We start from the raw sequence: 57,671 nt of genomic DNA on the forward strand, positions 1-57,671 counted from the left end.
ATGTCGTGTATTTACTTGGTGCTCTTCTGGTCGGGTTGCCGGTATTGCTCCAGGTCGGCATTGCCCAGGAGCAGCTGCAGGTCGGACTTGGCAGCCAGAAAATCGTAGATGGCCTGGTTGTACGAGAGGCGTGAATTGGTGAGGGCCAGGTCGGCGTCGTTAAGTTCGATGAAGGTAGCCGACCCGATTTCGAAACTCTTCTGCATGATGGCGTATGCCTTCTCGGCCTGACGGACCCCCTCCTTGTTCGAGGCTATCTGCTTGACCGACTTCTGGATATTATCCATCGACATCTGCACCTGCATCGAGAGGGTGTTCAACAGATTGTCGCGCTGCAAGCCCAGTTGCAGGACGTTCGACTTGGCCTGCTTGATGCGGAAGTGGCGTGCCCCACCCTGGAAGATGGGCAGCGAAAGCGAAAGCCCTATCGACGAATAGGGGCTCCAGCGGAAGTCGCTGAACATGCCGCCGTCGCTCATCGAAATCCAGTTGTAGTTGGCCGTGGCCGAGAGCGTGGGGAACCACGCCATGCGCTGCACGTCGACCGCTTTCTTGAGGTAGGCGGTCTGGAGGTCCAACTGGCGCAGGTCGGTATTCTGCTCAAGCGAGGTGTCGATGTTCATCGTCTCCTCATACATCGAGGCTTCATAATCTTCGAGCCGGTCGGTGGGGGTAATCTCCAGAGCCATGTCGACACCCATCAGCACCTTCAACTGCAGCTTGCTCAGCTTCACGCTGTTCTCGGTTTGCAGCAGGGTGGGCTCGAGGTTGCGCACCTGCACATCGGCCCGCAACACGTCGTACTCCGAAGCCGTTCCCTGCTCGAACTTGTGCTTGTAGTCCCGGGCATTGAGCACGGCATTGTCGTAGCTCATCTTGATAACCTCGTAGGAGTTCTGGGCCAACAGCAGGTTGTAATAGGCCTTCTCTACCTGATTGACCATGCTGAGCCGCGACGAACGGGCCGACTCGACGGCTTGCTCGATATCGGCACTCGAGAGTTGCACACTCTTCCACAACTGCGGGGCAATGATGGGCAGCGAAGCGCTGAGGCCCACCGAATAGGTGTTGTCGGTGCCCACCTTCATACCGGTCTCGCCCGACGAAGAGGAGCCGCCGCCCAACTGGGGCACCTGGAACTCGGGGTGCAGTTGCCCGATGGTATTGTAAATAGGTGCAAACATGGCGCTCATGTCGAAGGCCTCGGTATCCATGTACATGGTCTGTTTCTCGATGGTGCGACTATACGAAGCCGACCCGTCTATGCGGGGGAAGAGTCCGGCGATGGTCTCTTTCTTGGAGTAGTCTTTCTTCTCAATCTCCATATCGGCCACTTTAATCGTAGGATTCTCGTTAAGGGCGATGCCGATGGCGGTCTTCAAATCGAGGACCAGCGTTTGGATCGGCTGGGTTTGAGCCGGCAGGATAGCCGGCCAAAGCGACAGAGCCAACAGGGCTGCGACTCGGGACACGAGCTTGTTTCTGTCCATAGTTTCTTCGGTTATTAAAGGTTTCTATTTGTATGCTACTATCTATATCTATACTGCTCTACTGTATCATTTGTTTTCGCGACCGGCAAAAAATTCGTCGGCATAGCGCACCCCTTCGGGCGTAGCGATACCCCGGATAAAACTTTTGAATATGGTCTCGAAAATTTCGGTAAAGGTGTATTTCGACTTGAATATCTGGTCTGAGTTTTTCAATAGTTCAAATTGCAGAGAGAGCAGCGTGCCCACAATCTCGAGATTGATGTCGCTGCGTATCATCCCCTCGCCTATTCCCTCGCGCAGCAGGTCGAGAATGGCATGCTTGTGAGTCTCCTTCTCCCGGACATAGCGATCGTAAACCTTGGGATAATAGCGCTCCATGTCGATGAAGTAGGCCGGGCTGGCATTGCGCATGAAACAGAGTATATCTTCGTGCACCTTCAGCAACAGTTCGATGACATTCTGCCGTTGGGCATAGTAGGTTTTCAGCCGCACGTTGCGGTCGTCCTCGGCCTTCTCGAGACAGGCCAGCAACAGCTCGTTCTTCTCCTTGAAATTCTCGTACAGCGTGCGCTTCGACATGCCCAGTCTTGCGGCAATCATATCCATCGTGACGGCTTTGATTCCATAGTGCAAAAACATGGGAGTGGCTTGCTCGATTATGCGCAGTTGCAGCTCGTTCATCATAAGTTCTCTACTGAAAATCGGAGCAAATGTATAGAAAACTTTGAAAACTCCGAAAGTTTTCTGCGGCATATTATCCCCGTTCTCTGTTAATAATCATAAACAGCATGCGACATTCCCCCGCCCTCGCTCAAACCCAACCTTGCCCCAGGGCACGCCTCGATTCGGGCGACGAGGAAGCTGCGACCGGTCACGAAATCGGGAAGAGCGGCCGGCTTTAAAACAAGCACGGCCCGATTCTTACGAACCGGACCGACACTTGTTCATTACGGCTATTCCCTTACTTGCCCTCGCCGATGGTGGCAATGATGCCCATCTTGGACTCGGCAAAGAATTTGAGGATATAATCGATTTCGGGACTGGGAGCCACAACCTCCTTGATACGCAGAATCGCATTCTCGAGGCTGGTGCCCGACGAGTATACCTGACGGTAGGCCAGCGCGATATTCTCGATGGTCTCTTCGCTGAAGCCTTGACGCCGCAGGATAAAGGCATTGATACCCTTGTACATGATGGGGTTGTGTGCCGCCAGGATATAGGGAGGTATATCCTTGCTCGTGCGGCAACCGCTCTTGACGAGGGTCCAGCTACCCACACGACACTTCTCCTTTACAATCACACGGCCGGCCAGAATGGCTTTGCTGTGGATGTGGCATTCGCCCGAGAGGTCGCAATCGATGCCCAGGATACAGTCGTCGTCGACCCGGCAATCGTGACCGATGCGGGTACCCTTCATCATACAGATGTGGTTGCCGATGACGGTCTCGCCCGCGGGATGAGTAGCGCGGTTGATGATGACATACTCGCGAATGATATTGTCGTTGCCGACAGTCAGTCGAGTGGGTTCACCCTTGTAGTGGAAGTCTTGCGGCTCGGCACCGAGGATAGCCCCTTGAAAGACCCGGTTGTTTTTTCCCATGACCGTTCCCGCCAATATACTGGCGTATGGATATATCACACAGTTGTCACCGATGACAACATCTTTGTCGATATAGGCAAAGGGATGTATGGTTACGTTGTTTCCAATCACCGCTTTGGGATCGACGTATGCTAACGGACTAATCATAGTATCTAAGTTTTACGTTTTTACTTTGTATTTTCCTCGATCTCACGGCCACCGCCCAGAGCATGATAGAGATTGATGACGGCTACCATGCACTGATACGAATCGGATACTTGCGACAACTGGGCGTTGAGCAACGACTGTTGGGCCGTCAATACCTCGAGGTAGGTCGAGGTGCCCAAGGTCATCAACGACATGGTAGACTCGACTGCCTTCTCGAGCGAGGCTACCTGCAAGTCGCGGTTGACCAGCGTCTCTTTGGTCGTCTGTATCTGATAGAGGGCGTTGCTCACCTCTTCGCCGGCATTGAGGATGGCCTGCTGGAAGTTGATGGCGGCAATCTGCTGTTGAGCCTTGGCGGCTTTGAGGTTGGCTATGTTGCTGCCCCGGTTGAAAATGGGCTGAACCAGCGAAGCGGCAGCCGAGAGCAACAGTTTGCCCGGATTGACAATGGCGCTACCGGCCGAGTTGGTCCAACCGGCCGAACCCGAAATCACGATGTTGGGATAGAAGGCCGAGCGGGCAATGTTGGTCGAATAGTAGGCTGCAGCCAGCGAAAGTTCGGCCGAACGCACGTCGGGACGGTTGGCGAGCAACTGTACGGGTACGCCCACCTGATACATCTCGGGGAGCTTCTGGTCCTGGAATTTGCCGCGCTTAATCGATTGCGGAGCCTGATACAACAGGGTCGAAAGGCTGTTTTCGGTCTCGCGGATTTGCTGGCGCAACGTAGGGATGGAGGCAGCAATCATGTAGTTGTTGGCCTCGCTCTGAGCTACGGCAGCCTCGTTGGTCATACCGCCTACCTTCATGGCCCGGATGGTCTCGACGCTCTTCTGCCAGATCTTGGCGGTCTCCTCGGTGATGGCAAGCTGCTCGTCGAGCATCAACAACGTATAGTATCCGTTGGCAATGGTGGCGATGAGTTGCGTGCGCACGGCCTGCTTGTAAGCCTCGGTCTGCATCAGCATGGCCTTGGCATTGCGCTTGGAGTTGAGCAGGCGGCCGAAAATGTCAATCTCCCAACTGGCCGAAACGGGGGCATTGTAGGTCCAGGTACCCTTGCTGCTGTCGAAGCTGCTCACGCCGCCTTGCGGAGTGAGGCTAAGCGACGGCAGGAATGCCAGTTGAGCGGCGGTGAAGCTGGCCTGAGCAGCCTCGACCTGAAGCATGGCCGACTGCAAGTCGCTGTTCTTCTCCAACCCCGTGCGAATGAGGTCTTGCAGGATGGGGTCGGTGAAGACCTCTTCCCACGGCAGGTCGCCGAAGCTGGCCGTATCGGCTGCAAGGGTGTCGGTATCGGAGACCGTATCCCGGAACAAACCCTCGACCATTACATCGTCGGGCCGATGGTATTTATTGTATATGTGGCAACTGTTTAAGGTGGTAGCCATAGTCAAACCACATACCGTATATAAAAGGATTCGTTTCATATATTCTCTGTTTTATATCGCGTTCTATTTTATTTGGAATACTGCTCAATCTCCGAGCGTACCTCCGAGTTGTCCAAATCATCCCATTTGAGCGGTTTGATCTTCTCTTGAATAATCTCGAATACCACAAACAAAGCGGGCACGATGAATATCTGGCAAATCATACCGATGAGCATACCGCCCACAGCACCGGCACCCAGGGTACCGTTACCGTTGGCACCTACACCCGTGGCAAACATCATAGGCAACAGACCGATGACCATGGCCAACGACGTCATCAGGATAGGCCGCAAACGGGCGGCGGCTCCGTCGATGGCGGCATTGATGATAGGCATACCGGTACGACGGCGGTCGAGGGCGAACTCGACGATAAGAATCGCATTCTTGGCCAACAGACCGATAAGCATGATCAAGGCAATCTGCAGGTAGATGTTGTTCTCGACTCCCATGATGAGGGCGAAGATGAAGCTACCGGCCAGACCGAACGGTATCGAAAGGATTACCGACAGAGGCAGCACGTAGCTCTCGTACTGGGCACTCAACAACAGGTAAACGAATACCAGACAGAGCACGAAGATGATGGCCGTGGTACCGCTGCTCGAGCTTTGTTCCTCACGGGTCATACCCGAGAACTCGTAGCCGTAACCTACGGGCAGGGTCTCGGCGGCTACCTCCTCGAGGGCCTTGATGGCCTCACCCGAGCTGTAACCGTCGGCGGGGTTACCGTTGATCTTGATCGAGGTAAACATGTTGAAACGGTTGATGTTATCGGGACCATAGACCTTGCGCAGGGTAATGAAGTTGGTAATGGGCGCCATCTCGGAACCGTTGCGAATCTTGATGTTGTTGAGGCTCTCGGGGCTTACACGGGCACTGGGCTCGGCTTGAATCATCACCCGGTAGAGTTTACCGAACCGGTTGAAGTTCGACGAATACATACCTCCGATGTAACCCTGCATGGCCGTGAGCACATCGCTCGGGCTGATGCCGGACTGTTTACACTTGGCCACGTCGACATCGACCATGTATTGCGGGAACGAGGGGTTGAACGTAGTCGAGGCCATGGCAATCTCGGGTCGTTTCATCAACTCGGCCAGGAAGTCCTGGGTCACCTCGTAGAAGCGGTCGAGCGAACCACCGGTCTTATCCTGCAAGTTCAACTCGAAACCGTTACTGATACTATAACCCGGAATCATAGGCGGTGCGAAGCAGAGCACACGGGCATCTTTTATCTCGGTAGCGAACTTCGAGTAGAGGGCTCCGATTACCGAGTTGGCATCCATACCCTTGTCGGTACGCTCGCTCCAGTCTTTCAGTTTGACGATGAACGATCCGTAAGTATTACCCTGACCGCCGATGAAGCTGAAGCCCACAATCTGCGTACGGCCCTTCACGGCGGGGTGCAACCCGATGATACTGTCGACCTGCATGAGCACTTGCTCGGTACGCTCTTGCGAGGTACCCGGCTGCAAGTCGGCCGTAATCATGATGGTACCCGTATCTTCGTTGGGCACCAGACCCGTAGGTGTCACGTTCATCAGCACTACCAGAATAATGATAGCCACGATAACACCGGCAAAGGAGAATTTCTTATGATGTACAAAATGTTTTACACCGTTTTTATATTTACCCAGCAAGGTATCGTAAGCGGCATTGAAGGCCGTGTGGAAACGGTCGATAAAGGTCGACTTCTTATGACCCTCACCGCTCTTGTCGTGCGGTTTCAGCAAGATGGCACACAGGGCCGGGCTCAACGTCAAGGCGTTGATAGCCGAGAAACCGATGGCGAAGGCCATGGTAAGACCGAACTGACGGTAGAAGGTACCCGATGTACCGGTCATGAAACTAACGGGGATAAACACCGACATCATCACCAGCGTAATCGAGACGATGGCTCCCGAGAGCTCGCGCATGGCATCGATCGAAGCCTTACGCGGCGACTTGTATCCCTGGTCCAACTTGGCATGGACACCCTCGACGACCACGATCGCATCGTCGACCACAATCGCAATGGCCAATACCAAGGCGCAAAGGGTAAGCAGGTTGAGGCTGAAGCCCATCAGATACAGGGCGAAGAAGGTACCGATAAGCGATACCGGGATGGCGATGGCGGGAATCAACGTCGAACGGAAGTCTTGCAGGAAGATGTATACCACGAAGAACACCAGAATGAAGGCCTCGATAAGGGTCTTGATTACCTCGTGAATCGAAGCGAACAGGAAGTCGTTGGCATTCAGCGTAGTCTCTATTTCCATACCGGCCGGGAGGTCTTTGCGAATATCGTCGAGCAGGTCGGTAATATCGCCGATAATCTCGGTAGCATTCGAACCTGCCGTCTGGTAAATCATGGAGCTCACGGCGTTGTGGCCGTTCTGGAAGTTCTTAAACCCGTAGGTCAAACGGCCCAGCTCGATGTCGGCTACATCTTTCAGATAGAGAATCTGACCGTCGGCATCGGCCCGAATGACCATGTCGCCAAACTCCTCGGGGGTTTGCAGACGGCCCTTGTAGGTGAGCACATACTGGAACGACTGGTTACCCTGGTCACCGAACTGACCGGGGGCGGCCTCGATGTTCTGCTCGGCCAGCACGGCGGCTATATCGGTAGGCATCAATCCGTATTGTGCCATCACGTCGGGTTTGAGCCAGATACGCATCGAGTAGTCGGTAGCCATTACGTTGGCATCGCCCACACCCGGGATACGTTGTACCAGAGGGATTACGTTGATTTTGGCGTAGTTCTCGAGGAACTCGAGGCTATACCGGTCGTCGGGGCTGTAAAGCGAGAATACCATCAGCATACTGGTCTGTCGCTTCTGGGTAATCACACCCACCTGCGTTACCTCGGCCGGCAGCAGGTTCAAGGCTTTCGACACCCGGTTCTGCACATTCACGGCAGCCATATCGGGGTCGGTACCCTGTTTGAAATATACGGTGATGGAGGCCGAACCTGTGTTGGTGGCGGTCGACGTCATGTACATCATGTCTTCCACACCGTTGATCGACTCCTCCAAGGGAGCGATTACACTATTCAAGATAGTCTGGGCATTGGCACCCGTATAGGTTGTAGAGACCTGTATCGTAGGCGGTGCAATATCGGGGTATTGCGTGATGGGCAAAAATACAAGTCCGATAAGGCCCAATATAACCATGAAGATGGATATCACGGTCGACAATACCGGGCGATTGATAAATCTGTCTAACTTCATAATTTCTTCCTATTTTGAAGTTGAGGGTTATTATTTGTTTTGTGCTTGAGCCTGAGCCTGACCTTGAGCCTGAGCTCCGGCTACCTGAATGGTCATACCGTCCTTGAGGGTATTGACACCTTCTACCACGATGCGGTCGCCAGCCTTGAGGCCCGAGAGCACCATGTAGTCTTTACCGTTGTCGATCGACGAGATGGTGATTTCGGTCGATTTTACCGTAGAGTCGTCGTTGACTACGTAAACAAACTTCTTGTCCTGAATCTCATAGGTAGCTTTCTGGGGCACCAGCAGGGCGCTGTCGCTCTTCATCGGAATCATAATCACACCCGCGCCGCCGCTACGCAGCAACTTGTGCGGGTTGGCAAAGGTGGCACGCATGTTCGACGAACCGGTCTGCGTGTCGATGATACCGCTGATGGTCTCGATTTCGCCCTTCAGGGGATAGATGCTGCCGTCGGAGAGCTTGAGCGATACGGCCGGAAGTTTCGACAAGAAATTGTCGGCACCGTATTGGGCGGCCAGTTCCAGAATCTGACGCTCGGTCATCGAGAAGTAGACATACATCTCGGCGTTGTCCGACACGGTGGTGAGCGGCGTAGCCGACGAAGGCGATACCAGGCTACCTACCCGGAAGGGAATCTCGCCTACCACACCGTCGAGCGGGCTGGTTACGCGGGTATACGAGTCGTTGTTGCGGGCATTCACCAACTGAGCCTCGGCCTGAGCCAGTTGAGCCTTGGCCGACGCGTAGGAGTTCTCGGCCATCTGCAAATCGTACTCGCTGATGATGTCGCGGCGTTGCAACTCGCGCTTGTTTTCGGCCGTCAGTCGGGCAGTCTCGGCATTGGCGCGAGCCACCTCGACATTGGTCTCGGCTACCTTCAGAGCAGCCTTGTAAGGCACCGTATCGATTACGAAGAGCACCTGGCCTTTACGCACGACCGAACCCTCGTCTACCCGCAGTTCGGTAATAAAGCCGCTTACATTCGGCCGTATCTCAATATCCCGTTTACCTTTGATTGCGGCAGGATAGTTACTATACCACTCCATTGAGTCGGGCTCCAATGTCATCACGGCATACTCACGAGCCATTCCACCTGTCTGAGCATTTTTCCCTCCACAGGAAAACAAAAAAATACAAAGCATCGCACCTGCGATGGGTTGAATAAAATTTTTGGTCAGTTTCATATTCATAAGTAACAAAATATTATTGTCGACGTTGGTACTCTGTTTAAACTTTATATTAACAAATGTTAATAAATATCCTATTCATAGACTCTCTCTGCTCCTATAAAATGACTTACTACCCCAATAAACAGGGACTTTTGCCAGCTTTTTCAAATGCCACAAATTTAGGAATAAAGTCTGTATAATAGCTGGAAATAATGAAAAAATAAAATAAAATAAAATTTATATATTTCGCCATACAATCTTTCTTATACCTATTCGACTGCAAAGATAAATTCTTCCTACTGTACGAACTGGTTCTTTATCACCGATATTTAGTTCTATTTTTCCGATTCGAATACTTTCCGGCCAAAAATCTGTCCATATCTACACGCTTTGTCAACCGGTCGAGGAATTTTCGACGAATATATCGGATTTTTGTACCATACTTTACTGGATACCAACCGATATGCAACGGCACAAAGGGAAATGAATCGGGCGACAACGGCTCATGCACCAATACAAAATCGGAAGAGAGCCTATTGCCTGCCAGCCTCCAAAAACAGAGGCGACCGCTCTCCTCGCCTCGGTCCTGTCCTCCTGACCGGTCGTGCACACTTTCGCACACAACCCGTTCGCAAGAAGAGAGAACTTGGAAGAAGAGAACGGCCGCCCGCCAAAAGAGCGAGGTATCGCCTTAAATCTCCTTTATCGAAATGGCATATCCTCCACCGGGAGCGACATACTGTTTCAATTTCGATTTCGAAGTAACCTTGATTTTTCTGATTTCATACTTCTGAGGATTCGTCAGGTAGTGAGTCTCTTTCGTATCGCTGTAAACCGTTGCCTCGTATTTCTTTCCCTTATCCAGGAAATCGAAACTGATTTCGGAGACACGGGCGTTGTAACCGCCTACACTACCGACAAACCACTCGCCCGTCTTTTTAGCCTTGCGGGCTATGGTTATATATTCGGCCGGCTCGGCTTCGAGATAGACGCTCTTCTCCCACTCCATGGCTACATCCTTGATGAACTGAAAGGCATCGGCAAACCGCTCGTAGGTCTCGGGCAGATCGGCCGCCATCTGCAAGGGACTGTACATGGTCACATACAGAGCCAGCTGATTGGCGATAGTCGTGTTGGCATGCGAGTGGTTGTTGGGGTTGTACTTGCTGATGTCCATTTCGAAGATACCGGGCGTGTAGTCCATGGGGCCACCGATGAGCCGGGTAAAGGGCAAAATGGCCACGTGGTAGGGCTTGCTGCCGCCGAAGGCCTGATACTCGGTACCCCGGGCCGACTCGTTGCCGATAAGGTTGGGATAGGTACGGCATATACCCGTGGGACGCACGGCCTCGTGAGCATTGACCATGATTTTGTACTGGGCCGCTTTTTCGACGGCATACTGGTAGTGGTTGACAATCCACTGGCTGTAGTGATTTTCACCGCGCGGAATGATGTTGCCCACATAGCCGCTCTTCACGGCCGGATAACCGTTGTCGACCATAAACTGGTAAGCCTGGTCGAGATGGCGCTCGTAGTTGCGAATCGAGGCCGAGGTCTCGTGGTGCATGATCATCTTCACCCCTTTGCTCTTGGCATAGTCGCGTATCTCCTCGAGGTTAAAGTCGGGATAGGGTGTTACGAAATCGAACACATAATCTTTGGAGTTTCCGAACCAGTCTTCCCAGCCGATGTTCCACCCCTCGACCAGCACGGCGTCGAAGCCGTTTTCAGCCGCAAAGTCGATATAGCGTTTCACATTTTGGGTGTTGGCCGAGTGACGACCGTGGGGCTTGGCCTTGGCATAGTCGGTCACCCCCAGTTGTACCGAGGGGAAATCCCACGTATAGGACCAGTCGCCCATGCCGGTAATCATCTCCCACCACACGCCTACATACTTGCAGGGTTTAATCCACGAGGTATCCTCGATTTTGCAGGGGTCGTTCAGGTTGAGCGTGATGCGCGAGGCGAGGATGTCGCGGGCATCGTCGCTGACGATAACCGTGCGCCAGGGCGAGTGACAGGGTGTCTGCATGTAGCCCTTGTCGCCTTGCGAATCGGGGGTAAGCCACGAGGTGAAAATCATGTGCTCGTCGTCGAGATTGAGGTGCATGCAGGCATAATTGATAAGCGCAGCCTCGTGCAGGTTGATGTAGAGGCCATCGTCGGTCTTGAGCATGAGGGCCGTCTGCACGCCTGTGGGCGAGAAGCTGGTTTGCGAGAGGTTCTCGGTGATGGCACCGGCCTGCAGGCCGCGGATCTCGGAGAGGCGCGATACGGTGTAGTCATACTCCTGCGTATCGTAGTCGCCCGGAATCCAGTAGGCCGTGTGGTCGCCGGTCATGGCAAACTGGGTGCACTCTTCCTTGATGACAAAATAGTTCAGGTTCTTCTGTTGCGGAAATTCATAACGGAAGCCCAACCCGTCGTCGAACAGACGGAAACGCAGCACCATTTCGCGGTCGGTATTTTTCTGACGCAGAGTCACCGCCAACTCGTTGTAGTGGTTGCGTATCGAAGCCTCTTCACCCCATACGGGAGTCCAAGTTTCGTCGAATGTGGAACAGGCCGTATCGGCTATGCAAAACCCGGTCATCAGCGAATAGGGTGTACCCTCGTTCTTCTCGTCCAGGTCGTTGAAGTCGCGCCGCTGCGACTCGCCCTTGAGTTCGATACCCAGATGGCTGGGTGCAATTACCGTTTTTCCCTTATATTGCAATGTATACGTAGGACGACCTTTCTCTATCGAGAAATCCATCTGCAACTGTTTGTTGGGCGACAGCAAGGTCTGTGCCGAAACGGCCATGCTGCAAAGTACAGCCGCCACCCCTATTTTCAAAGCTTTTCGATTCATGATTTATATTTATCTGTATATTTTATTCATTAGTCTTTCAACAGTTTGCACACTGTCATTTGCCCTTCTTCCGAGATTCTCACCAGATAAGTACCCTTGTTCAGTTGGGCAATATCCAGAGTCGATACACTACCGTTCAATCTTTGTTGCATCACGCACTGGCCGTTTATCGAAAAAATCTCTATTTCCCCTTCGTTTGAGGCCAGATGCACATTGATCAAATCTTTGGTCGGATTGGGATAGACATAACTCTGATCTGCAACCGGAGTCTGCACACCCGTGCTCTCCTTGCTTATGCTGTAAACCAGAGTCTGGTCGTTGAACCGTATCGTATAATCGCCGGTAGTCTCAATGGTAAATTTGAGGTTGGGCTTGCCGCCTGTGGTCTCGACGGCCGTTCCGGCCAAGCCTTCTACACCACCCCAGTCCTTGTCGCTCCAGTTGTTAGTGTTGGCAAATTTCAACTCCCACTCTCCGGCCGGGATATTCACGTCGGTTACCTCCCATTGGTTGTCGGCCACCAGTTCCATGTAACCGGCACCCAGAGTCCAGTTGTTGTAGGTACCGCCTACATAAATCTCCTTTTGTACCGAGTCGTATGTGCGAACGACAGCATACTGCAGGGTGTGAGGATTAAAGGTAATGTAATAGTTTCCGCTCGTCTCGATGGTAAACTTGATGTTCTTGCAACTCTCGTCGGGGCCCTTCACGGCAGTACCCGTCAGGCCGTTGTTCCCGTCGGGAGCACCCCAATCGGTATCGCTCCAGTTGTCGGTATTGGCAAACTTCATTTCATAGGTGCCGGCTTCGAAATAGAGGCGGTCGCTCGTGAGTGTTCCGTCTTCCGAGGGGTCTTTGAGCATGAGGCGTTTGTCTTCGTCGCCATTGAACCAGTTGGTAAAGGAACCGGCAATAAAGTAGGTGCCGATCTTGCTCAAATCGAGCGACTCGGAAACATCGGCTACTTTCGGTACCCGAATCGTATTGCTGCTCGTCCAGTCGGAGTATTGAGTTTGCTCGCCACCGACAACAGCTACCCTGAAATAGCGGGCCGGACGTTCAAAACTGCCTTCGGTTTGGGTGATGCTTACCAACAGCGAATCGGCATTATACTCCGTACAGGAGAATTGCAACAGGGCATAGTCGCCGTTCCGGTATTCAAAGCCTTCGCCCTCGTCGTCGTACAAGGCACCTTCGGCCTGACCGTTGTCAAGCGGATTTACATACAGCGTAATGGAGTCGCACGTGTACTCGGCCGTGCTCTGAATGTCGTGACCCAGATAAGGCAGAATGGCACCCGAGCGAAGTGCTACGATGGCTTGATAACCGTCGTCCTCGGCTTCCAGTGTCAGCTCGTCCCAGTCGCCACCGGGCAAGGTGGGGTTGACAGCCCAGCGCGGAATCACGAGCAGGTCACCGCCCAACAGGAAGGCTTGTTGCTCTTCGCGCAAACTTTCGTCGGTCAAATCGGCAAAGAATACCGGGCGCATGACGGGCATGCCCGTTTGAGACGATTCGCGGAACAGCGTATAGAAATAGGGCAACAGATGGTAACGGCGGTTCACGGCGTTGCGGGCCACCTTCTCTATCTTGCTGCCAAAAGCCCAGGGCTCTTGAGCGTGTTCCGACGTGTGATTACGCGAGAAGGGGTAATAGGGAGCAAGCGCAAACCAGTGGCCCATCAGGTCGGCATTGCCGATGCGGCCGTATCCGCCAACGTCGGGGCCGCCGAAAGGTTGTCCCGAGAGGCCGAGGTTGAGCAGTACGGGAATCGTCAGCTTCAAGTGTTTCCACGTGTCGAGATTGTCGCCGGTCCACGTAGCGCAATAGCGTTGTGCACCCAGGTGATTGGCACGGGAGAGGAGGAAGGGACGCTTGTCGGGGCGGCTCTGCATGAGGCCTTCGAAAGAGGCTTTCGTCATCAACGACCCGTACAGATTGTGATAGCGCATGTGAGGCCCGGCAGCCAAATCGCCGCCACCGCGATGCCAGTTGGTCGTGAGCATGGTCCACTCGGGGGTATTGAACACGCCCGGTTCGTTCATGTCGTTCCAGGCACCGTCCATATTGTTTTCCTTGTAGAACTCGCCATAGAGGCCGGCCCACCATTCGCGAGTCTCGGGCCGCGTGAAGTCGGGGAACTTGCACATGCCCGGCCACACTTCGCCCTCGTAGTCGGTCACCTTGTCTTCGGTTTTCACCCAGTGATCGCCCTCTTGTCCTTGCTGATAGACAATGTAGCTATCATCGATTTTCACACCCGGGTCGGTAATGTAACCGGCCTTGAAGTTACGGCTGTGAAGCGAGTCGTTCATGGCCAGCGGATTGGGAACTCCGGCTGCCGAGAAGTAATCGGAATCGTCGTAGGTGAAAAGACGTTTCCCATCCATATAGTCGATGTCGAACCAGATGACGTCGCACGGGTGATGGCGACGACGCATCTCGCTGGTAATCCACAGGACATCGGCCGGTTTGTACGACGGGTTATAGCGCGACTGGTGGTACCCGATAGCCCACAGCGGCGGCAGGTTGATGGTACCCGTCAGTTCGCCCAAGGCCTGCATCATCTCGGCCGGAGAGTTACGCTCGATAACGACCACCCGGAAAGAGGGACCTTCGCTGGTGATTTTCATCGGGTTCGTCAGGTTAATCTCCGAGCGCCAACTGTTGTCGGCAATGATGCCGAAGGTTTTGCCATCGGGACGTACACCCATGATCCAGGGGTGCGACTGATAGAGCCCCTCTTTGTAATAGCCATAGTTGTCGTTGTTCCACAGAGGAATATCATAACCGTTACGGCGCAAATTGCCGTTTACAAGCCCCGTTCCGTACAGGTCGACATTGTCGCTGTAAGCAATCTCTACCAGGGTTTTCCCGTTATCGTCGGTTTTGAAAACCGGACGTATCTCCCAGTCGGACGGCACATCGCCCTGCCGGGTCAACTCTTTCTGTATGGCAAACGAGGCCAAAGTTTGTGTCGAATCGAAATCGGCCGGATAGAATACCGCCATTCGATCGCCACACAAAAATTCTTCTTGAGCATGCACGCCGATAGAGGCACACAGCATCAAAACAGACAGCAATTTGTACTTCATAAAAAACTATATTTCAAAATAAGCAATCTTGTAACTTCTTTTCTATTCGTCGCGGCAGAGCCGGCCGGGCCGAGGCAATCCCCTGCAGGACTCCTCCCCCAGCCCGCTTCCGAGATCTCAATATTCCACGACAATCATGTCCCAGTATTTCAAGGCCGGGAGGGTTGTGGTTATCTTGCCGCCGGCATATTCATACTCGAGCGGTATGGCCACACCGTCTTTCACATCGGGCGAAGCCACCCATACGGCTTTGGGATTCTGTTTGACGGCAAAGCTCACATTCACGGCTTCCAGCAAATCGGGCTCACCCTGGTTGGCATTGGTGTCGCACCAATCGAGGTGTGTGGCATTGCGATAGCTCAACAGGTGTATCACATCGCGGTCGTCGAAGCGTTTGCCCACGGTGGCAATCTGGCCTCTCACGGGTCCCCACTGGTTGAATGCAATATCGCCGGACGTCGAGGTGACATCGATACCGTACCATTCGCCACCGTCGCGCAACAGGTTCTGGTAGGCGGTGAGAAAATCGTAGTAGTGGATAAGCGCAATCTTCAACTCACCCCGCATCGAGAGGTTGTTGTTGGGGAAATACTCGTTGCAAAGCAGATGCTCGCCCAGTTGCAGAATAGAACCGCCCCAGGCAAAAGCGGCCGCACTACCCATGAGGATACCGGGCGTATTGAAATAGCTGCGCCCCTTGCGTCCGTGCTCGTAATTCATATAAGCGGCCAGAACCGTCTTCTTGCCATTGGACCACTTGTCGTTGTTGGTAATGATGTCGGAGAAGATGGTATATCCGCGGTCGTCGCTGTGGTCCCACACCTCGGTGTAGAGGAAGTCGACAGGAGCTTTCGAAATCTGGTTCTCCTGGCCATACTGGCCCACGGCATTCATCACGAGCGACTTGTCGGGATTGGCCTCTTTCATGCTCTCGATAAAGTGCTTGAAAGTCTGGTCGAGATAGACCCGGTTGCCATAATAGTCATAGGTTTCGCCCCGGTCGCCCAACTGGTCTATCTGGTAGCCGTCGAAATCGAACACGGCATATACGTCGCTGTTCTGCTTGGTGATGTAGTCGATCCAGGCTTCATTGCCCGAATTGACAATATAGATGCTGCTCTTGAAAGGCGATCCCAGCTCGTGGCAATCCTTACGCACATGGCTGGCATCCTTGAAGAGATACCACTCCTCCTGCACGCCATCTTCGGCGGCATCGGCAAGGGCACCGTAAGCCAGGTTGTAGAACAACGACTTCATGCCATACTGATGCGATTTTTCGATATATCCCTCTACCGTCTTCTTGTAGCAGTCGCGGTTGATGATGTCGGTCCACACCTCCATCGGTGCCGACGGCGTACCGGCCAGGGGTTTGTGGTGCTTGTAGTGCCAGTCCTGGAATTGCACGTAGTTGATGTGATGGCGATTGAGGTCGGACATGACGTCGGATATATCCTGGTCGGTCATGTTGCCATAGGCCGAGAGGAAACCGTTGCGCGGGAACCGGTCGGGGGTCGACGATACATCGACGGCAATGCTGCCATAGACGGTCTCTACCCCGTCGGCATCCTTGCTGTACAGGTCGACCATATAGCCCTGATAGTCGGCGGCAGGCGGCTGCCAGCTCCAGCTGCAGCTACTCAGCGGAGCCTCCTCGAGGGTGGTACCCAAATGACGGTAACGTACCATCACGTTGGAAGCCCCTTGAATGAGCTTGTTGAGCGTGAAATTCACAGCCTCGCCCGGAGCATAGCAGGCTTTATCGGTATTGAGTTGTACCTCCATGTAACCATCGCCATAGGTGATGGGATCGTTCTCTATGTCAAAGCGGTTGCAGGCCGAAATCGACAGGAGAGCCGAAACGGAAAGGTAGGCTAAAAACAGCTTCTTAATCATATCTTTTGAACTTTATAATTTTACGAATGAGATGGTTTCATTTTCCACGTCGATAGTGATGCGGTAATTCCCGGCTTCGCTTATAATCCATTTGTTGTCGGGCTGGTTGCCGATGACGTAGGATCCGTTTTCCGAGATGGGACAGTTGGCCTGCGGAGCCAGTATGAAATCGCCGCCAAAGCTGTGGTCGATTTCGAGCGGGAACTTCAGTTCGCCCTCCGACAGATAGCCTTCATAGGTGAACACGTTGGGATTGGACGAGCTGCGCTGCATCTCGGTGATGTTGTCCCACGACCAACCGCCGGGGGCAGCCGAGCCCATGATCCATACATGCTCGTATCCTACGTAGTTGCCAATCTCCAGAGTATTGCCCCGCAAGTCGAGTGTCACGCTGTACTTGTTGGCAGCCGGTATGTTCCACTGCTTGCTGGCCGTGCCTATATCGTCGACGAGTTGGATGGTCGTGGTACCCAGCCCGTTGTTGTCGAGAGGCTGATAACCGGCACAACCCGTGGTTGCGGTCGTGCTCGAGATGAGCATATTGCCGGCCGACAAGGCTCCGTTGTAGGTAAAGATAAAGGAGTCGTCGCTCGACTGCTCGAGTTTGATGGCCGAGGGTGCAGCCTCGCCTACCAGATAAAGGGTCGAGAAGGGTACCTCGCCGTCGAGGTTGGTGAAGCTGACGGTAAGCAGGTCGAGGTTCACATCGATCAGGTAGTTGCCGGCCTCTTCGATTACCCACTTGTTGTCGGGATAGTCTTCCTCTTTCTCCCGGTAGTGCATCCTGGTGGGGTCGTCGTTGTCGCGCACGTAGCACGGATACCAGTCGCCCAGCTGGGCATTGAACTTGATTTCGCCCTTCTTGAGCATACCCTGCCAGGTGAAGTGCGCAATGTTGTCGTAGTCGCTCGACATGATGGTGGCCAACTGATTGTCCCAACCATTGGGGGTAGCATCGCCGATGATATAGAGGTTGAGCACCCGCCATTTATAGGGAGCGATTCTTACCTCCTTCACAGGCGATACCTGCATGGGGACGGTGGGGTCTGCGACGGTAGCCGTTACCCGCATTTCAAAATCGGTGTATTGCTCGAGGGGAATGGTGGGGAAATAGTGGAGCAAGGTATCGGTAAGCTCCTTGTTGGTAAAGGAGATTACCCGCGAATCGGTCTTGCCGATGTTGTATTTGATACCGTTTTCGAAATTATCGCCCTTCACATCCATCTCGAAAAAATACGAGATAGCTGCACCCGTACCTTGGTTGGTCCCGCTGGTCCAGGTAATTTGCAGAGCCTCCTGGGCATCGCTGCGCTGGTCGCAACGTACCGAATCGGCCGAGAGATTTATCATCAGGGGCGACTCGCCCTTGTCGAGCACAATCTCCTCCTCACACCCGACCAGACCGACCGAGGCGAGTAATGTCATACCTATTATAGTCTTTGCTTTCATTGTTTTTCAGTCTCTTTGATTAGTAACCCGGATTTTGCGTTAACATCGGATTGGCCTCGATCTCCTGCTGGGGAATCGGGAGCAACAGATGCTTGGAGCTGGCCGATGTCTTCCCTATCGAGTGGAGGAAGTTGAGGGCATAGTTGTCCTTGTAGCGAATCATGTCGAACCAACGGTGACCTTCGAAGGCGAGTTCGATGCGACGCTCGTGGATAATCTTCTCACGCATCTGGGCTTGAGTAAGCCCCTCAATGGTGCTTCGGTCGGTGAGGCCGGCACGTTTGCGTACCTCGTAGAGCGGATCTTCGGCCTGTACGGTGCGACCCAGTTCGTTCAGCGCCTCGGCCTTGAGCAGCAAGATGTCGGCATAACGGGTAACGACCCAGTCGGCGTTGCTCGTGTTGTAGTCGGGCGATTGAGCTTTGGTAAGCAGGAATTTGCGCACGTTGTACCCCGTAGTCGAGTAGGACGAGCTGTATTGTTTGCCGTCGAATGTGGGGCACCCCATGTAGAAGATGGTCTTGTCCTTACGCAAGTCGCCCTCTTCGTATTGGCTTACAAACTCGGCCGTAGGCTGGTTCCAGCCGTAGCAGCCGGCAGCCATGTCGGAGTTGCGGGGCCCCATGAAGGTGCTGGTCCACGAACATTGGTTCTCGTTGCTCCAGAAATCGTAGTTGGTCTTGCCATAATACTGCACCTCGAAGATAGACTCCACGCCGTTCTTTTTAGCGGGGTCAAAAATGTCGGAGTAGTCGCTGGCCAGCTCGTAACCCATCGAGCCTATCTCGTCGCACATGCGCACTACCTCTTCGTACTTGTCGTTGCTGGGCTCGTAGGTCATGTATACCCGGATGAGTTCGGCCATGGCAGCTTCACGGGTAGCACGACCCAGGTCGGTGGTGGAGTACTCCGATTTCTTGGGAAGCAGTGAGATGGCATTCTTGAGGTCCGATGTGATGAGTTCGTAAATCTTGCTTACCGGGGCACGCTCTACCAACAGATTGGTCTCGGAGGTTTGAGGCGTGATTATGTAAGGTACACCGCCGAAAAGCCGTACCAGAATAAAGTAGTAGTGAGCTCTCAGGAAATAGGCTTCGCCCAGGCAACGGTTCTTGAGCGTCTGGTCCATATCCATACCGGGTACATTCTGCAACACGAAGTTGCACCGCAAGATACCGGGCGAAGGACCGCGCCACAAGTCGAGGGCGGCAAAGTTGTCGGCCGTAGCGATAAAGTTGGCCAGGTCGACCGTCTCGATACCGTCGGTACCGCCACCGGCACCCACGACACTGTTGCCGGCCATGATGTCGAGCGTCCAGATGCGCATGTTGTAGAGTTTGGCCCATTGCAGAGGCTGGTAGGCCGCATTGACAGCCGCCACGGCATCCTCGGCGGTTTGGAAACCCTCCGACGTATCGACCGAGTCCCAGGGCTCACGATCCAAGAAATCACTGCAAGCGCTCAACAGCATGGCAAGAGCGCCGAAAATCGATATGATATAAGTTGTTCGTTTCATCGGTGGTTATGGATTAAAAGGTTATGTTCAATCCGAACGTAAAATTACGGGTCACGGGATACACATTATTGTCGTTGCCCGAACCGCTCACCTCGGGATCGAGACCCGTATAGCGGGTAAGGGTAAAGAGGTTCTGTGCCGATACCGACAGGCGTACCTGCTGCATGGCGGCCTTCTTGGTCAGGCGACTGGGCAGGGTGTAACCCAGCGAAATGTTCTTCAAGCGCAGGTAGCTGCCATCCTCGAGGAATCGGTCGGATACCCGGTTGTTCTTATTGGGGTCGCCAAAGACGGCACGGGGCATGGTGTTGCTCGTGCCGGGTCCACGCCAGCGGTCGAGCACGGTCGTCATCTGGTTCTGAGCTACGCTCATGGCCTCGAGCGACGCGCGGTTGCCATTGTAAATCTTGTTGCCGGCTACGCCCTGGAAGAAGATTTCCAGGTCGAATCCCTTGTAGGACAACTGGTTGTTCATGGCAAAAGTCCACGAAGGCGTAGGGCTGCCCAATACGGTACGGTCGTCGTCGTTGATGACACCGTCGTTGTTCAAGTCCTTGAAACGAATATCGCCCGGCTGTGTGCTAGACGTAGGATCGCTGCCCACCGTCTGTATGGCGTGGTTGTCGACCTCCTCCTGCGTCTGGAAGATACCGTCGGTCACATAACCATAGAAGGCGCTGATGGGATAGCCCACCATGTGCACGTTGTTGTCGAAATACATGGGCACGTCGCTGTTCAGGCTGATCAGTTCGTTGTGGTTGTACGACACGTTGGCCGTAGTCGACCAGGTGAAGTCGCCTCCACGGAAGTTGAACGAAGTCAGGGCCAACTCGACACCGACGTTACGCATCAGGCCGGCATTGATTTGCGACACGTTCTCGTCGGAGTAACCCGAAGAGATGGGTACCGACATGGGCACCAGCATATCGTTGGTATTCTTGATATATCCGTCGAGGGTTACCAGCAACCGGCTGTCGAGCATCGAAGCATCGATACCTACGTTGTATTGCTCGACCTCTTCCCAGCGCACATTGGGATTGGGCATCACCCACGGGGCCAAACCCGACACCTGGTTGCCGTTGAAATTGTATTGCACGGTTTGCAGTACCGAGGCATAGGCGTAGTTGCCCACGCTGGCCTGGTTACCGGTAACACCGTATCCGGCACGTATTTTCAGGTCGCTCAACGCAAAACTCTTCTGGAACCACTCCTCTTCGCTCATTCGCCAGGCAAGCGACACCGAGGGGAATACACCCCAGCGGTTGGCCCGGCTGAAACGCGAGCTACCGTCGGCACGCATGGTGGCGGTAAACAGATAGCGATTGTCATAGGTGTAGTTGATACGGCCCATGAACGACAGGAGCGCCCAGTCGCTGCCGTTACCGGTGAGGGTCGGCTCCAGAATACCGTTGGCCAACTCTTGGGCCGAATCGCTGATGAAGCCTTGTATGCTACCGCTCATAAACTCGTAGGTATTGGTCTGGGCCGACGAACCGATCATGGCGGTTACGGCATGCTTGTCGTTGAAGGTCTTGTTGAAGGTGAGCAGGTTGTCCCACAACCAGGTAAAACTCTTGTTGTACTGGCGCGAAGCCTGCGACTCGGGTTGCTCGATAGGCTCCCAGTCGTACTTGGGTGTCCAGCTCTTGCTGTCCCAGAAGAGGGCCTGGATACCAAAGGTGCTCTTAAACGTGAGCCACTCCCACGGTTTTATCTCGGCATAGATATTACCCAGCAGGTTGTAGCCCTTGGTGGTCGAGGTATTCTCCATCATTTTACCGATGGGGTTGGCAATATCGCCCACATACATGGCCAATCCCACAGGGCCGGCCCAAGAGCCGTCTTCGTTTTTGATGGCCTGGGTAGGCAGCGCCTTCATGGTGTTCTGGATGTTGTACTCGCCCTGCGACTTAATGTCGTGGTTGAGCGAAAGGTTGTGCCCCAACTTCAACCATTTGTAGAGTTCGACATCGGAGTTGAACTGAAGCGTAAACCGCTTGTAGTCGGTCGTCTTGATGATACCCTGCTGATCGTAGTAGGTACCCGACACGTAGTAACGGCTCTTTTGCGTACCCCCCGAATAGTTGGCCGAATAGGTCTGCGTAGGAGCATACTGGAAAAGCTCGCCCATCCAGTCGGTACCCTTGCCCAGTTTGGTGGGGTCGTTGAAGAGAGCATACTGGGGTTGTCCGCCGGCACTCATCATCTCGTTGTGTAACGAGGCAAACTGCGTGGCGTTGAGCAACGGCAGGGTGCGTTGCAACTGATCGAACCCGTAGGTCACTTTCAAATTCAGGTTGTTGCGCTCCTGCGAGCCTCGCTTGGTGGTGATGATAATCACGCCATAGGCACCGCGCGAACCGTAGATGGCCGTAGCCGAGGCATCCTTAAGGATGTCGACGCTCTCCACGTCGTCCATGTTGATCATATTCAAAGGTACATCGGTAGGTACACCGTCGATAACCAAGAGGGGGTCGCTGTTGTTAATGGAACCGATGCCTCTGATTTTCATACTCACGTTGCTGCCCGGGGCCCCGCTCGAAACTACCTGCAAACCGGGGGCCCTACCCTGCAAGGCGGCTCCGAGGCTCGGCGACGGCTGACGGGCCAAATCTTTGGAGGAGACCTGCGAGATAGCTCCCGTCAAGTCGCTTTTCTTCTGGATACCATATCCAATGACTACAATCTCGTCGAGCATCTCGTTGTTCTCGTGCATGACAATCTGCATCGTGCTCTGTCCGTTCACATCGGCGTCTTGAGCCACATAGCCTACATAACTGAGATGCAGTACGGGATTGGCCGAACTGAGATTGAGACTGAAATGTCCATCTATATCGGTCACGGTTCGGTTCGAAGTCCCTTTCTCCGATACATTGACACCGATAAGCGGCTCCTGGTTGACGTCGAGAACAGTGCCCTCGACCTTGCTCTGAGCCCATACGGCGAATGGTAACAGGCATAAGAGGATTACACAGCATGTGATCCTGCCCAAATGGTTGTTTTTCATCTATAATTTTTCTTTAGGGGGAAAGTAAAAAAGAGAGGCTGCCACACTTGCAGAGCAGCCTCCATGAAATAATTTATCGAACTGCTATCTTATGAGTCATACGGCCTTTGGAGGTCTCGATAACCAGCACGTAAATACCTGAATTGAGGCCATCGAAGGACAACAGCGTGGCGTCGACCGAAACGACTTCCCGGCCGCTGATGTCATACAGTGCCATGGATTGAGCCCGGTCGCAAACGATTCCATAAGACTCTTGTACCCAATCGATCGATTCAATCTCTTCGATTGCCGTCGAGGGACCTTCGTTTTTCTCGACATTGAGTTTCATCGATTTCAGATCGACAGTCAACGTATAGTTGCCGGCTTGAGCAGCCTCGACGTAGAACTTGAAGTCGTTGCCATCGCTCAACTTGGTGATTGTCGACTCACCCTCTTGGAACGGAGTGTTGGCAGCCTCGGCGCCATAGGCCGTATAGTCAAAGCTGTTGCCGTCGTAGAATTTCAATTCGCCCTCGGTCAAATCGCCCGTCCAGGAGTATACCCCTTCCTGGTCCTTGACTTCCAGAATATGGTTGTCTTCGAATGTCCAGCCGCCAACGGCATCACCGATGACCCACAACTTTTCGGGATAGGTTTCGGCGATGGTCAGTTTCATGGTGTTTACATCGACCGTCACCTCGTACAAACCCTCGACCAGAACACCGAACTTCCAGTCCTCACTGCTGGTTGTGGTATATTTCAAATCATACTCACCGGGAGCGGCAATCGTCTGCTCAGGCTGAGCCGACACGTACATGCGGTCGTTCCACTTCCGGGTCATCATAAACTTCAAGCCTTCGAAAGCCTCGCACTTGCTCAGTTGCAACGTGCCTTTATAGATGCCCGAATCGAAAGAGGTCTCGGGCAGCTCGATGGCACTCTCGATAGCCCAGTGCACATCCGTAGCATCGCCTATCGCATACACGGCCTCAAAGTGTGCGGCAGCCTGGTCGGGCAACTCGGTACCGTCGATTACCTCGACCAGCGGTTTTTCGCCGGTAAGGTCGACTCTGAATTTATAGCGCCCGGCAGCTGATACCTTGAACGACTTGTCGGGAGCCGTGTAGTCGCTACGATATTCCAACTCGTGAGAACCGGTTGTCAAATCCAGATAGGTTTCATTGGGATTATCGCCCACAACCGTAGAGGCCATGGCCGGGCCATAGCCGGGAGCAAAATCATACGTCGTTACAAAACGCATGCGGCCTTCGGTCAAATCGCCGGTGTATTCATACACACCATCTTCGACCGTTACCATACGAATCACATTATTACTATCCCATTGTGCCGGGGTGGCATCACCTATTACATATAACGAGGCGGGATAATTGCCGGCTGCTACCGTAGCCGAACATAAGGCTAAAGCCGAGAAAAGTAAGAATCTGCTTTTCATGCTATTTAATATTGGGTTAATAAATTTGTTTACACAGAGTACACGCCCTGTTTTCAATTTTCCACACAAAAATAGAAGGGTTATTTGGCCTTGTCAATTCGGTGTAGTAAAAAAGTAGATATTTACTAAAAATAAATATTTTATTATCAATATTTTATACAAAAATACAACATTCATAAAAGTAGCCATTATGATAGCATTTTTCACCCCTAAACAGCTCTGTTTACAATATTCTTTTTATCTTTGTTTCGTCGATTCCCATATCTGCCCATATCGAAGACAAGACAAGAAAAAAAACGATAAACTTTATTTTCTCATCCATGAACATATCACATCGACCTGCCCTCCTGTCGATAGGCATCCTGCTCACCCTGCTCCCTGCCTGTTTTCATACGCAAGCTGCAACCCCAAGCTGCGAACCGCCCCAACTCACCGTCGAAGCAACACTCGACTCGCTCGACCGACTCATCGGCTACCGCTACCGCTTCAGTCAAAAAAAAGAGCGAGAGATACAGACTCTCAAACAAAACCTGAGGAAACAACTCTCACCGGCCGAACGATTCCGGGCTCTCGGCTACCTGGTCGACGCCTATCGGGCATTCAGCATCGACTCTCAAACGGTATATGTAAAACGTCAGATTCATCTGGCCGACCAGGTGAAAAATCGAGACATGCAGGTACAAGCCCGACTCAATATGGTCGAGTGCCTCTACAACGCAGGCATGTACAAAGAAGCCGACGAACTGCTGAACCAGATAAAACGCAGCTCCCTGCCCCATTACATCATTCCCTATTACTACCATTTGAAACGGACTCTCTACGGACTACTGGCCGACTATGCACTGGAGCCGGAGATTCGCAACGACTACAACAAGCACCTGAACCTCTATCGCGACTCTATCTTGCAGTCCAACCCCTCCAACTCGTTTACCTACTATGTGGTCAAGGCAGACGAACTCACCGCACAACACAACTACGCCAGTGCATTGCAAATATTGCGCGAAGCTCTCTATCGAGGCCAACTCAACTCGCACGACCGGGGCATCATCTATTACGGCATGGCCGAAGTCTTTGCCCAGACCCAACAGAACGACAGCACAAAAATCTACTACGCCCTCTCGGCTCAATGCGACCTGAAAGCAGCCGTGCGGGAATATGTTTCGCTGCACCGGCTGGCCGAACTCCTGTTCAACGAGGGCGACATCGAGCGCGCCTACAACTACATCAAATGCTCGGTCGAGGATGCCCGGGCCTGCAACGCTCGGGTGCGCAGCCTCGAATTCATGCCCGTATTCACCATTATCGAAGAGGTATATCAGGCTCAGATACAGAAACAACGCGAACTCTCGATTACGTTTACCTACATCACCTGCGCCTTCTGCGTGATTCTGCTAATCACCTTCGTGATTCTGTTTTTCCAAAACCACAAGCTCAACAGTGTCAAGGAGAAACTCAACCAGACCAACAAACACTTGCAGACCGTGAACAACTCGCTCACCGAGAGCAATCACGTCAAGGAGGAGTACCTGAGCCGATACATGGACCAGTGTGCCGTATATATCGACAAGATGGACGAGTATCGACGTTCGCTCAACAAACTGGCCTCGATGGGTAAGATAGAAGAACTCTCTAAAAATTTGAAATCACAGAACAGTATCAACAACGAACGCAAAATGTTCTATGCCGAGTTTGACCAGTCGTTTCTGAAACTATACCCCGACTTTGTCGAGAAATTCAACGAGTTGCTGGTGCCCGAGGCTCGCATCACCCCCAAGCCCAATTCGCTCACCCCCGAGCTACGCATTTATGCGCTGGTTCGCCTGGGCACGACCGACAGCAACCAAATAGCCCGCTTCCTGTGCTACTCGGTTTCGACCATATACAACTATCGGGTAAAGATTCGCAACTCGGCCATCGGCTCTCGCGACGACTTCGAAGAGCGAGTCATGCACCTGTAACATCCACACCGAAGCGATAGCCGACCCGGGGGAGGGGTATCTGCCACCGCCTCAGGGGCGGCACTTCATACCCTCGACAACTGCCCCCCAATCGGCTCTGTTGCCGAATCGAGAGGAAAAGAAAGCGACTATTTATGTAATCTTTATTGTTAAAGAAACATTTTTCTTAACACATGAGATGAGATATATTTGCTACATTTGCATACGGCTTGCTTACAGTCTAAAAGCTATTTAACTTTTAAGCATACAAATTAAACGAAGAAACTACTTAATACTATATTTATGTCAAACGAATTAAAAGAAGATGCCTTAAAATATCACAGCGAAGGCAAAGCCGGGAAAATCGAAGTCATTCCCACCAAGCCATACAGTACACAGCGCGACCTCTCCCTGGCCTATACGCCGGGCGTAGCCGAACCCTGTCTCGAGATAGAGAAGAACCCCGATACGGCGTATGAATATACGGCCAAGGGAAATCTGGTAGCCGTCATCTCCAACGGTACGGCCGTGCTGGGTCTGGGCGACATCGGTGCCCTGGCCGGCAAGCCGGTGATGGAGGGCAAGGGACTGCTGTTCAAGATATTTGCCGGCATCGACGTGTTCGATATTGAAGTCAACGAAAAAGACCCCGACAAGTTTATCGAGGCCGTCAAGGCCATATCGCCTACCTTCGGCGGTATCAACCTCGAGGATATAAAGGCGCCCGAGTGTTTCGAAATCGAAACCCGCCTGAAAGAGGAGTTGAATATCCCCGTCATGCACGACGACCAGCACGGCACGGCCATCATCTCGGGTGCCGGTCTGCTGAACGCCCTCGAGATACAGGGCAAGAAAATCGAAGAGGCCAAGCTCGTGGTCAACGGTGCCGGTGCCGCCGCCATCTCGTGTACCAAGCTCTACATGGGTCTGGGCATCAGACGCGAAAACATTGTCATGGTCGACAGCAAGGGGGTTATCCGCTCCGACCGTCCCAACCTGCCCCCCTCGAAACAACAGTTCGCTACCGACCGCACCGACATCCACACGCTGGAAGAGGCCATGCGGGGTGCCGATATTTTCCTGGGCCTCTCGGTGGCCGACGTACTTACCCCCGAGATGGTACAGTCGATGAACGAGCGTCCTATCGTCTTTGCCCTGGCCAATCCCAATCCCGAGATTGCCTACGACAAGGCCATGGCTTCGCGCGACGACCTGATTTTCGCCACCGGCCGGTCGGACTATCCCAACCAAATCAACAACGTGCTGGGATTCCCCTATATCTTCCGCGGGGCGCTCGACGTACGCGCCACGACCATCAACGAAGAGATGAAACGGGCCGCCACCTACGCCATTGCCCAGCTCACCAAAGAACCGGTGCCCGACGTGGTCAACTCGGCCTACGGCATCAAGCGCCTCACCTTCGGTCCGCAATACATCATTCCCAAAGCTCTCGACCCGCGGTTGCTCACCGCCGTAGCTCCGGCCGTGGCCCGGGCTGCCATGGAGTCGGGCGTGGCCCAGCACCCCATTACCGACTGGGATGCCTACAACGACCGGCTGAAGAAGCTCATGGGCTATGACAACAAGATGTTGCGCGAGTTTACCGAGATGGCCCGCAAGGAGCCCAAACGGGTGGTATTCGCCGAGGCCAACCACGCCAACATGCTGAAGGCTGCCGAGACGGCCATGCGCGACGGCATCTGCCACCCCATCCTGCTGGGCAACGACGAGCTCATCGGCAAACTGGCCGCCTCGATAGGCGTTGACCTCACGGGCATGCAGATTATCAACCTGCGCCACCCCGACGAGGAGGATCGCCGCTGCCGCTATGCCCACATGCTCACCGAGAAGCGTCAACGCGAGGGCATGACCTACCCCGAGGCTCACGAAAAGATGTTCGACCGCAACTACTTCGGTATGATGATGGTCGAAGCCGGCGAGGCCGATGCCTTCATCACCGGTACCTACTCGAAGTATGCCGAGACCATACAGATAGCCAAGGATGTGATCGGCATCCGTCCGGGTTACAAACACTTCGGCGCCATGCACATCCTGAACACCAAGCGGGGCACCTACTTCATTGCCGATACCCTCATCAACCGCAAGCCCACCACCGATACGCTGGTCGACATTGCCCGACTCGCCTACGACTCGGTGCGCTTCTTTGCGCAAGACCCCGTCATTGCCATGGTCTCCTACTCCAACTTCGGGTCGGACAACCTGGGCAGCCCGCAACGGATACACGAGGCTATCGAGATTCTGCACGAGCAGTACCCCGAGATGCTTATCGACGGCGAAATGCAGATGAACTTCGCCCTCAACAATGCATTGCGCGACAAGACCTACCCCTTCAACAAACTCAAGGGGCGCGAGGTAAACACCATCGTATTCCCCAACCTGAGCTCGGCCAACTCGGCCTACAAACTGATGCTCGAGATGGGGGTAGCCGAGTCGATTGGCCCGATTCAGATGGGATTGAACAAGCCTATCCACTTTACCGACATCGCCAGCTCTACGCGCGACATCGTCAACCTCACCACGGTAGCGGTACTCGATGCCATTGTACAGGAGCGTCAGAACAAAAACAAACAGTAAGCGAGAAGACAGATTATGTATATCGCACTATTCAGCCCTACGGGCGGTACCCGCAAGGCTGCCGAAATCATAGGGAGGGCCATAGACCCGCAGGCCGTCGAGATAGACCTCTCGAAAACCCAAGCCGAAGGGCTGCCCCTCGAGTTAGGGCATGACGAGGTGCTGCTGGCTGCAGTGCCCGTATTCGGCGGACGGGTTCCCGCCATTGCCATCGAACGACTGAAAGGAATCACGGGGCACGACACCCCGGCTATTCCCGTGGTCGTGTATGGCAACCGCGACTACGACGATGCCCTGCTCGAACTGAAGTCGGCGCTGGAGTCGAACGGCTTCCGCCCGGTTGCCGGTATCGCCTGCATTGCCGAGCACTCCATCATGCACGTCTACGCCACCGGCCGTCCCGATGCCGCCGACGAGCAGGTGCTGAAACAGTTTGCCTCACAGATAGTCGACAAGCTCAAGCGGGTGAAGGGCGGTATCCCCGCCCCCATCGAGGTAAAGGGCAACCCCGACTACAAGCCCTACAACGGCGTGCCCCTCAAGCCGCACGCCACCCGCGACTGCAATCGGTGCGGCACCTGTGCCGCCTTGTGCCCGGTGGGTGCCATTCCTCTCGACAATCCGCAGAAGACCGACACCAAGAAGTGCATCTCGTGCATGAGGTGCATCGCGGTGTGTCCGCACCAGGCCCGCAAAGTGAGCAAACTGAAAGTGGCCCTCTCGACCCGAATGCTGAAAAAGGCATGCGAGGTGCGCAAAGAGCCCGAGCTGTTTATCTAAAAAGAATATAGCCTCGCCTCCGGGAAGCGACGCGCAAGGGCCCCCTCACACGATAAATAGGGGATTGTCGGGCGTCGAATGACGGGGCGAAAAATGAAAACCTTCGGCCGAAAAGGCCTCCAACTCCTGGGGAGTCGTGAGTCTGTTTTTCAAGATAAAACGGGTCATGGCTCCCCTCATCATTTTGGCATAGACCACAATGGTCTTGAGGATGTCGCCTTTGCTCACCTTGAACTCGGGAGTAACCACCCGCACCTCGCGGTTGAGGCGCGCCCAGTCGAGCGACTGTTGTATTTCGCGGCTGGCCAGATTGACCAGAATGCCGCCGGCAGCCTGCACGTCGGCAATGAGCCGGTCGGTTATGCGGGGGCGCCAGTAGGCATCCAGCGGGCAACCCGTCGAGGGGAGCTCCACGGTATACTCCATGCGGTAGGGCTTGATGCCGTCGAGAGCACGGGTGAGCCCATAGCAGGCCGAGGCGATGCGCAAGTGGTCCTGGGCATAGGTGAAGTCGGCCGCCGTGAAATCGGCCGGCGAGAGGTAACGGAAGACAATGCCCGTATAGGCCAGCAGCGAAGGCACCGCAGGCGTCTCGGGCGAGAGGAAGGCGTTGTACCGTTCCCAGGTCTGCAGGGCCAGCGAGCGGCTCACACCCAGCATCGCAGCCAGTTCGTCGACCGAGTAACCCACCATCTCGCGGGCTATCCGGGTAGCTTCGTCCACAAAGAGGGGCTCCGTCACGGCGGGCACCTCGATCTTACTCTTTCCGGTCATGGTCTTGGCCGGTGACAACAATACCAGCATAGGTTCGGCTATTTAGTCAGTTGAATCGTTTTTGCAACTCGTCATGCGAAATGACGACAAAGACCGTCTTCCCCGCAGGGGTATAGGCCGGCGTCTTGAGCGAAAGCAGGTCGTCGACCATCGTCGACATCTCCTCTTTCGAGAGCGTCTGCCCCACCGGCACGGCGGCAGCCTCGGCCAGCGTCCAGGCGATGCGCTGCTGCAGGGAGGTTTTGGCGTCATGCTCCTTCTCCGAGGCGGTCGCAATCATCTGCCCTATCAGGTCGCAGGCATCGACCCCCTCTATCCCGGCGGGTACGGCATTGACCGAATAGCTGTTCTGCCCCATATCGGCCAGGTCGAATCCCAAGGCCGTCAAGTCGTCCCAAATCTCCCGCAGGACGGCGGCCTGCGAAACAGTGAGCTGCATCATCTCGGGGAAGAGGATACGTTGCGAGGCCATCTCGCGCGACGAGAAGCCCGCCATGAAACGCTCGAAGAGAATCACGCCGTGAGCCCGATGCTGGTCGACAATCATCAGACCGTCGGCCGTAGGCACGGCAATGTAGCGACCCTTCAACTGCAACACGGGCCGCCCGCTTTGGTTCAGTTTCGACTCAAATTCGGGGAAAATACCGCTCTCCTGAGGGGCTTTAGGCTCTTCGTCGGAGAGACGCGACACGTAACCGCCCGAGAAGTCGACCTTCGAAGGCACCACCTCGTCGGTATCGGGAGTCAGACTCTCCCCTCCGCCGGCGCTGTTGAAACTGCTGTACAGCTGCTGCCAGTCGTATTGGGGCCGCTTGGCCGACGTGCCTCCCCCACCCGACCGGAAGGGGTTGTACGACTTGTCGACCTGCACCGTGGGAGGTACCACATGGGCTCCCGGTTTCGAGGTGGGAATCTCGGGGGCATCCTCCATGTCGAAGTCGATGGTGGGTGTCGCACTGTATTTGCCCAACGCCTCCTTGACCGAAGCCGAAAGAATCTGCCAGATAGGCTGCTCGTTCTCGAACTTGATTTCCGACTTCGTGGGATGAATGTTCACGTCGATGGTTTCGGGCTCGACCGTGAGGTTGATGAAGTAGTTGGGCATCTCGCCTACCGGTACCAGATTTTCGTAGCAGATGGTCACCGCCTTATGGAAATAGGGGTGACGCATGTAACGCCCGTTGACGAAAAAGTATTGCAGGGCTCCCCGCTTGCGGGCCGACTCGGGCCGGCCTACATAGCCCGAGATCTTGACCAGCGAAGTCGAGGTATCGAGCGAGAGCAACTGTTGGTTGAGGCTCTTCCCGAAGAGGGCCACGATGCGCTGGCGCAGGTTGGAGGCCGGCAGGTCGAAGAGTTCGGTATCGTTGTGCGTGAGGGTAAAGGCCACCTGGGTATTGATGAGGGCCATACGCTCAAACTCGCTCAGGATGTTGCTCAGCTCCACCTGATTCGACTTGAGGAACTTGCGACGGGCCGGCACGTTGAAAAAGATATTCTTCACGGAAAAGTTGCTGCCTACGGGCGTGGAGACGGACTCCTGCCCCTCGCATTGCGAGGCAGCCATGCGGACGCAGGTGCCCACCTCGTCCTCGCTGCGGCGGGTACGCAACTCAACCTGAGCAATGGCGGCAATCGAGGCCAACGCCTCGCCGCGGAAACCCATGGTGTGCAAGGTGAAAAGGTCTTCGGCCTTGCGTATCTTGGAGGTCGAGTGGCGCTCGAAAGCGAGCCGGGCGTCGGTGGGCGACATGCCCTTGCCGTTGTCGATTACCTGAATAAGGGTGCGGCCGGCATCCTTCAGTACAATCTGAATCGCAGTGGCACCGGCATCGACCGCATTCTCGACCAGCTCCTTGATGACCGAGGCCGGCCGTTGTATCACCTCGCCCGCGGCTATCTGATTGGCCACGGAATCGGGCAACAAATGTATAATATCACTCATAAAACCTCCTCTCGCTAATGACTGAACCGATGCTTCTTCTCCTCCTCGACCACCTCGGGCTTCACCTCGGGCTTGCGGAAGATGTCGTCGGGGCTCGTCGGCCTCAGCTCGTCGTACCACTTGTAGGCGGGCAGATAGAGCTGGTCGGGCTTCACCTGTTCCATGGGTGTCATGCTGCCCTGCGGCTGTGGCCAGATGATAATCTTCTCCATCTGCTGATTCTTCAGATACATGGTGAGGAATCCGCTCTCGGCCTTGTTGAGCCCCGTGAGGGTAGAGTCGCGCTCCTGCGGGTAGAAAATGGTCTGGGCGTTACCGCTCACATCGACCTGACGCAACTGCCCCTGGTCGAACCACGCCATCAGAGTCTTGCCCGACACCTGGTCGAAGAAGACCGAATCCTTGTGCTGAGTAGCAAAGGCGGCGGCCGGGATATAGGCCCAGTCGACCGAACTGTCGTTCATGTGTATGCGTATGGTGTCGCCCGTTATCTGGTAGTTCTCGTTCCAGATGATGGGCAGTTTGTACATGTGCAGCAACGAGTCGGCCGAGGTGAACTCCATCGAGTCGCACACCCCCTGGGCATCGACCCGGAAGAACCGCACGCCGTGATAGGCCTGCAGCAGACGGGTAGAATCGGGCAAAATGAGGTGCGACTTGAGGGTATCGGCGTGCAGGTAGAGGGTGTCGCCTCGCGAAAACTCGAGCACCCGGGCCGAGTCGGTGGCAAACGAATATTCGGTGCGCTCGTTGTAGAAGCCATACTGCCCCTCCATGATGATGGAGCGTACCGAGTCGTTGAGCACCATATTGCCGAAGACCTCGCCGAAGCCCGACCGGCGGTCGTAGTAGATGGTATCGCCCGTGAGGCTCTGCCCCTTCGAGGTGACCAGCGAGCGCTTCAGCAACATGGACTTGTCGGTCTCGGTGTTGTACCAGCCGGCGGTCGAATAGATGATGTTGCTGTCCGAGACGATGGTCGAAGGGCCCACGATGTCGGCTATCTTGGTTTGGGTATTGTACTCGAGGGTATCGGAGTAGAGAGTGTACTTCTCGTTAATCAGCTGCACGTCGAAGTTGAAGACCGACTGCTTCGTGTCGGGCGAGTATTGGCCGTAGACCGACGAGAGTTCGTTTTGCGAGTCGACCAGCTTGCCCCCGTCGAAATAGTAGCCGATGTTGGGTATCATCTCGTAGTTGAGACTGTCGGTAAAGAGGGTCACGTCGCGGTTCTCCATGCGCACATTCTCGCGCAGGCGGGCTATCTGCTCGTTGCCGTTGTAGTAGAGCACATCGCCGTAGATAAAGAGGGTGTCGCCCTGCTCCATGTGCACGTTGCCGAAGGCATCGAGCGAGTTGTCCTTTTCATAAAAATAGGCACTGTCGCAATACATGTACATGCTGTCCTTGCGGAATACCACATTGCCCCGCAACACCCGGTAGTCGGCACTCTGCTCCTTGTCGAAGGTGAGTTCGTCGCTGTTGAGCAGATAGACCTTGTTAGGGTCGTCGCGCGGCGGCAAAGGCCGTTGCGGCGTAGTCGTAGCAGCCCACATACCAACAGCAAGCAGGCATAAAACACCTGCCAGCGTTTTATGCCTCTTACCTTGGTTATCCATATTTCTGTTCTTATCGTGCCCCATAGGCGCTTAATTCTTAATCCAACCGTCGTATTTAAATTCGCAGTTTCGCCACCCGTCCTTGATGCGGATGTAGGTTTCGTTCTGCTTCTTGGCCAGCCACTCGTTCAGGATTTCGGTTTTCTTCTTCTCCTCCACGATGGCCTTGAGGGTCTGATAGTCGTCCGACATGTTGGCCTTGTGTCCCTCGATGCGGCTCTTCAGTTTCACGATAGCCACCACCTCTTTGTTCTTACGCTCGTCGGTCATCACAAAGGGCTTCGAGATGTCGCCCACCTGCATGTCGGCCACCACCTTGGCGACATCCTGCGGGAGCTGCCCCATCTCGAACTTGGGGTTACCGGTCTGGGGATTCACCATCAACCCCTTGTTGTTGCGGGTATCCTTGTCTTGTGAAACAAATTGGGTAATCTCGTCGAACGAAAACTTCTTGTTGTCGACCAAGTCGGTACGGAGGGAGTCGAGACGTTCCAACGCATCGGTTATATCCTTTTCGGATACATGCGGACGCAGCAGAATGTGACGCACATTGATGCGGTCGCCCCGCTTCTCGATGAGCTGGATGATGTGGTAGCCGTACTCGGTCTCGACAATCTTCGACACCTTTTTCGGGTCGTTCAGGTTGAAGGCCACATCGGCAAACTCGGGCACCAGGTTGCTCTTGCTCACAAAGCCCATCTCGCCGCCCATCATGGCTGTACCCCGGTCTTCGGAGTAGAGCACGGCCAGGGTCGAGAAGTCGCGTTCGCCGCGGTTCACCTGGTCGCTGAAGTCGCGCAACCGGGCCTTCACGTTGTCAATCTCCTGCTGGGGAACCTTGGGGTTGAGGGTAATAATCTGCACCTCGACCTGCAAGGGGATATAGGGGATACTGTCGGAGGGCAACTGGTTGTAGAAGCGACGCACCTCGGCGGGGGTAATCTTCACATCCTTGACCAGCGTGCGCTGTACCTCCTGCACCGTGCCCTGGTCGCGAATGATATTGGCCAGCTCTTCGCGAATCTCGGTAACGGGTTTCTTGAAATACTCCTCCATCTTCTCCTTGGAACCGATGTTGGCAATGAGGTAGTTGATACGGGCCTCGACCTGCTGGAAAACAGTGGCGTCGGGCACCGTAATGGTGTCGAGCTTGGCCTGGTGCAGGAAGAGTTTCTGCACGGCGAGCTGCTCGGGTATCACACAATAGGGATCGCCGTCGATACGCTGCCCGTCATATTGCATCTGGCGGTACTGCTCCTCGACCTCCGACTTGTAGATGGCCTCGTCGCCTACGACCCATACGACCTCGTCGATGACGTTGTCGTCGTCATCGGCAAAAACCGGCAGAGACACCGCTACTGCCAATACGAAAAACAAAAGCCAATCAGTAAGTTTACGCATAATTCAAAAATCTTATTTTATACTATCGTCTCGCAGAGATTGCTCTCGCGGATATAACCATTTTATTTCGCCCGATTTCTCGGCGTCGTTGTAGAGATTCTCCTCCAGTTCCCGGTTGAAGTCGAGCCGGTTGCTGTTGGCCAGAATCTCCTGTATCTGAGTCTTGGCAAAATCGTAGGGCATCACCTCGCCCGGAGCCTTGTACTCGGTAATGTTGAGCAGATACCAGTAGCCGTTCTTGTTGAACTCGAGCTTGCGGTGACTCTTCAAGAAGGTTTCGGGGTCGCCGAACTCGTAGGGGATATTGCTCACAATCTCTTCAAAGGGTACCCAACGATCGTAGAAGTAGTCGTAGATAACGACATTTTTCAAGGCATACTTCTCAATCTTCTCCACCCCGTCGGACTTGGGCGAACAATACCACTTTTTCAACTGCCCGATGTTGGGAGCATTCTCGGGGACCTTCAGAAAGAGACCTTTGAGAATAGCCTCGCGCAAGCGGAACATATCGGAGTTTTTCTCGTAATAGTCGAGCATCTCCTGCTCGTCGATCTCCTTGTCGGCCCGCTCGCTCAACAACCGCTTGCGGTACTCGAAGATGACCAGATCGCGACGGTATCGCTCGACCAGTGCGTCGATGCGCTCCAGGTCGGGCACATTCTTGCGAGCTACCTCGTAGAGCAGCTCGTCGTCGATCCAGCGGTGTATGTAACGCTCGGCAAACTCGGCACTATCGGCAGGCGAAAGTCCCTCGGGCATGGCCTCGACAACCTCGTGGCGCGACAGGATGGCATCGCCCACCTGCACCAGCGAATCTTCATCGGTCCGTAACCCACTTCGGCACGCCGTGAAAAGGCATGCCGAAAGGATTGCAGCGAATAGTGTTGTCGATACTTTATACATGTTGCCGAGCGCCGTGGTTAATCGTCTGCTAAAATACGACTAAATAACCACTTGCTATTGCTTGTTAACGGTTTTTAGAACATCTTCATTTATTTCTACCGGGTACTTCTTGTTGAGGTTTTCGACCCATACCTTCTCGAGATAGTTCTGATAATCGGCCGTCACCTGACCGCGTACGTCGGTATAAGCCTCGGGATATTTCTTCAACAGCTTGCCCGACACGAAGGCTACCGGCAGTTTCTCGTCGGCCTTGGCCGGAGCGCCCTTGAATACCAGTTGGTCTACCCAACCATTCTCGCCCTCGACAAAGAGGCCGCGCTCTACCTTCACCCGGGTGAGCGAGTCGGTGTTGAACTCGCGGGTGAGTACCACGATTACCGAGTCGGCATCGAGTTTCTTCAACTGTTTCTTGATGGCCGTGGCGGTGGTATCGTCGCTACATTGGATAAGGAACCCTTTGTAGTGCGGTTTGTCCCATTTGTATTTTTTCTTGTTTTTCTTGAAGAACTTCTGCAGGCCTTCGGTATCTTGCGAAGCCTTCTCCCATACCTCACGGTTGCTCACTTCGAAGAGCAGCATGCCGTCGCGGTATTCGTTCATCAGGTTGCGGAAGTCGGGATATTTCTCCTCGAGACGGCTCTTCTCGTAATCGAGAATCTCGCGGTCGACCATGAAACCGACCATGGCCGAGATGTAGTCCGACACGTTGCGAGTCACGTCGCGACCCTTGGGCAAGAACTTGGCAAAGTCGGCTACGGTATAGGTGTGACCCTGGAACGAGAAGAGTTGGCTCTGGTCGTTGTGAATGGCTGCGATGTAAGACGAATCGACCTTACCCATCTCCTGGGCCAGCTTCATCAGTTTCTCCTGCTGAGCCTCGACCAGTGCGAAATTGTATTCGGTCTTCAACTTGGCCACCATGGCATTGCGAGCCATGCCGCCCCGCTCGTCGCGAGTCATCATGCGGGCAATCTCCGAACGCATCTGCTCAAAGGGCTTGATACCCCGCTTGTCGAGCAACTTGATGATGTGCCAGCCATAGGGCGAGAGCACGGGCTCGGAGATGTCGCCTTTGTTCTTGAGGGCAAAACCGGCATCTTCAAACTCTTTGACAAACTGACCGCTGCTTACCCAGGGCAACTCACCGCCGCGTACGGCCGTGCCTTTGTCCTCCGAGCGCTCCTTGGCCAGCGTGGCAAAGTCGGCCCCGGCCTTCAACTCGGCATAGATGGCACGAATCTCGGCCTCTTTCTGTTTCTTCACCTCGTCGGAAGCGTTGCGGGGAACCAGCACCATGATGTGTGCAAAGAGAAACTCACCGGGGTTGGGCCGGCGGCTGTGTACCTTGATGATGTGGTAGCCAAACTGGGTCTCCACCACGTCCGACACCTCGCCCGGCTGCAGGGCAAATGCGGCTTTCTCGAACGGATAGACGGTGCGGCCGCCACTGATGAATCCCAAATAGCCTTTGTTCTGGCGCGAACCGTCTTCGCTGTATTTCTCGGCCAGAGCACCGAAGTCCTGACCGTCTCTGATGCAGTTCAATATCGAGTCGGCTTTCTGCCGTGCGGCTGCACGCTCCTCGGGAGTGCGGGCATTGAGGCCGATAAGGATGTGGCTAACCTCTACATCCTCTTTCATGCGGTCGTAAGCCTCGCGGGCCAACTTCTCGTCGACCGACGAATCGATGAGATAGGGCTTGGCCAACTCGTCGCGATACCCGGCCAACTCTTTTTTGAATGCGGCGGTCGTGTCGATGCCCAGAGCCTCGGCCTCGGCCACCTTGAGTTTATAGTTCTTAAATAGCGTAACGTATTCGTCGAGCGACTTCTGGTCGATTTGCTGCTGGCTGTTCTTGTTGTAGATATACTCGAACTCCGATTTGTGAATATCCTTGTTGTTTACTCTCATAATGACCGGGTCTACATCGGCAGCCAAGACCCAGGCCCAGGAATTACCGGCAAGCAAAGCCGCTACAAGCCATTTGTTTTTCATTGTGTTATGCGTTATGTTTTTATCGAGACCCTTGCGGGCTCAAGTTATCAAAAAAATAATACACTATTTTAACGCTGCAACGATAGAAAAATTATATGGCAACCGCTAAAATAGTGTATCATTTTTTCGCAAAAATCTATTTCACTCCGTTATCCCCGGCTGTAATTGGGAGCCTCGCTGGTGATGGTCACGTCGTGGGGGTGACTCTCGGCTACACCGGCGTTGGTGATACGGGTAAATTTAGCGTTGTGCAGGGCTTCGATGTCCTTGGCACCGCAATAGCCCATACCGGCACGCAGACCGCCTACCATCTGGTAAACCACTTCGTAGAGCGAGCCTTTGAAGGGGACACGGGCGGCGATACCCTCGGGTACCAGCTTCTTGGTATCGGTTTCGTTGGCCTGGAAATAACGGTCTTTCGAACCCTTCTCCATGGCTTCGAGCGAACCCATGCCGCGGTACGACTTGTACTTACGGCCGTTGAAGATGATGGTCTCGCCCGGCGACTCTTCCACACCGGCCAGCATGCCACCCAGCATCACCGAGTAGGCTCCGGCGGCCAGCGCCTTGACAATATCGCCCGAGTAACGGATACCACCGTCGGCAATCAAGGGTACACCCGTACCTTTCAGAGCCTTGGCCACATCATATACGGCCGACAGCTGAGGCACACCCACACCGGCAATAACGCGGGTCGTACAGATGGAACCCGGACCGATACCGACTTTCACACCGTCGGCTCCGGCATCGACCAGGTAACGGGCAGCCTCGCCAGTGGCAATATTGCCCACAACGACATCGATGTCGGGATATTTGGCCTTAATATCTTTCAATACGCCAATCACACCTTTGGAGTGACCGTGTGCCGTATCGATGACGATAGCATCGGCACCGGCCTCGACCAGGGCGTCGACACGGGTCATCGAGTCGACGGTAACGCCCACTCCGGCAGCTACGCGCAGACGGCCCAGCTTGTCTTTGCAGGCAAACGGTTTGTCCTTGGCTTTGGTAATATCCTTGTAGGTTACCAGTCCTACGAGATGCCCTTCCTTGTCGACTACGGGCAGCTTCTCGATCTTGTATTTCTGGAGGATGTCGGCAGCCTGCTGCAGGTCGGTCGACTGCGAGGTTGTAACCAGGTTCTCCTTGGTCATCACCTCGTCGACCAAACGGTCGAGATCGCGCTCAAACCGCAAGTCGCGGTTGGTAACGATACCCACCAGTATCTTGTTTTCGTTGACTACGGGGATACCACCGATGTGGTATTCGCTCATCATCGCCAATGCTTCGCGCACCGTAGAGCCGCAACGTATGGTCACGGGGTCGTAAATCATACCGTTCTCGGCACGTTTCACGGCGTGTACCTGCCGGGCCTGGGCCTCGATGCTCATGTTTTTATGAATCACGCCAATGCCGCCTTCGCGAGCGATAGCGATTGCCAACTGTGCTTCGGTAACGGTATCCATGGCCGCCGAAACTAAAGGAATATTTAATCGGATATTTCGTGAAAACTGTGTCGAGAGCTCGACTTCACGAGGGAGGACTTCGGAGTAAGCGGGGATTAACAATACATCGTCAAAGGTTAATCCGTCCATCACCACTTTTTCTGCAACAAATGACATAATGAAGTTCATTAGAATTTTATTGCATGCAAAGATAAAAATTTTTTGCAAGCTATTATAGAGCTTCGACAGATTTTTTTATTATTTATTGTTCGCTCCAAAGAGAGTCGAACAGGGTGCCCCGACCGCTCCCACCGACCGGCGCGAGCAGAGCCGGTACCGATACAGAAAGGGGCGGCCCGTGTATCGAGTCGCCCCTTTGTATCGTAACGCTGGTTATATCAATTTCCCATCTCGGAGAGGAACTTGATACGAATCAACCGTATCTCCTCCTCGCTGTATTCCATGCCAAACTCTTCGATGGCATCCTCGAGGCTGTCGCTCTCGCTCTCCTTGAAGTAGTTGAAAATGTCGTCGATGTGCTCGTCGTCCATAATCTCGCGCAGAAAGTAATCGATGTTAATCTTCGTGCCCGAGTAGACGATGGCCTCGATTTCGTCGAGCAGCTCGCTGAAGTCGAGCCCCTTCGACTCGGCCAGTTCGTCGAGGGCAATCTTGCGGTCGATGGCTTGGATAATCGAGACCTTCAGCTTCGACTTGTTGGCTACGGTGCGCACGCGCAGGTCTTCGGGACGCTCGATTTCGTTCTCCTCGACGTGAGCCTTGATGACCTTGATGAACTCCTCGCCGTATCGTTTGGCTTTGCCGGCACCCACACCCGGAATGTTCTGCAACTCCTCGAGGGTGATGGGATAGGTCGTGGCCATGGCTTCGAGCGACGGGTCCTGGAAGATGACGTAGGGCGGCAACTCGAGCCGCTTGGCAATCTTCTTGCGCAGGTCTTTGAGGATGGCGTACAGCTCGGGGTCTACCGCACAGGCGGCTCCGCCCTTCATGGGTACCTCTTCCTCCATCTCTTCGAAATCGACATCCTTCACAATCTTGAACGATACCGGATTCTTCAGGAATGCGTGTCCGGCTTTGGTCACCTTCAACAATCCATAGTTTTCAATATCCTTACTGATATAACCGGCTATCAATGCCTGACGGATTACGGCATTCCACGTACGCTCGTCTTCGCCCTGTCCGCTACCGAAGACCTCCAGGTCTTCGTGCTGATACGAGAGCACCTGGCTGGTCTCTTTGCCCAGCAGGACATCGATAACATATTCGGTTTTAAATTTCTCTTTCAGTGCAATGATAGTTTCAAGAACCGCACAAAGTTGATCTTTTGCTTCCACTTGTTTTTTAGGATTTAGGCAATTATCACAATTTCCGCAATTGTCTTCTTCATACTCCTCACCGAAGTAGTGCAGCAGAATCTTGCGGCGGCAGAGCGACGACTCGGCATAGGCTGCGGTTTCCAGCAGCAACTGTTTGCCTATCTCTTGCTCGGCCAGGGGTTTACCCTGCATGAACTTCTCGAGTTTCTGCAAGTCTTTGTTGATATAAAATGTTATACATTGGCCTTCACCTCCGTCACGACCGGCACGTCCCGTCTCCTGATAGTAGCCCTCGAGGCTCTTGGGTATATCGTAGTGTATGACATAGCGCACATCGGGTTTGTCGATGCCCATGCCAAAGGCTATCGTGGCGACGATAACGTCGATCTTTTCCAACAGGAATGCGTCCTGGTTTTGCGTACGGGTAGCCGAGTCCATACCGGCGTGGTAGGGCAACGCCCGTATCCCGTTCACCTGCAGTAGTTCGGCCAGCTCTTCCACCTTCTTGCGGCTCAGGCAATAGATGATGCCCGACTTCCCCTCCTGCGACTTGATATATTTGATTATATCCTTGTCGATATTCGCCGTCTTGGGGCGCACCTCGTAGTAGAGGTTGGGCCGGTTGAACGACGACTTGAAGACCGTGGCATCGAGCATGCCCAGGTTCTTCTGGATATCGTGCTGCACCTTGGGGGTGGCAGTGGCCGTGAGGGCGATAACGGGTTTCACACCTATCTCGTTGATGATGGGTCGTATGCGGCGATACTCGGGACGGAAGTCGTGCCCCCACTCCGAGATACAGTGCGCCTCGTCGACAGCATAAAACGAGATGTTTACCTGACGCAAAAAGTCGATATTCTCTTCCTTGGTAAGCGACTCGGGTGCGACATACAGCAATTTGGTTTTTCCCGACAATATATCACTCTTGACCTGATCGATTGCCGCCTTGTTGAGCGAGGAGTTTATAAAGTGAGCCACACCGTCTTCGGCGCTGAAGTTGCGCATGGCATCGACCTGGTTTTTCATCAATGCAATCAAAGGCGAAATGACGACGGCCGTCCCGTCGAGAATCAGGGACGGTAGTTGATAACAAAGCGACTTACCTCCTCCGGTAGGCATCAATACAAAGGTGTCTTTCCCGGCGAGTAAATTTTTGATAATCGCTTCCTGATTTCCTTTGAAGGTATCGAATCCGAAATGCTTTTTCAGTTCCTCGGTCAAATTTACTTCTTTTGCCATACGGTTATTCTCTTTCTCGTTATTGGTTAGCCGATCTCTTATCGGTCTAACAAATTTATAAACAACTCTGCGTAATTACCAAATTTTAATGCTGCTTTTTTTATACGGCCAATAGTTTTGCTTTCTCTAATTTTTTCTCGGCATAGCTGCGGGTGATGTTCAGCTTCTTCTTCGCCGACGAGGGGGTCTCGTACATGGCATCCATCATCACCGTCTCGACAATCGAGCGCAAGCCGCGGGCTCCCAGTTTAAACTCGATGGCCTTGTCGACCACATAGTCGAGCATGTCGTCGTCGAAGGTGAGCTTCACGCCATCCATCTCGAACAGTTTGACATACTGCTTGATAATCGAGTTTTTGGGCTCGACCAGAATACGGCGCAGAGCGTCGCGATCGAGAGGATTCAGGTAGATGAGGATGGGCAGACGCCCGATAATCTCGGGGATGAGACCATACGACTTGAGGTCTTGCGGGGCAATGTACTGCAACAGGTTGTCGCGGTTGATACGGTTGTTGCTGCCACCGCCGTTGAACCCTACCACGTGGGCATTGAGCCGCATGGCTATCTTGCGCTCGATACCGTCGAAGGCCCCGCCGCAGATGTAGAGGATGTTCTTGGTGTTGACCGGAATCATCTTCTGCTCGGGGTGCTTGCGCCCGCCTTGGGGCGGCACGTTCACGATAGAGCCTTCGAGCAGCTTGAGCAACCCTTGCTGCACGCCTTCGCCGCTCACGTCGCGGGTAATCGAGGGGTTGTCGCTCTTGCGGGCTATCTTGTCGATCTCGTCGATAAAGACGATACCCCGCTCGGCGGCCTCCACATCATAGTCGGCCACCTGCAGCAGGCGGGTGAGAATGCTCTCTATATCTTCGCCCACGTAACCGGCCTCGGTGAGCACCGTGGCATCGACAATGGTAAAGGGCACCTTGAGCAGCCGGGCAATGGTCTTGGCCAGTAAGGTCTTGCCGGTACCCGTGGGGCCTACCATGATGATGTTCGACTTCTCTATCTCCACATCGTCGGCATCGTCGGTCGCATTCTGCATGATGCGCTTGTAGTGGTTGTAGACCGACACGGCCAGGTAGCGCTTGGCATCGTCCTGCCCGATGACGTACTGGTCGAGAAAGCTCTTTATCTCTTCGGGCTTGGGCAACTCCTCGCGCGAAATCGACCATTTCGAATTTTTCTTCCGCTTCTTGTGCAGATACTCTTCGGAAAGGAGGTAGGCCTGTTCGGCACACTCGTCACAGATGCAGCCGTCACGGCCGGGCATCAGCAACCGCACCTCGTTTTCACCTCGTCCGCAAAAACTACACTTCTCACCTTTCGCCATTGCTCAAATCGTTTTTCTTGGATTTAACCAATACCTCATCGATCATGCCATACTCTTTGGCCTCGATGGCAGTCATCCAGTAGTCGCGGTCCGAGTCTTTCTCTACCCGCTCGTAGGTGTTGCCCGAGTGGTCGGCGATAATGGTATAAAGTTCTTTCTTAAGTTTCTGTATTTCGCGAGCGGTAATCTCAATATCCGAGGCCTGACCCTGGGCGCCACCCATCGGCTGGTGAATCATCACCCGCGAGTGTTTCAGGGCAAAGCGTTTCCCCTTGGTACCGGCTACCAGCAGCACGGCTCCCATCGAGGCGGCCATACCGGTGCAGATAGTCGACACGTCGCAGCTGATAAACTGCATGGTGTCGTAGATGCCCAACCCGGCATAAACCGACCCGCCCGGCGTATTGAAATAAATCGAGATGTCTTTACCGGGGTCGGCGGCATCGAGGTAGAGCAACTGCGCCTCTATGACATTCGAGGTATAATCGTCGATAGGTGTTCCCAGAAAGATCACACGATCCATCATCAAACGCGAGAACACGTCCATCTGAGTGACATTCAACTGACGCTCCTCCATAATGGTCGGAGAGAGGTAACTGCTGGTAAACTGTGCATACTGGTCCAAAGCCAGACCGTTCATGCCTAAATGCTTCACCGCATAATTTCTAAAATCGTTGGTCATGTTATACGTATTTAATTGTTTCTATCCCTATTTTCAATCCATGGTTGCGAAAGCCATAGCCAAAGTCAAACCGGGAAACAAAGATACTGTTTGACTTTGTCAAGACACATTCTATCTCATACAAAGATATAAACAAAAACAGTTATGCCCCAAATAAATTTGGGCGAGCCACCTGTTTTTTAGGACCTGCTTTCACAAAAAATAATATATGCATCACAACCCGCCTGCCCCTCGAACCGGCAAAACTACCGGGCCGAGGTGACAAAAAGCCCCGAAAACAGAGGGTTCCGGGGCTTCGTGTGAATTTATATCGAATTACTATCGACTGGTCTTATTCTGCAGTTTCGAACAGCTTCTGGAAATTCTCCATCGATACCTCTTTGTGGTTGAGGGTTACCGATTCCTTGATAGCCGTTTGAATCTTCATCTCGGTAGCCTGGTTGATGAGACGCGAACGGGTATCCTTGTTCGAGAGCATCTCGTTGCCGTAGCGCTCGAGTACATCGTCGGGCACACCGGTCATGCCGTATTGGGCAAACTGGCTGGCGGCTACACGTTTGGCCATAGCCTTCAGGTCGTTGTCGTCGACATGAATATCGAATTGTTTTACGATTTGCTCCTTGATCAGTTGCCACTTCAAGTCGGGTACCATGCGCGAGTAGTCGTCGTCGATGGTCTCGGCCTTGCGCTCCTTGTCGGTAGCGAGCAACCAGCGTTTGAGGAATGCGTCGGGCAATTCGAAGTCGCCTACGGCTTTTTCGATGGCAGCACGCGAATCGAGCGAGAAGCGGTAGTCGCTCTCGGGAACCAGCTGGTGGGCAATCATCTCGCGGATTTTGGCCAGGTACTCTTCCTCGGTCTTCACGGTATCCTTACCGAAGATGCTGTCGAAGAACTCCTGATTCAACTCGGCGGGTTGCAGGTGGGTAATATCTGTCACTGTCATTTCGAAGTCGGATGTCACATTGGCAGCCTTCTCCTTGTCGGTATTGAGCATCGAAGCCAGTTCGGCTACCGAAGCGTTGCAGCTCTTCGAGGGGTTGAATACCACTTTGTCGCCCTTCTTCACGCCGGCAAACTTGGCCTTCTCGTCGTCGCTCTTGAAGTAGTTGGGCGAAACGATTGTGCTCTCTACCGTGATGCCGCCTTCGAGGGGAGTGCCGTCGCTCGAGAGCTCGACCATCGAACCCTTGATGAGGTCTTTCTCGTCGGTCGACTCGTCTACCGAAACCTGTTTGCCGAAGCGGGCACGGAACGATTCGTCCTGACGTTTTACCATATCGTCGTCGACCGTAATCGTGTAGTAGGGAACCGAAATCGACTTGTCTACCTTCACATTCAGTTCGGGGGCCAGAGCCACATCAAAACGGAAGGTGAAATCGTCCTGAGCATCCAGGTCGACCGTCATGTCTTCGGCCGTCATGGGCTCGCCCAGAATGTTGAGTTTGTTATCGCGGATATAATTGTACAAAGCCTCTGAAACCAAACGGTTGATCTCCTCTACCCGTACCGATTTGCCAAACATCTTCGTGAGGATGCTGAAGGGTACTTTCCCCTTTCTGAAACCGGGGATATTGGCTTTCTGCCCGTAGGCGCGAAGAGATTTATCAACTTTGTCCTGATAATCGGCTTTCGATATTTCAATCGAAATCACAGCGTTCAGGTTGTCGGTGTTTTGATGTGAAACGTTCATTCTTATGAATTTTATTAAATTAGACTCTTTACTGTTTTTACTCTCTATTGCCTACAAAAAGCATGCAAATTTTGAGAGCGCAAAATTAGTGCTTATCTTTCGATAATCAAATTATTATTAAATTTTTTCTTTTTTCGGAACCGACAAACGAGGGGCTCCGAGGGTGCCCCTTCCCCCCCTTCCGGTCGGTCGGGGACAGAGGTTCTACTTGGTATCGGCCATCAGCTGGTCGAAGAAATCGTCGAGTTCCTTGTCCATCTTTTCCCAGAAATCGTCGTGCAGATAGATATTCTCGTCGTCGATGGTAATGAGGTCGGCCACCGGCTCCATGTCGGCATTGACCAGCACCACCGAGAAGGGCGAAATAACATCCAGCGAGTGAATAGCCTGGCTCACCCGCTCATCGGCCAGTACCTTTCTCAAAAAGGCTATCAAGGCTGCATCCAGCTGGTCGCCATCGTGAGCCGTGCGCCACTCGTCGAGCTCATCGATGGTCGACTGGGCCAGCACGCCGTCACCGTCGTCGAAGACGGTAAAGAGTTGTTCGTCATACTTCACCTGCACATACATGTCGGTGAGCGACAGGGCCTCTGCACGGGCCTTCTCTACCGCTGCACAAAGGGTATCGCACAGGGTCGAGAAAAGTTTTTCTTCCGAAGCGTCCATAATCATTCTATTCGTTAAGTTGCGACAGTCGGCAACAGCCCTCCGAATCGAAGAGAAAGAGAGACTCTCCCCCACCCGATTTGGCCCTAATGCCTTCTATCTTTCACACAAAGGTAGTGAAAAAAGCAAGTATCGGCATCGACTCCATATCAAATTTTTCTTATTTCTTATATATGCCCGCACAATCATCGTGACGGCTACGATTCGAAAAGAATAAAAAAAATATCGTTTTATTCAAAAATTTATAGCGATTTGTTTGGAATCAAAAATGATTTCATTACATTTGCAACATCAAACTCGCAACAGAGAAACGATGAAGAACTTTGATTTTGCATATTACTTTTACTTTTATTTTTATTTTCGCCAAAATAAAAACGGGGTTTTATGCAATTAAGAGAATGTAAAACAGAACAACGACACGTATAGTAAAATCCCGTTCAACCACCGAACGGGATTTTTTTATTTTCGACCTATGAAGAAGAGAGTCACCATACAAGGCATAGCCGGCTGTTACCACGAAGCCGCCGCCCGCGCCTACTTCGGCGAGGAGGAAATCGAGACCGTCGCTTGTGCCACCTTTGCCGAGATGTTCGACCGCATGGCACTCGACCACTCCCTGCTGGGCATCATCGCCATCGAGAATACCATCGCCGGCAGCCTGCTGCAAAACCACGAGTTGCTGCGCAAGAGCAATCTGAACATCGTGGGGGAATACAAGTTGCGCATCTCGCACGTACTGGCCGCTCTGCCGGGCGAGACCCTCGACGACATACGCGAGGTTAACTCGCACCCCATGGCCCTGATGCAGTGCGGAGAGTTTCTCAAGACCCACCCGCGCATGAAACTCGTCGAAAAGGACGACACGGCGGGCAGCGCCCAGGAGATAGCCCAGCACCACCTCACGGGGCATGCCGCCATCTGCGGCCGGCTGGCGGCCCAAATCTACGGTCTGAACATCCTGGCCGAGGGCATCGAGACCAACAAGCGCAACTTCACCCGCTTCCTGGTCGTGGCCGACCCGCTTTACAGCGACTGGCTCACCGCCGGCAAGCGCATCAACAAGGCGTCGCTCGTCTTCAGCCTGCCCCACACGCAAGGCAGCCTGTCGAAGGTGCTCACCATCCTCTCCTTCTACGACATCAACCTGTCGAAAATACAATCCATGCCCATCATCGGGCGAGAGTGGGAATACCGGTTTTACATCGACCTCACGTTCGACAACTTCACCCGCTACAAACAATCGCTCGACGCCATACGGCCGTTGACCAAGAACTTCAAAATACTCGGAGAATATGCAGAATTTGACAAACCCCTTTGACATACGGCCCGCCCACCGGGTAAACCAGGTGAGCGAATACTACTTCTCGCGCAAGCTCAAAGAGATTGCCGGGCTCAATGCCCAAGGACTCGACATCATCAGCCTGGGCATCGGGGGTCCCGACCGGCCTCCCCACGCCGATACCATCGAGGCGCTCTGCTCCGAGAGCCGGCGCCCCGACACCCACAGCTACCAGCCCTACGTGGGCATTCCCGCACTGCGGCAGGCCTTTGCCGACTGGTATGCCCGCTGGTATGGCGTAGAGCTCGACCCCCAGCGCGAAATACAGCCGCTCATCGGTTCGAAAGAGGGCATCCTGCACATCAGCCTTGCCTTCCTCAACCCCGGCGACGGGGTGTTGGTACCCAATCCCGGCTACCCCACCTACAGCTCGGTGAGCCGGCTGGCCGAGGCCGAAATCTTCACCTACGACCTCGACGAGCAGAACGGGTGGCAACCCGACTTCAATCAGCTCGAGTCGCTGCCGCTCGACCGCATCAAACTCATGTGGGTCAACTACCCCAACATGCCTACCGGCGCCAACGCCTCGGTCGAGCTGTTTACCCGCCTGGTCGAGTTTGGCCGGCGTCACGACATCGTCATCGTCAACGACAACCCCTACAGCTTCATCCTCAACGACCGGCCCCTCAGCCTGCTGTCGATACCCGGCGCCCGCGAGTGCTGCATCGAGATGAACTCGCTGAGCAAGTCGCACAACATGGCCGGCTGGCGCATCGGCATGCTGGCCTCGAACCCGCAGTTTGTCGAGTGGATATTGCGGGTGAAGAGCAACATCGACTCGGGCATGTTCCGCCCCTTGCAGAGCGCGGCCATCAAGGCACTCTCGTGCGGTCCCGAATGGTATGCCGAGGTAAACCGGGTCTACCGCTCGCGACGGACCGTTGCCGAGCAAATCATGCAGGCGCTCGACTGCAGCTACGACCCCTCGCAAGTGGGGCTGTTCCTGTGGGGGCGCATCCCCGACGAGGCCCGCGACGCCGAATCGCTGGCCGACCGCGTGCTCTACGACGCCCGCGTATTCATCACCCCGGGGTTCATCTTCGGCAGCGGGGGCAACCGCTACCTGCGCATCTCGCTCTGCGCCCCCGAAGAGCGAATGAAAGAAGCTTTACAACGTATCGAAAAAATGAAATCCTAAAATACTATTTGTTATGAACGACTTACAACCGATTACACTTCCCGGGGTCGACCTCAAGCGTCCCGTCATCATAGCCGGTCCCTGCAGTGCCGAGACCGAAGAACAGGTAATGAACACCGCCCGCCAACTGGCCGGGCAAGGCATCAAGATATTCCGCGCCGGGATATGGAAACCCCGCACCAAACCGGGAGGTTTCGAAGGCGTGGGCGTAGAGGGCCTGAACTGGCTCAAACGGGTGAAAGAGGAGACCGGCATGTACACCGCCACCGAGGTGGCCACCGAGCGACACGTGTTCGAAGCCCTCAAGCACGGCATAGACATCCTGTGGATCGGAGCCCGCACCACGGCCAACCCCTTTGCCGTACAGGAGATTGCCGACGCCCTGAAGGGGGTCGATATTCCCGTACTCATCAAGAACCCCGTGAACCCCGACCTCGAGCTGTGGATTGGCGCCGTCGAGCGCATCTACAACGCCGGCCTGCATCGGCTGGCTGTTATACACCGCGGCTTCAGCAGCTACGACAAGCACCTCTACCGCAATCTGCCCCAGTGGCACATTCCCATCGAGTTGCGCCGCCGCCTGCCCAACCTGCCCATCTTCTGCGACCCCAGCCACATCGGGGGCAAGCGCGAACTGGTGGCCCCGTTGTGCCAGCAGGCCATGGACCTGGGTTTCGACGGACTCATCGTCGAGTCGCACTGCGACCCCGACTGCGCCTGGAGCGACAAAAACCAGCAGGTGACCCCCGACGCCCTCCACTACATCCTGAACATGCTGGTGATTCGCGAGACCACCCAAACCACCGAGAACCTCTCGGAGCTGCGCAGCCAGATAGACCAGCTCGACAACCAACTGCTCGAACTGCTGGCCAAGCGCATGCGGGTTTCGCGCGAAATCGGCCAATACAAAAAGGAGCACAGCATGCCCGTTTTGCAGACCAGCCGCTATGACGAGATTCTGCAAAAGCGCATGGCCGAGGCCGTGGAGCTGGGCATGGGAGCCGACTTCATGAAAGAGATCATGCAGGCCATTCACGAGGAGTCGGTACACCAGCAAATGGAGATTATCAATAAATAAAAGGAGATTACCACTTAGCAATAAGATTACAAGTTGTCGCATTGTCTATGAAAATCGTTATTCTCGGAGCCGGCAAAATGGGGTCGTTCTTTGCCGACGTACTCAGCTTCGACCACGAAGTCGCCCTCTACGACGTCGACCCGCAACGGCTTCGATTCGCCTTCAACACCCTGCGCATGACCCGCCCCGAAGAGATAGGCGAGTTTGCCCCCGACCTGGTCATCAACGCCGCCACGGTCAAGTACACCATCGAGGCGTTCGAGTCGGTGCTCCCCTACCTGCCGGCCCGCACCATCCTGTCCGACATCGCCTCGGTCAAGACCGGTCTGCCCGAGTTCTACGCCCGGGCGGGACACCCGTTCGTATCGACCCACCCCATGTTCGGCCCCACCTTTGCCAACCTGAGCGACCTGAGCACGCAGCACGTCATCATCATCACCGAGGGCGACCACCTGGGCAAAGTCTTTTTCAAGGACATCTACCAGCGGTTGCGGCTCAACATCTTCGAATATTCGTTCCGCGAGCACGACGAGACCATCGCCTACTCCCTGTCGATACCCTTCACCTCGACCCTGGTATTCGCCTCGATCATGAAGCACCAGGATGCCCCGGGTACCACCTTCAAGAAGCACATGGACATTGCCCGCGGCCTGCTCTCGGAAGACGACTACCTGCTCACCGAGATACTCTTCAACCCCAACACCCCGCAGCAGGTGCGGCAGATACAGGAGCAACTCTCGGTCCTGCTCGACATCGTCGAACAGAAAGATACCGACCGCATGAAAGAGTACCTCACCCGGGTACGGAAAAACATCGAGTGAAGACTCCCGTCGCCGCCACACCCGGCAACACCCCCATCGAGATAGCGTGCCACCCTCCCCGGCGGTACGCTATCTTTTGTTTTTCACCCTTTCGACGCCCGCTTGAGAAAAGTCATCAATCGATTGATTATCTTATATTTATAAAATATCATCTTTTATTTACTCCGCGATTTTGGTATAATATTTTCTTTTCTTGCAAAAGAATATCTATATTTGTAGGTTGACTCAGGAGGTCGATACCCATACACTGAAAAAACAGGATTTTTTGATATGAGAAAATATAATGTGTTCCGCATTTCGTGTATCGCACTGCTATGGCTTTTTTGTGCCGTGACATTGATTTGGGCGAAAGGTATTGATGGGCAAGTGCTGTTTGCCATCATAGCCTCGGGAATCATCGTATTCGTGCCCCTCTACAAACAATGGAAACGAGAGAGCAACAACCAATGAGCCGCCAAGTCGATAAAATAGTTGAAAATGGAACCCGATAACATAGAACTACTCAAACAGATAAACTTCCCTGCCGACCTGCGCAAACTGCCGGTCGAGAAACTGCCCGAGGTGTGTGCCGAGATACGCCGTTTCCTCATCGGCTCGCTGGCCCACAACCCGGGACACTTCGGGTCGAGCATGGGGGCCGTCGAGCTGACCGTAGCCCTGCACTACGTATTCGACACCCCTTACGACCGCATCGTATGGGACGTGGGGCATCAGGCCTACGGGCACAAGATACTGACCGGCCGCCGCGAGCGGTTCGACACCTGCCGCAAACTGAACGGGCTGAGCGGTTTCCCCAATCCGGCCGAGAGCGAATACGACGCCTTCATCGCCGGCCATGCCTCCAACTCCATATCGGCCGCGCTGGGTATGGCCATCGCCACCCGGCTGAAACACGAGGAGAAGGAGCGCAAGGTGATTGCCGTCATCGGCGATGCCTCCATTGCCGGCGGGCTGGCCTTCGAGGGACTGAACAACGCCTCGATTAACCCCAACAACCTGCTCATCATCCTCAACGACAACGATATGGCCATCGACCATAACGTGGGCGGATTGAACGAATATCTGGTAAACATCACCACCTCGCGGGGGTACAACCGGCTGCGTTACGACGCCTACCGCACCCTGCGGCGGTTCAACCTCATCGACGAGGAGCACCGCGGCGCGATACTGCGCTTCAACAACAGTCTGAAGGCGCTCATCACCAAACAGCAAAACATATTCGAGGGGCTCGACATACGCTATTTCGGACCCATCGACGGCCACAACGTTATCAATATCGTCAACAAACTGAACGACATCAAGGATATGACGGGGCCCAAGATACTGCACCTGCGCACCATCAAGGGCAAGGGATATGCTCCGGCCGAAAAAGAGCCTACCATCTGGCACGCTCCCGGCTGTTTCGACCCCGCTACGGGCCAACGCAAAAGCGAGCCCGAGGGCAACAAGCCCCCCAAGTTTCAGGACGTATTCGGCCACACGCTGGTCGAGCTGGCCGAGCAGAACGACAAGATTACCGTCATCACACCGGCCATGCCCACAGGCAGCTCGTCGTGTTTCATGATGGAGCGCTTTCCCCAGCGGTCGTTCGATGTGGGCATCTCCGAAGAGCATGCCGCCACCTTCGCCGCCGGACTGGCCAAAGAGGGGCTGCAACCCTTCTGCAGCATCTACTCCACCTTCCTGCAACGCGCTTTCGACGAGGTGATACACGACGTGGCTATACAGAAACTGCCCGTCACCTTCTGCATCGACCGGGCCGGACTGGTGGGTGAAGACGGGGTGACGCACCACGGGGTATTCGACCTGTGCTACCTGCGCTGCATCCCCAACATGACCATCGCCGCCCCCATGGACGAGCACTACCTGCGCCACCTCATGTACACGGCGCAACTGCGCAACAACGGGCCCTTTGCCATACGCTATCCGCGCGGCAGCGGCAGCCAGGTCGACTGGCGCTGCCCCATGCACGAGCTGCCCATCGGCAAAGGTCGCCAGCTATGCGAAGGCGACGACATAGCCGTGCTCTGCGTGGGCCCCATCGGGGTCGATGCCCTGCACGCCGTGCAACGGGCACGCGAAGCGGGCGTGAAGGCAGCCCTCTACGACATGATTTTTGTCAAGCCCCTCGACGAGGAGATACTCCACGAGGTAGGCCAGAAATACAAGAGAGTCATCACCCTGGAAGACGGGAGCATCACCGGCGGATTCGGGAGTGCCGTGCTGGAATTCATGGCCGACCACGGTTACACGCCCCGCATCAAACGGATGGGCATTCCCGACCGGTTTATCGCTCAGGGCTCCGTCAAAGAGTTGCACCAGCTGTGCGGCATCGACGAAGAGAGTATTTACGCGACCCTCATGGGTAATTGAATATAAAGATACAAAGGGTATACATTATGAAAATCATCATCGCCGGAGCCGGAGAGGTGGGAACCCACCTGGCCAAACTGCTCTCCCGGGAAGAACAGGACATTATCCTGATCGACAACGACGAAGAAAAGCTAAGAGAACTCGACGCCAACTACAACCTGATGACGATTGTGGGAAACCCCACCGCCTTTATGACCCTGAAACAGGCCAAGGTGCACCAGGCCGACCTGTTTATCGCCGTCATGCCGTTCGAGACCCGCAACATCATGGCCTGCACCATGGCCTCGAAACTGGGAGCCAAGAAGACGCTGGCCCGGGTCGACAACTACGAATATCTGCTGCCCGAGAACAAAGCCTTCTTCGACAGCCTGGGGGTAAACGAACTCATCTATCCCGAAAAGCTGGCGGCCGAGGAGGTAATCACCGCCCTGCGACACACCTGGACCCGCAACTGGTTCGAGCTGTGCAACGGCGAGCTCATCGTCTTGAGCGTGAAGCTGCACGACAACGCCAAGATTCTGAACAAGAAACTCTACGAAGTCACCACAGCCGACAGCCAGTTTCACATTGCGGCCATCAAGCGCATACACGAAACCATTATCCCACGTGGTAACGACGAGATAAAGGTGGGCGACATCGCCTACTTCACCACCACGCCCAACCACATCGGGGAGATACGACAGCTCGCAGGCGAAAGCGAAGCCGAAATCCACAAAATCATGATTATGGGCGGCAGTCGCATTGCCATACGCATCTCGAGCTATGCCCCCGACGACATGGACATCAAGCTCATCGAATGCGACCGCCAGAAGAGCTACAAGCTGGCCGAGCGCATGCACGATGTCATCATCATCCAGGGCGACGGCCGCAACGTGGACCTGCTCAAGGAGGAGGGCATACGCGACATGGATGCCTTCATTGCCCTCACCGACAGCTCCGAGACCAACATTCTGGCCTGCCTCACCGCCAAAGAGCTGGGAGTGCAGAAGACCATCGCCGAGGTCGAGAACCTGCAATTCATCTCGACGGCCGAGCGGCTGAACATCGGCAACATCATCAACAAGAAGCTGCTGGCGGCCAGCCGCATCTTCCAGTTGCTGCTCGACGAAGACTCGTCGAACGCCAAATGTCTGGCCCTGTCGGATGCCGAAGTGATGGAGCTCGTCGCCAAAGAGAACTCCAAGATTACCAAAGCGCCGGTCAAAGACCTGAAACTGCCGTCGGACCTGACCATCGGTGGTCTGGTGCGCAACGGTCACGGTATGGTGGTGACCGGTAACACCTGGATACAGCCCAACGACCACGTCGTCATCTTCTGTCTCGACACGGCCCTGCACAAAATAGACAAGCTGTTTAATTAACGAGAGAAACTATGGCCAAAATCAATGTTCGTGTCATACTGAAATTTATCGGGATGCTGCTCTGTCTGGAGGCCATCCTCATGCTCGCACCCTATATCGTTGCCCTCATCTATGGCGAAGGCGACGCCATGGCCTTCCTGTTGTCGATAGGGATAACGGCCATCACGGGAGGTGCGCTGTTCTACTTCTTCCGGAATGCCCGCAACGAAGTGGGCAAACGCGAAAGTTACCTGATTGTCACCTCCATCTGGCTCTTCTTCACCCTCTTCGGCATGTTGCCCTTCTGCTTTATGCCCAACTCTCTGAGTGTAGCCGATGCCTTTTTCGAAACCGTTTCGGGGCTGACGACAACCGGAGCCTCGATTATTCCCAACGTCGAAGCCCTGCCCCACGGCATTCTGTTCTGGCGCAGCTTCACCCATCTTATCGGCGGTATGGGTATCATCCTCTTGACCGTCGCCATACTGCCCATGCTCAACCACCAGGGCGGCCTGATTCTGTTCAACTCGGAGGTGACCGGCATTTCACACGAGAAACTGAAACCGAAGATTGGCGAGACCTCCAAAAAGCTGTGGTACGTATACATATCGCTCACCGCCATCCTGTGCCTGTTGCTGTGCGTAGGTCCCATGAAGCCGTTCGACGCCATCTGCCACGCCTTCAGCACCATGGCCACGGGTGGATTCTCGACCAAGCAGGCCAGCCTCAACCACTGGCACTCGGCCTATATCGACTATGTCATCACGATATTTACCTTTGTGGCCGGTATCAACTTCGCCCTGGTATACCGGGCCGTCACCGGCGACGTGAAGCGACTCTTCTCCAACGAAGAGACCAAATGGTATACCGTTATCGTCGTGGGAGCTACGGTCGTAGTGGTAGCCGGACTCTATGTGACGGGACAAAACAGTTCGTTCGAAGAGACCGTGCGGGTATCGCTGGCCCAGGTAGTCACCGTCATCACCAGCACGGGATACACCGTGGGCGATTACGTAGCCTGGGGACCCTTCTTCACTACCGTATTCCTGCTGCTCATGTTCTTCGGTGCTTGTGCAGGCTCGACCTGCGGCGGTGCCAAGATAGACCGTCTGGTAGTGCTGGCCAAGAATACCCGCAACGAGTTCTACCGGGTTATCCACCCCAACGCCATTCTGCCCGTGCGGGTCAACGGCAAAGCCATTTCGCACGAGGTGGTCTCCAAGATTCTGGCCTTCATCCTGGTCTATGTGATGGTACTCATTGCCGGCTCTATCGTGCTGACGGCACTGGGGCTCTCGATCGAAGAGGCCTTCGGGTCTACCCTCTCGTGTCTGAGCAACATCGGGCCGGGAGCCGGAGCCACGGGACCGGTCGGGAACTATGCCTTTATCCCCGACATAGGCAAATGGACCCTCTCTTTCATCATGCTCATCGGGCGTCTCGAGCTGTTCACCGTGCTCATCCTCTTTACCTCCTATTTCTGGAAAAACTCGTAGGACCGGCACACTCTCGTCAGCTCCACCAAGAGGGGATTTCGTGTAAAAATATCGGCTCATGCTCTGTTTTTACATACGACTTTGCCTATCTTTGCTACACGAATACAGGAGGCGGTTCTGCATAGCCAAACTTGAAAATTTCATTTTCGTTTGTCTCTGCTTTCACCTTTCACTACCTTTGTAGAAGATAGGAGGCGGTTCAGCATAGCCAAACTTGAAAATTTCATTTTCGTTTGTCTCTGCTTTCACCTTTCACTACCTTTGTAACAATTTGTTTCAATCATATATCAGCTATTCCCAATATGCCCAAGAACCAAGAAGAAAACCCAATAAAACCGACACAACCCGAAGAGAGTGCACCTCAAGAGACTCCTCAGGAAGCACCACAAGAAGAGAAGAAACCTCACAAGGGATTGTTCAAGAACGAGCGTGTCAACTTCATCATCGGGGTGATTCTCATCATCTTCTCGATTTACCTGACCATATCGTTTATTTCGTTTCTGTTCACCGGTAGTGTAGACCAGAGCAAAATCGAAAATCTCTCGATTGGAGAACTCTCGTCGGTAAGCAACGACATACAAAACTGGACCGGAGCATTCGGAGCCTACCTCTCCAACCTCATGATTAACCGCTGGATGGGCATCTCGGCCTTCATCGTAGCGCTGTGGCTCTATGTGGTAGGGCGCCGCTTCATTCGGGTATCGCACACCCGCATGATACGGTTCACCATCACGTGTGCCCTCTCCATCATCGTCCTGTCGCTCTTCTTCGGCTTTATCTTTCTGCACAGCTACCAGGGCACCTTCCTCTACCTGGGCGGATACCACGGCTACTACGCCACCCAATGGCTCAACGCCTGGATAGGTCCCTGGGGTACCGCGCTCTTTATTGCGGCGCTCGCCATCATCTTGCTGGTACACCTCAGCTACAAGACCATCGACTACATACGTCGCGCCTCATCGGTCAACCTTACCGGCCGGGCCATCCAGTCGATTCGGAAGAAAGCCGACCAGTGGGCCAACAGCGGAGACCACGACAAACCCGAAAAAGAGGATGACGAAAAAGAGATAACCGTAACCCCGGAGGATACCGTACCCGAAACTGCTCAAACGGAACCAACGCCCGATGAAATGTCCCAAACGGACATCAAACCAGAGGATACTCTTGCGGCCTCCGAAATGGACGACATCACGGCCGGATACCCCGACGATCTGGTAGAGCCACTCCCCTCGCCCGACGAACTGGAAGAGCCTGCACCCCACGACCACGAGGAGACCAAGCGCCTCACCATCGACACCGGCGACCCCTCGTTTGTCATCGAAACGGCCGAGACCGACGAGATGACCACCCAGGCTCCGCCCCTCGAGGACTACGACCCCACCAAAGACCTCTCGCATTACAAGCGCCCCACCTTCGACCTGCTCGACAAGCGCGAGAGCAGCGAGGT

The 57,671-nt window shown here is 54.3% G+C and carries 37 protein-coding genes (1 of these 37 only partly in view); 12 read left to right on the forward strand and 25 right to left on the reverse strand.

Annotation, left to right across the window (positions count from 1 at the left end):
* Window positions 1–11: 11 nt before the first annotated feature.
* From NW211_RS03680 to NW211_RS03740, 13 genes are all read right to left on the reverse strand, one after another.
* A complete protein-coding gene (locus tag NW211_RS03680) occupies window positions 12–1,490 on the reverse strand; it encodes a TolC family protein (protein WP_258326962.1) in 1,479 nt (492 codons plus the stop codon).
* 66 nt (window positions 1,491–1,556) lie between these two features.
* Window positions 1,557–2,174 carry a TetR/AcrR family transcriptional regulator gene (locus NW211_RS03685; protein WP_258326963.1) on the reverse strand — a complete coding sequence of 206 codons (618 nt, stop codon included), beginning with the start codon at window positions 2,172–2,174 and terminating at the stop codon, window positions 1,557–1,559.
* Window positions 2,175–2,451: 277 nt separating this feature from the next.
* Complete coding sequence (lpxA, locus tag NW211_RS03690) at window positions 2,452–3,237, reverse strand: acyl-ACP--UDP-N-acetylglucosamine O-acyltransferase (protein WP_258326964.1); 786 nt, start codon at window positions 3,235–3,237, stop codon at window positions 2,452–2,454.
* A 20-nt stretch (window positions 3,238–3,257) separates the two neighbouring features.
* Window positions 3,258–4,667, reverse strand: a complete 1,410-nt coding sequence (locus tag NW211_RS03695; protein ID WP_258326965.1) for an efflux transporter outer membrane subunit — start codon at window positions 4,665–4,667, stop codon at window positions 3,258–3,260.
* Window positions 4,668–4,696: 29 nt separating this feature from the next.
* Window positions 4,697–7,876 carry an efflux RND transporter permease subunit gene (locus tag NW211_RS03700; RefSeq protein WP_258326966.1) on the reverse strand — a complete coding sequence of 1,060 codons (3,180 nt, stop codon included), beginning with the start codon at window positions 7,874–7,876 and terminating at the stop codon, window positions 4,697–4,699.
* A 30-nt stretch (window positions 7,877–7,906) separates the two neighbouring features.
* On the reverse strand, window positions 7,907–8,968 hold the full coding sequence (locus NW211_RS03705) for an efflux RND transporter periplasmic adaptor subunit (RefSeq protein WP_241147784.1): 1,062 nt from the start codon (window positions 8,966–8,968) through the stop codon (window positions 7,907–7,909).
* A gap of 772 nt (window positions 8,969–9,740) precedes the next feature.
* Window positions 9,741–11,900 (reverse strand): glycoside hydrolase family 97 protein, encoded by a 2,160-nt coding sequence (locus tag NW211_RS03710; protein WP_087407635.1) that lies wholly within the window; start codon window positions 11,898–11,900, stop codon window positions 9,741–9,743.
* Between the two features lie 29 nt (window positions 11,901–11,929).
* Entirely contained in the window at window positions 11,930–14,995 is a 3,066-nt protein-coding gene (locus NW211_RS03715) for a TIM-barrel domain-containing protein (protein WP_258326967.1), read from the reverse strand.
* Window positions 14,996–15,112: 117 nt separating this feature from the next.
* Window positions 15,113–16,888 carry a glycoside hydrolase family 66 protein gene (locus NW211_RS03720; protein ID WP_258326968.1) on the reverse strand — a complete coding sequence of 592 codons (1,776 nt, stop codon included), beginning with the start codon at window positions 16,886–16,888 and terminating at the stop codon, window positions 15,113–15,115.
* Window positions 16,889–16,900: 12 nt separating this feature from the next.
* Window positions 16,901–18,337 (reverse strand): SusF/SusE family outer membrane protein, encoded by a 1,437-nt coding sequence (locus NW211_RS03725; protein WP_258326969.1) that lies wholly within the window; start codon window positions 18,335–18,337, stop codon window positions 16,901–16,903.
* 19 nt (window positions 18,338–18,356) lie between these two features.
* Window positions 18,357–19,853: a RagB/SusD family nutrient uptake outer membrane protein gene (locus NW211_RS03730; RefSeq protein WP_087407639.1), complete on the reverse strand. Its 1,497-nt coding sequence runs from the start codon at window positions 19,851–19,853 to the stop codon at window positions 18,357–18,359.
* 13 nt (window positions 19,854–19,866) lie between these two features.
* Window positions 19,867–22,860: a TonB-dependent receptor gene (locus NW211_RS03735; protein ID WP_258326970.1), complete on the reverse strand. Its 2,994-nt coding sequence runs from the start codon at window positions 22,858–22,860 to the stop codon at window positions 19,867–19,869.
* Window positions 22,861–22,933: 73 nt separating this feature from the next.
* Window positions 22,934–24,292 carry a SusF/SusE family outer membrane protein gene (locus NW211_RS03740; protein ID WP_258326971.1) on the reverse strand — a complete coding sequence of 453 codons (1,359 nt, stop codon included), beginning with the start codon at window positions 24,290–24,292 and terminating at the stop codon, window positions 22,934–22,936.
* A 320-nt stretch (window positions 24,293–24,612) separates the two neighbouring features.
* Between NW211_RS03740 and NW211_RS03745 the strand changes: the two genes are divergently transcribed.
* The 3 genes from NW211_RS03745 (at window position 24,613) to NW211_RS03755 (ending at window position 29,604) form a co-directional block, all read left to right on the forward strand.
* On the forward strand, window positions 24,613–26,250 hold the full coding sequence (locus NW211_RS03745) for a DUF6377 domain-containing protein (RefSeq protein ID WP_258326972.1): 1,638 nt from the start codon (window positions 24,613–24,615) through the stop codon (window positions 26,248–26,250).
* A 282-nt stretch (window positions 26,251–26,532) separates the two neighbouring features.
* Entirely contained in the window at window positions 26,533–28,824 is a 2,292-nt protein-coding gene (locus NW211_RS03750) for an NADP-dependent malic enzyme (protein WP_087407643.1), read from the forward strand.
* Between the two features lie 15 nt (window positions 28,825–28,839).
* Entirely contained in the window at window positions 28,840–29,604 is a 765-nt protein-coding gene (locus tag NW211_RS03755; protein ID WP_258326973.1) for an EFR1 family ferrodoxin, read from the forward strand.
* Window positions 29,605–29,649: 45 nt separating this feature from the next.
* On the opposite strand, the gene NW211_RS03760 is transcribed toward NW211_RS03755, so the two are convergent.
* From NW211_RS03760 to NW211_RS03815, 12 genes are all read right to left on the reverse strand, one after another.
* Window positions 29,650–30,408, reverse strand: coding sequence for a YaaA family protein (locus NW211_RS03760; protein ID WP_258326974.1), 759 nt, complete (start codon window positions 30,406–30,408; stop codon window positions 29,650–29,652).
* 16 nt (window positions 30,409–30,424) lie between these two features.
* Window positions 30,425–32,323 carry a DNA mismatch repair endonuclease MutL gene (gene mutL / locus NW211_RS03765; protein ID WP_258326975.1) on the reverse strand — a complete coding sequence of 633 codons (1,899 nt, stop codon included), beginning with the start codon at window positions 32,321–32,323 and terminating at the stop codon, window positions 30,425–30,427.
* 14 nt (window positions 32,324–32,337) lie between these two features.
* Window positions 32,338–33,942 (reverse strand): OstA-like protein, encoded by a 1,605-nt coding sequence (locus NW211_RS03770; protein ID WP_258326976.1) that lies wholly within the window; start codon window positions 33,940–33,942, stop codon window positions 32,338–32,340.
* A 30-nt stretch (window positions 33,943–33,972) separates the two neighbouring features.
* Window positions 33,973–35,343, reverse strand: a complete 1,371-nt coding sequence (locus NW211_RS03775; RefSeq protein WP_087407648.1) for a peptidylprolyl isomerase — start codon at window positions 35,341–35,343, stop codon at window positions 33,973–33,975.
* 12 nt (window positions 35,344–35,355) lie between these two features.
* Entirely contained in the window at window positions 35,356–36,246 is an 891-nt protein-coding gene (locus tag NW211_RS03780; RefSeq protein ID WP_087407649.1) for a peptidylprolyl isomerase, read from the reverse strand.
* Window positions 36,247–36,300: 54 nt separating this feature from the next.
* Window positions 36,301–38,241 carry a peptidylprolyl isomerase gene (locus NW211_RS03785; protein WP_087407650.1) on the reverse strand — a complete coding sequence of 647 codons (1,941 nt, stop codon included), beginning with the start codon at window positions 38,239–38,241 and terminating at the stop codon, window positions 36,301–36,303.
* A gap of 149 nt (window positions 38,242–38,390) precedes the next feature.
* Window positions 38,391–39,863, reverse strand: coding sequence for an IMP dehydrogenase (gene guaB, locus NW211_RS03790; RefSeq protein WP_258326977.1), 1,473 nt, complete (start codon window positions 39,861–39,863; stop codon window positions 38,391–38,393).
* 221 nt (window positions 39,864–40,084) lie between these two features.
* On the reverse strand, window positions 40,085–42,265 hold the full coding sequence (recQ, locus tag NW211_RS03795; RefSeq protein ID WP_087407651.1) for a DNA helicase RecQ: 2,181 nt from the start codon (window positions 42,263–42,265) through the stop codon (window positions 40,085–40,087).
* A gap of 100 nt (window positions 42,266–42,365) precedes the next feature.
* On the reverse strand, window positions 42,366–43,598 hold the full coding sequence (gene clpX / locus NW211_RS03800) for an ATP-dependent Clp protease ATP-binding subunit ClpX (protein WP_087407652.1): 1,233 nt from the start codon (window positions 43,596–43,598) through the stop codon (window positions 42,366–42,368).
* A complete protein-coding gene (clpP, locus tag NW211_RS03805) occupies window positions 43,585–44,280 on the reverse strand; it encodes an ATP-dependent Clp endopeptidase proteolytic subunit ClpP (RefSeq protein ID WP_087407653.1) in 696 nt (231 codons plus the stop codon). The genes clpX and clpP overlap by 14 nt, the downstream gene beginning before the upstream one ends.
* Before the next feature lie 331 nt (window positions 44,281–44,611).
* A complete protein-coding gene (tig, locus tag NW211_RS03810) occupies window positions 44,612–45,973 on the reverse strand; it encodes a trigger factor (RefSeq protein ID WP_087407654.1) in 1,362 nt (453 codons plus the stop codon).
* A gap of 204 nt (window positions 45,974–46,177) precedes the next feature.
* Window positions 46,178–46,639 (reverse strand): hypothetical protein, encoded by a 462-nt coding sequence (locus NW211_RS03815; RefSeq protein WP_087407655.1) that lies wholly within the window; start codon window positions 46,637–46,639, stop codon window positions 46,178–46,180.
* 472 nt (window positions 46,640–47,111) lie between these two features.
* Between NW211_RS03815 and NW211_RS03820 the strand changes: the two genes are divergently transcribed.
* From NW211_RS03820 to NW211_RS03860, 9 genes are all read left to right on the forward strand, one after another.
* The gene (locus NW211_RS03820; protein WP_087407769.1) at window positions 47,112–47,957 is read left to right on the forward strand and encodes a prephenate dehydratase; all 846 of its coding nucleotides are present in this window, start codon (window positions 47,112–47,114) and stop codon (window positions 47,955–47,957) included.
* The gene (locus NW211_RS03825; RefSeq protein ID WP_258326978.1) at window positions 47,932–49,116 is read left to right on the forward strand and encodes a pyridoxal phosphate-dependent aminotransferase; all 1,185 of its coding nucleotides are present in this window, start codon (window positions 47,932–47,934) and stop codon (window positions 49,114–49,116) included. The genes NW211_RS03820 and NW211_RS03825 overlap by 26 nt, the downstream gene beginning before the upstream one ends.
* A gap of 13 nt (window positions 49,117–49,129) precedes the next feature.
* On the forward strand, window positions 49,130–50,194 hold the full coding sequence (locus tag NW211_RS03830; RefSeq protein ID WP_087407657.1) for a bifunctional 3-deoxy-7-phosphoheptulonate synthase/chorismate mutase type II: 1,065 nt from the start codon (window positions 49,130–49,132) through the stop codon (window positions 50,192–50,194).
* 47 nt (window positions 50,195–50,241) lie between these two features.
* Window positions 50,242–51,015, forward strand: a complete 774-nt coding sequence (locus tag NW211_RS03835; RefSeq protein WP_087407658.1) for a prephenate dehydrogenase/arogenate dehydrogenase family protein — start codon at window positions 50,242–50,244, stop codon at window positions 51,013–51,015.
* Between the two features lie 270 nt (window positions 51,016–51,285).
* A complete protein-coding gene (locus NW211_RS03840) occupies window positions 51,286–51,465 on the forward strand; it encodes a hypothetical protein (RefSeq protein ID WP_087407659.1) in 180 nt (59 codons plus the stop codon).
* Window positions 51,466–51,492: 27 nt separating this feature from the next.
* On the forward strand, window positions 51,493–53,388 hold the full coding sequence (dxs, locus tag NW211_RS03845) for a 1-deoxy-D-xylulose-5-phosphate synthase (RefSeq protein WP_258326979.1): 1,896 nt from the start codon (window positions 51,493–51,495) through the stop codon (window positions 53,386–53,388).
* 26 nt (window positions 53,389–53,414) lie between these two features.
* Window positions 53,415–54,749, forward strand: coding sequence for a Trk system potassium transporter TrkA (gene trkA, locus NW211_RS03850; RefSeq protein ID WP_087407770.1), 1,335 nt, complete (start codon window positions 53,415–53,417; stop codon window positions 54,747–54,749).
* 11 nt (window positions 54,750–54,760) lie between these two features.
* Window positions 54,761–56,224, forward strand: a complete 1,464-nt coding sequence (locus NW211_RS03855; protein WP_258326980.1) for a TrkH family potassium uptake protein — start codon at window positions 54,761–54,763, stop codon at window positions 56,222–56,224.
* Between the two features lie 302 nt (window positions 56,225–56,526).
* Window positions 56,527–57,671: the beginning of a DNA translocase FtsK gene (locus tag NW211_RS03860; protein ID WP_087407662.1), read on the forward strand. 1,423 nt of this gene lie beyond the right edge of the window; 1,145 of the gene's 2,568 nt are visible here — the first part of the coding sequence; it begins with the start codon at window positions 56,527–56,529; its stop codon lies off the right edge, out of view.

It is taken from the genome of Barnesiella sp. ET7 (genome assembly GCF_024733785.1).
Taxonomy (GTDB): Bacteria; Bacteroidota; Bacteroidia; order Bacteroidales; family Barnesiellaceae; genus Barnesiella; species Barnesiella merdigallinarum.

Bases quoted from the DNA above. Each gene is read 5' to 3' on its own strand.
- NW211_RS03685 (WP_258326963.1), bottom strand. From the start codon at position 2,174: ATGATGAACGAGCTGCAACTGCGCATAATCGAGCAAGCCACTCCCATG.
- NW211_RS03815 (WP_087407655.1), bottom strand. From the start codon at position 46,639: ATGGACGCTTCGGAAGAAAAACTTTTCTCGACCCTGTGCGATACCCTT.
- NW211_RS03735 (WP_258326970.1), bottom strand. From the start codon at position 22,860: ATGAAAAACAACCATTTGGGCAGGATCACATGCTGTGTAATCCTCTTA.
- mutL (WP_258326975.1), bottom strand. From the start codon at position 32,323: ATGAGTGATATTATACATTTGTTGCCCGATTCCGTGGCCAATCAGATA.
- clpP (WP_087407653.1), bottom strand. From the start codon at position 44,280: ATGACCAACGATTTTAGAAATTATGCGGTGAAGCATTTAGGCATGAAC.
- dxs (WP_258326979.1), top strand. From the start codon at position 51,493: ATGGAACCCGATAACATAGAACTACTCAAACAGATAAACTTCCCTGCC.
- NW211_RS03830 (WP_087407657.1), top strand. From the start codon at position 49,130: ATGAACGACTTACAACCGATTACACTTCCCGGGGTCGACCTCAAGCGT.
- NW211_RS03680 (WP_258326962.1), bottom strand. From the start codon at position 1,490: ATGGACAGAAACAAGCTCGTGTCCCGAGTCGCAGCCCTGTTGGCTCTG.
- NW211_RS03695 (WP_258326965.1), bottom strand. From the start codon at position 4,667: ATGAAACGAATCCTTTTATATACGGTATGTGGTTTGACTATGGCTACC.
- NW211_RS03755 (WP_258326973.1), top strand. From the start codon at position 28,840: ATGTATATCGCACTATTCAGCCCTACGGGCGGTACCCGCAAGGCTGCC.
- NW211_RS03715 (WP_258326967.1), bottom strand. From the start codon at position 14,995: ATGAAGTACAAATTGCTGTCTGTTTTGATGCTGTGTGCCTCTATCGGC.
- NW211_RS03820 (WP_087407769.1), top strand. From the start codon at position 47,112: ATGAAGAAGAGAGTCACCATACAAGGCATAGCCGGCTGTTACCACGAA.
- NW211_RS03855 (WP_258326980.1), top strand. From the start codon at position 54,761: ATGGCCAAAATCAATGTTCGTGTCATACTGAAATTTATCGGGATGCTG.
- NW211_RS03705 (WP_241147784.1), bottom strand. From the start codon at position 8,968: ATGGCTCGTGAGTATGCCGTGATGACATTGGAGCCCGACTCAATGGAG.
- guaB (WP_258326977.1), bottom strand. From the start codon at position 39,863: ATGTCATTTGTTGCAGAAAAAGTGGTGATGGACGGATTAACCTTTGAC.
- NW211_RS03780 (WP_087407649.1), bottom strand. From the start codon at position 36,246: ATGTATAAAGTATCGACAACACTATTCGCTGCAATCCTTTCGGCATGC.
- NW211_RS03750 (WP_087407643.1), top strand. From the start codon at position 26,533: ATGTCAAACGAATTAAAAGAAGATGCCTTAAAATATCACAGCGAAGGC.
- trkA (WP_087407770.1), top strand. From the start codon at position 53,415: ATGAAAATCATCATCGCCGGAGCCGGAGAGGTGGGAACCCACCTGGCC.
- NW211_RS03700 (WP_258326966.1), bottom strand. From the start codon at position 7,876: ATGAAGTTAGACAGATTTATCAATCGCCCGGTATTGTCGACCGTGATA.
- NW211_RS03720 (WP_258326968.1), bottom strand. From the start codon at position 16,888: ATGATTAAGAAGCTGTTTTTAGCCTACCTTTCCGTTTCGGCTCTCCTG.
- NW211_RS03760 (WP_258326974.1), bottom strand. From the start codon at position 30,408: ATGCTGGTATTGTTGTCACCGGCCAAGACCATGACCGGAAAGAGTAAG.
- NW211_RS03770 (WP_258326976.1), bottom strand. From the start codon at position 33,942: ATGGATAACCAAGGTAAGAGGCATAAAACGCTGGCAGGTGTTTTATGC.
- NW211_RS03825 (WP_258326978.1), top strand. From the start codon at position 47,932: ATGCAGAATTTGACAAACCCCTTTGACATACGGCCCGCCCACCGGGTA.
- NW211_RS03710 (WP_087407635.1), bottom strand. From the start codon at position 11,900: ATGAATCGAAAAGCTTTGAAAATAGGGGTGGCGGCTGTACTTTGCAGC.
- NW211_RS03835 (WP_087407658.1), top strand. From the start codon at position 50,242: ATGAAAATCGTTATTCTCGGAGCCGGCAAAATGGGGTCGTTCTTTGCC.
- tig (WP_087407654.1), bottom strand. From the start codon at position 45,973: ATGAACGTTTCACATCAAAACACCGACAACCTGAACGCTGTGATTTCG.
- clpX (WP_087407652.1), bottom strand. From the start codon at position 43,598: ATGGCGAAAGGTGAGAAGTGTAGTTTTTGCGGACGAGGTGAAAACGAG.
- lpxA (WP_258326964.1), bottom strand. From the start codon at position 3,237: ATGATTAGTCCGTTAGCATACGTCGATCCCAAAGCGGTGATTGGAAAC.
- NW211_RS03785 (WP_087407650.1), bottom strand. From the start codon at position 38,241: ATGAAAAACAAATGGCTTGTAGCGGCTTTGCTTGCCGGTAATTCCTGG.
- NW211_RS03730 (WP_087407639.1), bottom strand. From the start codon at position 19,853: ATGAAACGAACAACTTATATCATATCGATTTTCGGCGCTCTTGCCATG.
- NW211_RS03725 (WP_258326969.1), bottom strand. From the start codon at position 18,337: ATGAAAGCAAAGACTATAATAGGTATGACATTACTCGCCTCGGTCGGT.
- NW211_RS03745 (WP_258326972.1), top strand. From the start codon at position 24,613: ATGAACATATCACATCGACCTGCCCTCCTGTCGATAGGCATCCTGCTC.
- NW211_RS03775 (WP_087407648.1), bottom strand. From the start codon at position 35,343: ATGCGTAAACTTACTGATTGGCTTTTGTTTTTCGTATTGGCAGTAGCG.
- NW211_RS03840 (WP_087407659.1), top strand. From the start codon at position 51,286: ATGAGAAAATATAATGTGTTCCGCATTTCGTGTATCGCACTGCTATGG.
- recQ (WP_087407651.1), bottom strand. From the start codon at position 42,265: ATGGCAAAAGAAGTAAATTTGACCGAGGAACTGAAAAAGCATTTCGGA.
- NW211_RS03740 (WP_258326971.1), bottom strand. From the start codon at position 24,292: ATGAAAAGCAGATTCTTACTTTTCTCGGCTTTAGCCTTATGTTCGGCT.